At 67.3% G+C, this 54,987-nt stretch carries 54 protein-coding genes and 1 pseudogene (1 of these 55 only partly in view); 26 read left to right on the forward strand and 29 right to left on the reverse strand.

Features of this window, described 5'->3' with window-relative positions; genetic code table 11:
• Nucleotides 1-303: hypothetical protein (locus tag V5F77_RS12775; RefSeq protein WP_429005735.1), on the forward strand; the 303-nt coding region annotated here is incomplete at its 5' end.
• A 160-nt stretch (nt 304-463) separates the two neighbouring features.
• Here the strand turns inward: V5F77_RS12775 and V5F77_RS12780 are convergent.
• Genes V5F77_RS12780 through V5F77_RS12790 form a run of 3 tightly spaced genes read right to left on the reverse strand, consistent with a single transcriptional unit; the run spans nt 464 to nt 3,075 of the window.
• On the reverse strand, nt 464-1,252 hold the full coding sequence (locus V5F77_RS12780) for a MetQ/NlpA family ABC transporter substrate-binding protein (RefSeq protein ID WP_429005736.1): 789 nt from the start codon (nt 1,250-1,252) through the stop codon (nt 464-466).
• Nucleotides 1,253-1,277: 25 nt separating this feature from the next.
• Nucleotides 1,278-1,958 (reverse strand): methionine ABC transporter permease, encoded by a 681-nt coding sequence (locus tag V5F77_RS12785; protein WP_429005737.1) that lies wholly within the window; start codon nt 1,956-1,958, stop codon nt 1,278-1,280.
• The gene (locus V5F77_RS12790; RefSeq protein WP_429005738.1) at nt 1,948-3,075 is read right to left on the reverse strand and encodes a methionine ABC transporter ATP-binding protein; all 1,128 of its coding nucleotides are present in this window, start codon (nt 3,073-3,075) and stop codon (nt 1,948-1,950) included. The genes V5F77_RS12785 and V5F77_RS12790 overlap by 11 nt, the downstream gene beginning before the upstream one ends.
• 395 nt (nt 3,076-3,470) lie before the next feature.
• Between V5F77_RS12790 and V5F77_RS12795 the strand changes: the two genes are divergently transcribed.
• Together V5F77_RS12795 and V5F77_RS12800 are read left to right on the forward strand one after the other, a co-directional pair.
• Complete coding sequence (locus V5F77_RS12795; RefSeq protein WP_429005739.1) at nt 3,471-3,764, forward strand: ArsR/SmtB family transcription factor; 294 nt, start codon at nt 3,471-3,473, stop codon at nt 3,762-3,764.
• A gap of 127 nt (nt 3,765-3,891) precedes the next feature.
• A complete protein-coding gene (locus V5F77_RS12800) occupies nt 3,892-4,641 on the forward strand; it encodes an SDR family NAD(P)-dependent oxidoreductase (protein WP_429005740.1) in 750 nt (249 codons plus the stop codon).
• A 63-nt stretch (nt 4,642-4,704) separates the two neighbouring features.
• Here V5F77_RS12800 and V5F77_RS12805 read toward each other — a convergent pair whose 3' ends face one another.
• The 3 genes from V5F77_RS12805 to V5F77_RS12815 all read right to left on the reverse strand — a co-directional run bounded on the left by V5F77_RS12805 (nt 4,705) and on the right by V5F77_RS12815 (nt 9,856).
• Entirely contained in the window at nt 4,705-7,887 is a 3,183-nt protein-coding gene (locus tag V5F77_RS12805) for an efflux RND transporter permease subunit (RefSeq protein WP_429005741.1), read from the reverse strand.
• 5 nt (nt 7,888-7,892) lie between these two features.
• Nucleotides 7,893-9,143, reverse strand: a complete 1,251-nt coding sequence (locus tag V5F77_RS12810) for an efflux RND transporter periplasmic adaptor subunit (RefSeq protein ID WP_429005742.1) — start codon at nt 9,141-9,143, stop codon at nt 7,893-7,895.
• Nucleotides 9,144-9,229: 86 nt separating this feature from the next.
• Entirely contained in the window at nt 9,230-9,856 is a 627-nt protein-coding gene (locus V5F77_RS12815) for a TetR/AcrR family transcriptional regulator (RefSeq protein ID WP_429005743.1), read from the reverse strand.
• Nucleotides 9,857-10,105: 249 nt separating this feature from the next.
• Between V5F77_RS12815 and V5F77_RS12820 the strand changes: the two genes are divergently transcribed.
• Both V5F77_RS12820 and V5F77_RS12825 read left to right on the forward strand, forming a co-directional pair.
• The gene (locus tag V5F77_RS12820; protein ID WP_429005744.1) at nt 10,106-10,675 is read left to right on the forward strand and encodes a DUF3574 domain-containing protein; all 570 of its coding nucleotides are present in this window, start codon (nt 10,106-10,108) and stop codon (nt 10,673-10,675) included.
• A 94-nt stretch (nt 10,676-10,769) separates the two neighbouring features.
• A complete protein-coding gene (locus tag V5F77_RS12825; RefSeq protein WP_429005745.1) occupies nt 10,770-11,453 on the forward strand; it encodes a sulfate transporter family protein in 684 nt (227 codons plus the stop codon).
• An 11-nt stretch (nt 11,454-11,464) separates the two neighbouring features.
• Here the strand turns inward: V5F77_RS12825 and nth are convergent, their stop codons facing one another.
• Nucleotides 11,465-12,346, reverse strand: coding sequence for an endonuclease III (gene nth / locus V5F77_RS12830; RefSeq protein ID WP_429005746.1), 882 nt, complete (start codon nt 12,344-12,346; stop codon nt 11,465-11,467).
• 21 nt (nt 12,347-12,367) lie between these two features.
• Here nth and V5F77_RS12835 point away from each other — a divergent pair, with 21 nt between their 5' ends.
• The gene (locus V5F77_RS12835; RefSeq protein ID WP_429005747.1) at nt 12,368-12,889 is read left to right on the forward strand and encodes a DUF2244 domain-containing protein; all 522 of its coding nucleotides are present in this window, start codon (nt 12,368-12,370) and stop codon (nt 12,887-12,889) included.
• Between the two features lie 46 nt (nt 12,890-12,935).
• Nucleotides 12,936-13,889 (forward strand): methylated-DNA--[protein]-cysteine S-methyltransferase, encoded by a 954-nt coding sequence (locus V5F77_RS12840; protein WP_429005748.1) that lies wholly within the window; start codon nt 12,936-12,938, stop codon nt 13,887-13,889.
• Between the two features lie 155 nt (nt 13,890-14,044).
• Here the strand turns inward: V5F77_RS12840 and V5F77_RS12845 are convergent, their stop codons facing one another.
• The 4 genes from V5F77_RS12845 to V5F77_RS12860 all read right to left on the reverse strand — a co-directional run bounded on the left by V5F77_RS12845 (nt 14,045) and on the right by V5F77_RS12860 (nt 18,922).
• A complete protein-coding gene (locus V5F77_RS12845; protein ID WP_429005749.1) occupies nt 14,045-15,121 on the reverse strand; it encodes an esterase-like activity of phytase family protein in 1,077 nt (358 codons plus the stop codon).
• A gap of 29 nt (nt 15,122-15,150) precedes the next feature.
• Complete coding sequence (gene cobT, locus V5F77_RS12850; RefSeq protein ID WP_429005750.1) at nt 15,151-17,049, reverse strand: cobaltochelatase subunit CobT; 1,899 nt, start codon at nt 17,047-17,049, stop codon at nt 15,151-15,153.
• A 165-nt stretch (nt 17,050-17,214) separates the two neighbouring features.
• The gene (gene cobS / locus V5F77_RS12855; RefSeq protein ID WP_429005751.1) at nt 17,215-18,198 is read right to left on the reverse strand and encodes a cobaltochelatase subunit CobS; all 984 of its coding nucleotides are present in this window, start codon (nt 18,196-18,198) and stop codon (nt 17,215-17,217) included.
• Between the two features lie 133 nt (nt 18,199-18,331).
• The gene (locus tag V5F77_RS12860; RefSeq protein WP_429005752.1) at nt 18,332-18,922 is read right to left on the reverse strand and encodes a J domain-containing protein; all 591 of its coding nucleotides are present in this window, start codon (nt 18,920-18,922) and stop codon (nt 18,332-18,334) included.
• Nucleotides 18,923-19,154: 232 nt separating this feature from the next.
• Here V5F77_RS12860 and V5F77_RS12865 point away from each other — a divergent pair, with 232 nt between their 5' ends.
• From V5F77_RS12865 to V5F77_RS12875, 3 genes are read left to right on the forward strand one after another with little or no spacing between them, the layout of a single operon-like run.
• Entirely contained in the window at nt 19,155-19,475 is a 321-nt protein-coding gene (locus V5F77_RS12865) for a BolA family protein (protein ID WP_429005753.1), read from the forward strand.
• A gap of 2 nt (nt 19,476-19,477) precedes the next feature.
• Nucleotides 19,478-20,224 carry a 7-cyano-7-deazaguanine synthase QueC gene (gene queC / locus V5F77_RS12870; RefSeq protein WP_429005754.1) on the forward strand — a complete coding sequence of 249 codons (747 nt, stop codon included), beginning with the start codon at nt 19,478-19,480 and terminating at the stop codon, nt 20,222-20,224.
• A gap of 12 nt (nt 20,225-20,236) precedes the next feature.
• On the forward strand, nt 20,237-20,617 hold the full coding sequence (locus tag V5F77_RS12875; protein WP_429005755.1) for a lysozyme inhibitor LprI family protein: 381 nt from the start codon (nt 20,237-20,239) through the stop codon (nt 20,615-20,617).
• 15 nt (nt 20,618-20,632) lie between these two features.
• Here the strand turns inward: V5F77_RS12875 and V5F77_RS12880 are convergent, their stop codons facing one another.
• Both V5F77_RS12880 and V5F77_RS12885 read right to left on the reverse strand, forming a co-directional pair.
• Nucleotides 20,633-21,157, reverse strand: a complete 525-nt coding sequence (locus V5F77_RS12880) for a GNAT family N-acetyltransferase (protein WP_429005855.1) — start codon at nt 21,155-21,157, stop codon at nt 20,633-20,635.
• A gap of 140 nt (nt 21,158-21,297) precedes the next feature.
• Nucleotides 21,298-22,086, reverse strand: a complete 789-nt coding sequence (locus V5F77_RS12885; protein ID WP_429005756.1) for a Bax inhibitor-1/YccA family protein — start codon at nt 22,084-22,086, stop codon at nt 21,298-21,300.
• Nucleotides 22,087-22,258: 172 nt separating this feature from the next.
• On the opposite strand from V5F77_RS12885, the gene V5F77_RS12890 reads away from it, so the two are divergent.
• Nucleotides 22,259-23,137, forward strand: a complete 879-nt coding sequence (locus V5F77_RS12890) for a hypothetical protein (protein WP_429005757.1) — start codon at nt 22,259-22,261, stop codon at nt 23,135-23,137.
• Here the strand turns inward: V5F77_RS12890 and V5F77_RS12895 are convergent.
• Entirely contained in the window at nt 23,131-23,778 is a 648-nt protein-coding gene (locus V5F77_RS12895; RefSeq protein WP_429005758.1) for an arylesterase, read from the reverse strand. The two genes, V5F77_RS12890 and V5F77_RS12895, sit on opposite strands and share 7 nt — an antisense overlap.
• Nucleotides 23,779-23,926: 148 nt before the next feature.
• Here V5F77_RS12895 and V5F77_RS12900 point away from each other — a divergent pair, with 148 nt between their 5' ends.
• The 4 genes from V5F77_RS12900 to V5F77_RS12915 all read left to right on the forward strand — a co-directional run bounded on the left by V5F77_RS12900 (nt 23,927) and on the right by V5F77_RS12915 (nt 29,519).
• The gene (locus V5F77_RS12900; protein WP_429005759.1) at nt 23,927-24,640 is read left to right on the forward strand and encodes an ABC transporter ATP-binding protein; all 714 of its coding nucleotides are present in this window, start codon (nt 23,927-23,929) and stop codon (nt 24,638-24,640) included.
• On the forward strand, nt 24,637-27,198 hold the full coding sequence (locus tag V5F77_RS12905) for an ABC transporter permease (RefSeq protein WP_429005760.1): 2,562 nt from the start codon (nt 24,637-24,639) through the stop codon (nt 27,196-27,198). Before V5F77_RS12900 ends, V5F77_RS12905 begins: the two co-directional genes overlap by 4 nt.
• Before the next feature lie 163 nt (nt 27,199-27,361).
• A complete protein-coding gene (locus V5F77_RS12910; protein WP_429005761.1) occupies nt 27,362-27,985 on the forward strand; it encodes a histidine phosphatase family protein in 624 nt (207 codons plus the stop codon).
• Between the two features lie 187 nt (nt 27,986-28,172).
• A complete protein-coding gene (locus V5F77_RS12915; RefSeq protein WP_429005762.1) occupies nt 28,173-29,519 on the forward strand; it encodes a DUF3422 family protein in 1,347 nt (448 codons plus the stop codon).
• A 39-nt stretch (nt 29,520-29,558) separates the two neighbouring features.
• Here the strand turns inward: V5F77_RS12915 and V5F77_RS12920 are convergent, their stop codons facing one another.
• Both V5F77_RS12920 and V5F77_RS12925 read right to left on the reverse strand, forming a co-directional pair.
• Complete coding sequence (locus V5F77_RS12920) at nt 29,559-30,869, reverse strand: multidrug effflux MFS transporter (protein WP_429005763.1); 1,311 nt, start codon at nt 30,867-30,869, stop codon at nt 29,559-29,561.
• Nucleotides 30,866-31,312 carry a MarR family winged helix-turn-helix transcriptional regulator gene (locus tag V5F77_RS12925; RefSeq protein WP_429005764.1) on the reverse strand — a complete coding sequence of 149 codons (447 nt, stop codon included), beginning with the start codon at nt 31,310-31,312 and terminating at the stop codon, nt 30,866-30,868. Before V5F77_RS12925 ends, V5F77_RS12920 begins: the two co-directional genes overlap by 4 nt.
• 182 nt (nt 31,313-31,494) lie before the next feature.
• Between V5F77_RS12925 and V5F77_RS12930 the strand changes: the two genes are divergently transcribed.
• Nucleotides 31,495-33,192, forward strand: coding sequence for a sensor domain-containing diguanylate cyclase (locus V5F77_RS12930; protein WP_429005765.1), 1,698 nt, complete (start codon nt 31,495-31,497; stop codon nt 33,190-33,192).
• Nucleotides 33,193-33,222: 30 nt separating this feature from the next.
• Here the strand turns inward: V5F77_RS12930 and V5F77_RS12935 are convergent, their stop codons facing one another.
• From V5F77_RS12935 to V5F77_RS12945, 3 genes are all read right to left on the reverse strand, one after another.
• Nucleotides 33,223-33,861 carry an MBL fold metallo-hydrolase gene (locus tag V5F77_RS12935; RefSeq protein WP_429005766.1) on the reverse strand — a complete coding sequence of 213 codons (639 nt, stop codon included), beginning with the start codon at nt 33,859-33,861 and terminating at the stop codon, nt 33,223-33,225.
• 64 nt (nt 33,862-33,925) lie between these two features.
• Entirely contained in the window at nt 33,926-35,152 is a 1,227-nt protein-coding gene (locus tag V5F77_RS12940; RefSeq protein WP_429005767.1) for an argininosuccinate synthase, read from the reverse strand.
• Between the two features lie 39 nt (nt 35,153-35,191).
• The gene (locus V5F77_RS12945; protein WP_429005856.1) at nt 35,192-36,013 is read right to left on the reverse strand and encodes a phosphatase PAP2 family protein; all 822 of its coding nucleotides are present in this window, start codon (nt 36,011-36,013) and stop codon (nt 35,192-35,194) included.
• Nucleotides 36,014-36,118: 105 nt separating this feature from the next.
• Here V5F77_RS12945 and V5F77_RS12950 point away from each other — a divergent pair, with 105 nt between their 5' ends.
• Nucleotides 36,119-36,748, forward strand: a complete 630-nt coding sequence (locus V5F77_RS12950; RefSeq protein ID WP_429005768.1) for a 2-hydroxychromene-2-carboxylate isomerase — start codon at nt 36,119-36,121, stop codon at nt 36,746-36,748.
• Between the two features lie 9 nt (nt 36,749-36,757).
• On the opposite strand, the gene V5F77_RS12955 is transcribed toward V5F77_RS12950, so the two are convergent.
• From V5F77_RS12955 to V5F77_RS12965, 3 genes are all read right to left on the reverse strand, one after another.
• Entirely contained in the window at nt 36,758-37,270 is a 513-nt protein-coding gene (locus tag V5F77_RS12955; protein ID WP_429005769.1) for a hypothetical protein, read from the reverse strand.
• Nucleotides 37,271-37,305: 35 nt separating this feature from the next.
• Nucleotides 37,306-38,520, reverse strand: a complete 1,215-nt coding sequence (gene rlmN / locus V5F77_RS12960; protein ID WP_429005770.1) for a 23S rRNA (adenine(2503)-C(2))-methyltransferase RlmN — start codon at nt 38,518-38,520, stop codon at nt 37,306-37,308.
• A gap of 147 nt (nt 38,521-38,667) precedes the next feature.
• Nucleotides 38,668-39,189 carry an invasion associated locus B family protein gene (locus V5F77_RS12965; protein ID WP_429005771.1) on the reverse strand — a complete coding sequence of 174 codons (522 nt, stop codon included), beginning with the start codon at nt 39,187-39,189 and terminating at the stop codon, nt 38,668-38,670.
• 236 nt (nt 39,190-39,425) lie between these two features.
• Here V5F77_RS12965 and V5F77_RS12970 point away from each other — a divergent pair.
• A pseudogene (locus tag V5F77_RS12970) lies at nt 39,426-40,409 on the forward strand (NADPH:quinone oxidoreductase family protein).
• Between the two features lie 124 nt (nt 40,410-40,533).
• Here the strand turns inward: V5F77_RS12970 and V5F77_RS12975 are convergent.
• From V5F77_RS12975 to V5F77_RS12985, 3 genes are all read right to left on the reverse strand, one after another.
• Nucleotides 40,534-40,995 carry a YkvA family protein gene (locus V5F77_RS12975; RefSeq protein ID WP_429005772.1) on the reverse strand — a complete coding sequence of 154 codons (462 nt, stop codon included), beginning with the start codon at nt 40,993-40,995 and terminating at the stop codon, nt 40,534-40,536.
• Nucleotides 40,992-41,576, reverse strand: a complete 585-nt coding sequence (thpR, locus tag V5F77_RS12980; RefSeq protein ID WP_429005773.1) for an RNA 2',3'-cyclic phosphodiesterase — start codon at nt 41,574-41,576, stop codon at nt 40,992-40,994. The genes V5F77_RS12975 and thpR overlap by 4 nt, the downstream gene beginning before the upstream one ends.
• A gap of 109 nt (nt 41,577-41,685) precedes the next feature.
• Nucleotides 41,686-42,414 carry a GyrI-like domain-containing protein gene (locus tag V5F77_RS12985; protein WP_429005774.1) on the reverse strand — a complete coding sequence of 243 codons (729 nt, stop codon included), beginning with the start codon at nt 42,412-42,414 and terminating at the stop codon, nt 41,686-41,688.
• Nucleotides 42,415-42,731: 317 nt separating this feature from the next.
• Between V5F77_RS12985 and dapF the strand changes: the two genes are divergently transcribed.
• From dapF to V5F77_RS13010, 5 genes are all read left to right on the forward strand, one after another.
• Nucleotides 42,732-43,589: a diaminopimelate epimerase gene (dapF, locus tag V5F77_RS12990; RefSeq protein ID WP_429005775.1), complete on the forward strand. Its 858-nt coding sequence runs from the start codon at nt 42,732-42,734 to the stop codon at nt 43,587-43,589.
• Nucleotides 43,586-44,893, forward strand: coding sequence for a tRNA (N(6)-L-threonylcarbamoyladenosine(37)-C(2))-methylthiotransferase MtaB (gene mtaB, locus V5F77_RS12995; protein ID WP_429005776.1), 1,308 nt, complete (start codon nt 43,586-43,588; stop codon nt 44,891-44,893). The genes dapF and mtaB overlap by 4 nt, the downstream gene beginning before the upstream one ends.
• 4 nt (nt 44,894-44,897) lie before the next feature.
• Nucleotides 44,898-46,343, forward strand: a complete 1,446-nt coding sequence (ftsY, locus tag V5F77_RS13000) for a signal recognition particle-docking protein FtsY (RefSeq protein WP_429005777.1) — start codon at nt 44,898-44,900, stop codon at nt 46,341-46,343.
• A 94-nt stretch (nt 46,344-46,437) separates the two neighbouring features.
• On the forward strand, nt 46,438-47,181 hold the full coding sequence (locus tag V5F77_RS13005) for a hypothetical protein (RefSeq protein ID WP_429005778.1): 744 nt from the start codon (nt 46,438-46,440) through the stop codon (nt 47,179-47,181).
• Between the two features lie 122 nt (nt 47,182-47,303).
• Nucleotides 47,304-47,879 (forward strand): adenine phosphoribosyltransferase, encoded by a 576-nt coding sequence (locus V5F77_RS13010; protein ID WP_429005779.1) that lies wholly within the window; start codon nt 47,304-47,306, stop codon nt 47,877-47,879.
• Between the two features lie 13 nt (nt 47,880-47,892).
• On the opposite strand, the gene V5F77_RS13015 is transcribed toward V5F77_RS13010, so the two are convergent.
• Nucleotides 47,893-49,125, reverse strand: coding sequence for an MFS transporter (locus V5F77_RS13015; protein ID WP_429005780.1), 1,233 nt, complete (start codon nt 49,123-49,125; stop codon nt 47,893-47,895).
• Between the two features lie 730 nt (nt 49,126-49,855).
• Between V5F77_RS13015 and V5F77_RS13020 the strand changes: the two genes are divergently transcribed.
• Nucleotides 49,856-51,097, forward strand: a complete 1,242-nt coding sequence (locus V5F77_RS13020; RefSeq protein ID WP_429005781.1) for a molybdopterin-dependent oxidoreductase — start codon at nt 49,856-49,858, stop codon at nt 51,095-51,097.
• 12 nt (nt 51,098-51,109) lie between these two features.
• Nucleotides 51,110-51,436: a c-type cytochrome gene (locus V5F77_RS13025; protein WP_429005782.1), complete on the forward strand. Its 327-nt coding sequence runs from the start codon at nt 51,110-51,112 to the stop codon at nt 51,434-51,436.
• Between the two features lie 62 nt (nt 51,437-51,498).
• On the opposite strand, the gene V5F77_RS13030 is transcribed toward V5F77_RS13025, so the two are convergent.
• Complete coding sequence (locus V5F77_RS13030) at nt 51,499-52,989, reverse strand: CoA-acylating methylmalonate-semialdehyde dehydrogenase (protein WP_429005783.1); 1,491 nt, start codon at nt 52,987-52,989, stop codon at nt 51,499-51,501.
• A gap of 99 nt (nt 52,990-53,088) precedes the next feature.
• Here V5F77_RS13030 and V5F77_RS13035 point away from each other — a divergent pair, with 99 nt between their 5' ends.
• Nucleotides 53,089-53,976: a LysR family transcriptional regulator gene (locus tag V5F77_RS13035; protein ID WP_429005784.1), complete on the forward strand. Its 888-nt coding sequence runs from the start codon at nt 53,089-53,091 to the stop codon at nt 53,974-53,976.
• 10 nt (nt 53,977-53,986) lie between these two features.
• Here the strand turns inward: V5F77_RS13035 and V5F77_RS13040 are convergent, their stop codons facing one another.
• Nucleotides 53,987-54,454: a CoxG family protein gene (locus tag V5F77_RS13040; protein ID WP_429005785.1), complete on the reverse strand. Its 468-nt coding sequence runs from the start codon at nt 54,452-54,454 to the stop codon at nt 53,987-53,989.
• A 21-nt stretch (nt 54,455-54,475) separates the two neighbouring features.
• On the reverse strand, nt 54,476-54,987 hold the 3' portion of the coding sequence (locus V5F77_RS13045) for an ABC transporter ATP-binding protein (RefSeq protein ID WP_429005857.1). The gene runs 223 nt beyond the window's last position; 512 of the gene's 735 nt are visible here — the last part of the coding sequence; its start codon lies off the right edge, out of view; the stop codon is at nt 54,476-54,478.

The following is a 54,987-nucleotide window of genomic DNA, read 5'->3' on the forward strand; positions in this document are numbered from 1 at the left end:
CCCATGACCGCGCCCATGAACGAGCCGCTCACCGATTCCGTCACCTTGCCCAGCGGCGATGTGGTCATGACGATCGACCGGTCCGTGGCCGTGGTGCTGCTGGACCTGATTTCGCGCATAACCTCCGATCCGGCGGAGCAGGATGCGCGCGATGATCTGGAGCATCCGGCGGAACTGGCGGCGCTCTATGCGGTGCGGGGCGTGCTGGAAAACGCCCTCGGCGAACCGCTCGCCGACAATTATGAGAAGCAAATCGACGAGGCGCGGATCGCCGTGATATCGCGCCTCGAAGCCAACGCCTGAGAATGCCCCTCTCCCCCACGGGGAGAGGTCGACCGCGCAGCGGGCGGGTGAGGGGGGCGTCGAGAATCCGCTCTTGGCTCTCTCACCCCAACCCTCTCCCCCACGGGGAGAAGGCGCGTGTCGATCGGAGCTTTCCGGATTTCAAACAGGCCCTTAGGGCTCACCAGCTCGGAAGAACCGCGCCCTTGAAGGTGGTGAGGATGAAGTCCTTCACCTCGGGGGAGCGATAGCTTTCCACCAGGATCTTCACGAACGGCTTGTCCTTGTCTTGCGTGCGCACCGCGATGACATTGACATACGGGCCCTTCGGGTCTTCCCGCAGGATCGGATCCTTCACCGGGTCGAGGCCGGCTTCCTTGGCATAATTGGTGTTGATGCCGGCCGCGTCGACATCGGGCAGGGAGCGGGGAAGCTGGGCCGCGTCGATCTCGACGATCTTGAATTTCTTCTTGTTTTCAATGATATCCGCGACGCTCGGCTTGAAGCCCACGCCCTCGCGCAGCTTGATATAGCCCTTGCCCGCCAGCAGCAGCAGCACCCGGCCGCCGTTGGTCGGATCGTTGGGAATGGCAAGGCTCGCGCCCAGGGGCAGGTCATCCAGGCTCTTGAACTTCTTGGAATAGATGCCGATGGGGAAGTTTACCGTCTGACCCACCGAGATGATCTTATAGCCGCGATCGGCCACCTGATTGTCGAGATAGGGCTGGTGCTGGAATGAATTCGCCTGCAATTCCCCGGAATCCAGCGCGGTATTGGGCACGATGTAATCGGAGAATTCGACGATTTTGATATCGAGGCCCTGCTTGGCGGCGATGGGCTTCACCGCTTCCAGGATCTGGGCATGGGGACCTGGGGTGACGCCCACCGAAATGGTCTCGGCAAAGGCGCCGTTCGTCAGGGCGAACGATACGGTGAGCACGCGCGCGAGCGCGCGGAAGCGGAGGTTCATGTCACAATCTCCTTGAATGAAAGGTTCAGTCGCGCCGGCTGCGCTTGTCGAGGCGGCGGGCTAGCAGGTCGCCGAAGCTCTGCACCGCTTGCACCAGAAGGATCAGGACCACCACCACGGCGGCCATCACGTCGGGCATGAAGCGCTGGTAGCCGAAGCGAATGCCAAGATCGCCAAGGCTGCCGCCCCCCACCGCGCCCACCATGGCGGAATAGCCGAGCAGGCTCACCACCGCGAGGGTGAGGGCCAAGGTGATGGCGGGCAACGCCTCGGGCAGAAGCACCTTCACCACGATCTGGAGCGGGCTTGCCCCCATGGCGCGGGCGGCTTCCACAAGGCCTTGATCCACCTCGCGGATGGCGGCCTCGATCAGCCGGGCGATGAAGGGGGCGGCTGCCACCGTCAGCGGCACGATGGCCGCGTTGGTGCCGATGGAGGTGCCCGCGATCAGCCGCGTGAACGGAATGATGGCCACCACTAGAATGATGAAGGGGGTGGAGCGGGCCGCGTTCACCACCAGGCCCAGCGTTTGATTGAGCACGGGGGCGGCGAACAGTTCGCCGCTGCGGCTGGTGGCCAGGAACACGCCAAGGGGCAGGCCGATCAGCGTGCCGATCAGGCCCGATATGGCGACCATGTAGAGGGTCTGGCGGGTGGCGTCGATCAGCAGATCGACGATGGCGGGGGAGAGGATTTCAGGAAACATAGCCAAGCACCTCCACGCCGAGGCCAAGCCGGGTCGCCGCGGCTTCCACCGCCGCCACGGTCGCCACATCCCCCGGCACCGAGACCACGATGACGCCGAACGGCGCGCCGGCGATGTCGTCCACCTGCGCCTGGATGATGTTCACATCGACGCCAAGCAGGCGCGAGATGCGGGACAGAACCGGGTCAGTGGCATGGGTGCCGGTGAAGACGATGCGTAGCACGGCGTTCGCGTCTTGGGTCCGCTCGCGCCGCAGCCGGTCGGCCACCTGGGCGGGGAGGGCGGCGCCCGTGATGGCGGAGATGAACGCCTTGGTCGTGGCATGCCGGGGATGGGCGAAGATGTCGAACGTCGGCCCGTCCTCGACGATGCGCCCCCCATCCAGCACGGCCACGCGGTTTGCGACCGCCTTGATGACCGCCATCTCATGGGTAATCAGCAGGACGGTGAGCTTGAGGTCGGCGTTGACCTTGCGCAGCAAGGCGAGGATCTGATTGGTGGTTTCCGGGTCGAGGGCGGAGGTTGCCTCGTCCGAGAGCAGCACGCGCGGGCGGGTGGCCAGCGCCCGGGCGATGCCGACGCGCTGCTTCTGCCCGCCGGAGAGTTCGGCGGGATAGCGGTCGCGCTTATCGGCGAGGCCAACGAGATCGAGCAGCGGTTCCACCCGCGCCTTGATCTCGCGGCGCGAGACGCCGGCAATCTCCAGCGGCAAGGCGATATTTTCGAACGCGGTCCGCCGCGCCAGCAGGTTGAAATGCTGGAAGATCATGCCGATGGAGCGGCGCGCTTCGCGCAGGCCTGTCTCCGACAAGGCGGTAATATCGGTGCCGTCCACCACGATTCGCCCGGCGGTGGGGCGCTCCAGCCCGTTGACCAGGCGGATGAGGGTGGACTTGCCGGCGCCCGAGCGGCCGATGACGCCGACAATGGCCCCCTCGGGCACGGCAAGGTCGACGTCCGAGAGGGCGGCGACCTCAGGGGTGCCTTGGCGGGCGGCGTAGGTCTTGACCACGTGCTCGAAGCGGATGACGGGATTCTGCACCGGCAAAGGCCTTCCCAAGGGGTCGGCCTGCTGTGCCGATGCGGCAAGAATAGGCAGGATAGCGGTCACGTTCATCTCCGGCTTTCGTCGGTGAAAGCGCGAGGCGTTCGTCCTGGCGGTCCAATCAATGGCCCAGGAAACCGACGGCTGGAAGGGAATTTCGGGCGGCAAAAGGCGCGGCGCACACAAAAGGCCGCAGTCACATTCGCATACACAGGCAGCGCATCATGGCCGCACCCATCGTTTGTGTTTCCCTGAACGAACCATCGTTCTTTTTGGCGAACAAGTCAAGATGCTCGAAATGGATGTGGAATACATTTTCGACGCGCGGCGCGGAGGATCCAACGCCGGGTGGCCGGGCTCGCGCCGATGGGGGCGGAGCGCGCGGCGTTGTCAAAGCGCGGTGCCGACCACATATTGAGCCCAGCGCCGGCCACGAAACGGATCGTTGCGCCCACGAGTTTGAGATCATGTCGTCTGCGGAACCCATCCATCTGAGCGAGAAGCAGTTTGCTCAGATCGCCCGCGCCCTGGCGGAACCGCGCCGCTACCAGATCCTGAAGAAGATCGGCGCCTCCGGCACACACCTGGCGTGCAGTGCCCTGGTGGAATGTCATGCGGTCAGCGCCGCGACCATCTCCCACCATGTGAAAGAGCTTGAGACCGCGGGCCTCGTGGACATCGTGCGCGAGGGCAAGTTCGCCAAGCTCATTCTGCGCCGCGATGTGCTCGGCGCCTATCTCGAGCAGCTTTCCCGCATCTGAGGCCCCTGCGTCAGCTCTCCGCCGACCTGCGACCGCCCCTTGAATCGGCGGGCGGGCTTCCCATTTACGCCGCACATCAATTCGATGTTTATCTAATTATCGAATCGTTCCGGTTGGGAGAGATGAGATGAGCAAGCTTTCAGGCAAGGTCGCCGTAGTCACTGGGGCCTCCAAGGGAATCGGCGCAGCCATTGCGAAAAGCCTTGCGGCCGAAGGGGCTGCGGTGGCGGTGAACTACGCTTCCAGCAAGGAGGGCGCGGACCGCGTCGTAGCCGAGATCAAGGCTGCCGGCGGCAAGGCGCTTGCGGTGCAGGGCGATGTGGCGAAGGCCGCCGACGTGGCGCGCCTGTTTGCGGAAACGAAGGCCGCATTCGGCAGGCTGGACATTCTCGTGAACAATGCCGGGGTCTACAGTTTCGCGCCGATCGAGGAGGTGAACGAGGAACACTTCCACCGCCAGTTCGATACCAACGTCCTCGGCCTCCTGCTGGCGACCAAGGAGGCGGTCAAGCACTTCTCCGCCGAGGGCGGCAGCATCATCAATATTTCCTCGGCGGTCACCACCGTCTCGCTGCCGGGCGCTTCGGTCTATACGGCAACCAAGGGCGCAGTGGATTCCATTACGCGCGTGCTCGCCACCGAACTCGGCCCGCGCCAGATCCGCGTCAACGCCATCAGCCCCGGCGGGGTGGAGACGGAAGGCACGCGGAGCCTGAACATCACCGGGAGCGACCTGGAACGGGACTTGATCGCCAAGACTCCGCTCGGGCGCGGCGGCCAGCCGAAGGATATTGCGACCGTCGCCACTTTCCTCGCTTCCGCTGATGCCGGATGGCTCACCGGCGAGGTCATCTTCGCCTCGGGCGGCCTGCGCTGAGCGCAGCCGTCCCGGCGCAGGCGCGCCCCGGCCGTTTTCCCCTTCCGGCCGGGGCGCGCGATGTCATTCGGCCGCGCGGGGGAAGGGCAGGTGCTTCTGACCGCTCTGCGCATCGGACCCGTGCGCGTCCGGCCCGTGCGCGCTGTCCGCGTGACCCGGATGCTCGTCCCGCTTGCCCACGAACCGGCCGAACAGCCGGCCCAGGACGTGGCTGAAATCGTCCATCACCGAGAACACCGCCGGCACGAACACCAGCGACAGCACGGTGGAGGCGATCAGCCCGCCGATCACCGCGATCGCCATGGGCGCGCGGAACGAGCCGCCCTCGCCCAATGCCAATGCCGAAGGCAGCATGCCCGCCGCCATGGCGATGGTGGTCATGACGATGGGCTGGGCGCGCTTGCGGCCGGATTCGATCAGCGCCGTGGTGCGGTCCATGCCCTTGGCGATGGATTCGATGGCGAAATCGACCAGCAGAATGGCGTTCTTCGTCACGATGCCCATCAGCATCAGGAAGCCGATCACCACCGGCAGCGAGATGGAATTGCCGGTGAGCAGCAGCGCGATGAAGGCGCCGCCCACCGAGAGCGGCAACGCCACCAGGATCGTGATGGGCTGAAGCACATCCTGGAACAGCAGCACCAGCACCGCCAGCACCAACATCACGCCGGCGCCGATGGCGAGAGCGAAGCCGGAGAACACCTCGCCCATGATCTCGGCATCGCCGGATTCCTTGAGCATCACGCCCTGCGGCAGGTTCTTCGCGGCCGGTAGCGCCTTGACCGCCTCGATGGCGGCGCCGAGCGGGGTCTCGCCCACAAGGTCGGCCTCCACCGCGACACGGCGGGCGCGATCATAGCGATCGAGCGATGTCGGGCCCTTGCCGAAGCTCACATCCGCCACCGAGGACAGCGGAACCGAGACGCCGGCCTTGGCGGTGGGCACTTTCAGCGCATCGAAGGTGGCGAGCTTGGCGCGCGCCTTCTCGTCCATCTGCACCCGGATGTCGATCTGACGGTCCTTGGCGGAGAATTTGGCGAGATTGGCGGCAATATCGCCGATGGTGGCGATGCGCACGGTCTCGGCGATCGTGTCCACCGACACGCCGAGCTGGGCTGCCTGGTCCAGCTTCGGCACGATGCGGATCTCCGGCCGGTCGAGCGCGGCGCTGGAGACGACGTTGGAAAGGGTCGGCACGTTGTCGCGCACCTCCTTCTCCAGTTTCAGCGCCGCCGCCTCCACGGCATCGCCGTCATTGCCGGACAGGATCATGGAGAAGCCGCGCTGCGCCGCTTGCCCGTTGGGGCTCCAGGTGAAGCGCATGTCCGGAAGCGCCGCCAGCTCACCGTGCAGGCGGCTCTCGAAGGTCTTCTGGTCGACGCTGCGCTCGGCGCGCGGCTTGAGATTGACCACGATCGTCGCCTTGCGCACCTCGCTCGCCATCATCGCCATGCCGCCCTGTCCGCCGGTGCCGGCGGTTGCATAGACGCTGGCCACTTCCGGCTGCTTCAGCAGGTCGGCCGTGATCTTGTCCGCCACCGCCTGCGTTTCCGCGAGCGTCGTGCCCGGTGGCATCTCAATGGACAGCATGGAGCGGGAGATGTCGTTGGTGGGCAGAAAACCCGAGGGCAGCAGCGTGGACAGGAAGATGGTGCCCGCGAACACGGCGAAGCCCATGGCGATGGTCGCGAAACGGTGCCGCACGGACCATGCGAGAAGGCGCAGGTAATGGCGCATGATGAAGCCGTCGCCGGTTTCACGATGGCCATGGTCGCGCAGGAAATAGGCGGCCATCAACGGCGTGATGAGGCGGGCGACGGCGAGCGAGAACAGCACCGCCACCGCGACCGTGATGCCGAATTGCTTGAAATATTGCCCGGCAATGCCGCCCATGAAGGATACCGGCACGAACACGGCGGCGATTGTCAGCGTCGTCGCCACCACCGCGAGGCCGATCTCGTCCGCCGCCTCGATGGCCGCGCGATAGGGGGATTTCCCCTGTCGCATGTGCCGCACGATGTTTTCGATCTCGACGATGGCGTCGTCGACGAGGATGCCGGTCACGAGCGTGATGGCGAGCAGGCTCACCGCGTTCAGCGAGAAACCGAGCGCATCCATCACCCAGAAGGTCGGCAGGATGGAGAGCGGGATGGCGAGCGTGGTAATGAGCGTCGCGCGCCAGTCGCGCAGGAACAAAAACACCACGATCACCGCCAGGATCGCGCCTTCGATCAAGGTGTGCATGGCGGATTCATAGTCCGCCTTGGTATAGCGCACCGTCGTATCGATCATGCTGATCGACACGTCGGGATGGGACTGAAGCAGCTTCTTCACCTCCGCCTCGGTGCGGTCGTAGACCACCACGTCGGAGAAGCCCTTGGCGCGATAGACGCCGAATGCCACCACCGGGCGCCCGTCGAGCCGAGCGAACACGCGCTGCTCCGCCGCCCCGTCGGTGACGGTGCCGAGATCCTTCAGCCGGACATAGCGCCCGTTGGACAGCACGATCCGGGTCTCGGCGAGGTCGTCCACGCTGGCTGCCCCGGCCAATGTGCGGATCGACTGCTCCTGCGTGCCGACTTCGCCACGCCCGCCGGAGACGTCCACATTGGTGGCCCGCAACTGGCGTGAGACCTCGGCCGCGGTAATGCCGAGCGACATCAACCGGTCGGGATCGAGCGCGACCCGGATTTCACGGTCGACACCGCCCTCGCGCTTCACCTGTGCGACGCCACGAATGCCCTGGAGCGTGCGGGCGACGGTGTCGTCCACAAACCAGGACAGCTCCTCCGCATTCATGGTGGGGGAGGCGACGGCATAGGTGACGATCGGCAGGCCCTCGATGTCCACCCGCTGGATCAGAGGTTCCTCAATGGCTTGGGGCAGCTCGGTGCGGATCTTGGTGATGGCGTCGCGCGTGTCGTTCACCGCCCGGTCAACCGCCGTTTCCAGGTGGAACTCGATGGTGGTGACGGAGGAGCCTTCCGAGAGCGAGGACGTGATGTGCTTCACCCCCGACACGCCGGCAACGGCGTTCTCCACCTTCTTGGTGATCTGGGTCTCCAGTTCGCTCGGCGCGGCACCGGGCTGGGAGATGGAGACCATGACGATGGGCACGTCGATGTTCGGCATCTGCGTCACCGGCAGCGAGCTGAAATGCACGATGCCGAGCGCGATGAGGACCACGAACAGGACCAGGGAGGGGATCGGCTTGCGGATCGCCCAGGCGGAGATGTTGAGAGCCATGGCGCTTACTTTACTCCCGTCGCGGTACGGTCCGTTTCGACCGCGTTGACCTTGTCGCCTTCGCGCAGGAAGCCCCCGGCGCGCACGACCACAAGATCATCGGCGCTTACGCCGGAGACAAGTTCGATGCGGCCCTCGCTCTTCAGGCCCGGCTCGACCCGCCGTTCTGCAACGACGCCATCCTTGACCACCAGCACATAGGCGCCCTTGGCGTCGAACATGACCGCGGACTGCGGCACGGCGAGCCCCTCGCGGCGGGCGATCTCAATCACGCCGCGCCCGTAAGTGCCGGGACGCAGCCGGTCGTCGTCGGCCAGGGCGATTTCCACCTTGCCGAGGCGGGTGGATTTGTCGAGTTGGGCCGAGATCAAACGCACCTTGCCTTCCAGAGGTGCGGGGAAACCGGCGGGAGTGACGCTGACGCTCTGGCCGATCTTCATGCGGGGCATTGCCACTTCGGGCACCTCGGCATCAAGGTCGATGGCGCCGTCGCGGGCGATGCGGAACAGGGGTTCCGACTTGTTGGACAAGACGATGGCGCCGATCCGGGCATCGCGGGCAAGGATCACGCCTGCGGCCGGGGCCTTCACCTCCGTGCGGGTGAGCTTCAGCGCGATTTCGGAGCGTTGTGCCTCCACCAAGCCGGCGTCGGCTTCGCTCGCGATAAGGGCTTCGCGGGTAGCGGCCACTTGGGCGCTCGCGACTTTCACGGCGCGCTCGCGCTCATCCAGGGTTTCCTGCGAGACCACGCCGGTCTTGCGCAATTGGCGCGCGCGCTCAACTGCCGAGGTCGCCTCAGCTTCTTGCGCGAGCATCTGGTCGAGATTGGCGCGTTGCTGGGCGATGGCGGCCTTGGCCTTGGCGCGATTGGCGGTATTCTGCGCGAGCTGGGTTTCCAGCACCTCGCGATTGAGCCGCGCCAGGACTTGGCCCTGCTTCACGCGATCGCCCACCTCGGCGAGGATCTCGATGAGGCGATAGCCCTCGATTTCCGGCCCCACCTGGATTTCCTCGCGCGCGATCAGCGAGCCGGTGACGAGGAGGGTCTCGGTCATCAACCTTTGCTGAGGATGGGTGACGCTCACCGTGAGGCCCTTGGCGGGTTCGGCGGCCGGCGCCTCGGCGACGGCGGGGGACACGAACTGGGGCGCCGCGAGGGCCACAGCGAACAGCGCGCCGGCTAGAAGGCGACGCGACCGGCCCTGGCGCGACGGGACGTGAGGTGATTCGCTGCCGGAATATGCGCTGCGGGGCATGGGATGGTCGGTCTCTCTGTGTGCGGCCTCGGCCGCGCGCGCTTTTGCGGGCGCATGACGATACGGAAATTGCGGCAAGGTAATGCTCATGGCGCGGGCGCTTTTGCTTCCGGCGCGAGCATGCGCCGCACCAGGGTCGCGAAAGCCGGCAGGCGCGCGGGCAAATTCCACTGGGGATGAAGCTGGTTGTGCAGGATTATCCCATCGCCCATCACCTTGAGCAGCATCACCAGCGTGTCGGGATCTGCGGTCGGGTCGATCTCGCCCTTTTCCATGCCGGAAACCAGGGCGGCCCGCAGCAGAACGTGGCTTTCCTCCTCCACCGGCTCTAACGCATCGCGCAATTTCTCATTGCGGATCGCCTCTGCCATGATTTCCGGGCCGAGCTTGGCGCAGTCCATGGTGTCGTTGGCCAGCAGCGTGGCGATGCATTCCGTCAGCCCGTCGATCAGGCTCGGGGCCTGGTCGAGATATTCGAACAACCTCGCGCGGTCTGCGCTTTCCCCTTCGACGATGGCGCCGATGATGGATTCCTTGGAAGGAAAGTAACGATACAGGGCGCCCGGGCTCATCCCCGCCTCGGCGCAGATCTTTTGCATCGAGGTGCCGTGAAACCCGTCACGCGCGAAGCATTGCACGGCCGCCGTGAGGATACGCTTCTGTTGCTCGCTGCGATGATCGACAGCGGCAAGTGTGGGGACGCCCAAAGCCATGGACCTTCAAAAATGAGAATGAACGTTCGCTCTCACCCTGCCGGCAGCAGAGGTCCCGGTCAAGAGCGAATGTTCGTTCGCATGCTCCGCCCCTGGCGACCCTCGGGTGGGGGCGGCGTCGACTGGCCCACTCGCGGCGGGTTGCCCGCTCCACTGGGAATGGTTCATATGCCATCAGAGGGTGGCACCTGGCCGCCGGATCGGCGCGGATCCGGGCGAGCGGCGGGACGAGGCTGGGGGAACCGGGAAATGCAGGCGTCCATGCTGTTTCGCACCTTATTGCTTGGCGCGGTGCTCGTCGGCCCGGCACATGCCCAGGATGCGCCAGCTGCGGCGGTGGCGCCCGGCTGGCAGCCGACGCCGTGGGCAGACAGCGTCTTCCTGGAGAGCCAGCTGTTCTTCAACCTGAACACGCCGGATGGTCGCGGCGTCAGCGAGCAGCAATGGGTGCAGTTCGTTGCCGATGTGGTCGCGCCGCGCTTTCCCGGCGGCTTCACGGTGCTGGAGGCGCAGGGCCTTTCGGCCAGCGCTCCGGCGCCACAGCCGGCTGCCCAGGGGACGCCCGCGCCCGCAGCATCCTCCCCGGCGCCGACGACCGCAACCGCCCCGGCCGCCGGGGCCACGCCCCCGGTGCCGGCTCCGCTCTCGACCACAGTCGCCCTCGCCCTGTCGCGGCCCGGGACGCGTGTGCTGGTGATCGTTCTTCCCAATACGCCGGACGCTGCCACCAAGCTCGGCGAGGTCAAAAGCTCTTATATCAAGCGCTTCGGCCAGCAACGAGTGTTCCATGTGGACTTCCCCGTGCGCGTCTATCCCTGAGGCACAGGCGCCAGGTCATGCCGCCGCCCTTGAGGGGAGCGATGGCGCACCCCACGTGAAGGGGGCATTTTCTTTCCATCCGCGAGGCCCCTAGATGTTCGCCGCCGCCTTCACCGCGTTCGGGCAGGTTTTCTCGCCGCTCCTGCGCGGCGTTCTGGTCAAATCGGTGCTGCTCGCACTGGGTCTGCTGATGGTGCTGGGCATTGCCGCCTTCGCGGCGGTGGAGCGTCTCGCGGAGCTGCCCTATCCTTGGCTCGATACCACGCTGGCCATCGTCACCGGCCTCGGCTTGGTGTTCGGCGTTGCCTATCTGATGCCGGCCGTGTCCTCGCTGGTCGCCGGCCTGTTCGTGGACGATGTTGCCGAGAAGGTGGAGCGCGCGAGCTATCCCGACGATCCGGTCGGCACGCCCCAGCCGCTCGCCACCTCACTCTATTATTCCGCGCGCTTCTTCGTGCTGGTGCTGGCGGTGAACATCGTGGCGCTGATGCTGCTTCTGGTGCCGGGCGTCAATCTGATCGCCTTCTTCGTGGCCAATGCCTATCTGCTCAGCCGCGAATATTTCGAGATGGTCGCCATGCGCTTTTCCTCGCCGGCCCAGGCCCGCGCCCTGCGCCAGGCCAACGCCACCAGCATCTTCATTGCCGGTCTGCTCATGACGCCGCTGCTGATGGTGCCGATCCTCAACCTCATCATGCCGGTGTTCGGCACCGCCTTCATGGTGCATCTGCACAAGCGGCTGAAGGTGGTGCCGACCCATAAGCTGATCGAGGCCTAGGACGCGCGCCTCTAGATCGGCTTGTCCGGCCAGCGGCACAAATCATTGATGGGGCAGATCGGGCAATCGGGCAGGCGGGCCTTGCAGATGTAGCGCCCGTGCAGGATCAGCCAATGATGGGCATGGCGCTTGAAGCGGTCCGGGATGCGCTTTTCCAGGCCCAGCTCGACCTCAAGCGGGGTCGCGCCGGGGGCAAGGCCGGTGCGGTTGGCGACGCGGAACAGGTGGGTATCCACCGCGATTGTGGGTACGCCGAAGGCGATGTTCAGCACCACATTGGCGGTCTTGCGGCCGACGCCGGGCAAAGCTTCCAGCGCCTCGCGCTCCACCGGCACCGCGCCGCCGTGGCGGGCCAGCAGCAGGCGGGAGAGTTCCGCGACATTCTTCGCCTTGCCGCGATAGAGGCCGAGGGTGCGGATGTGGGCGGCGATGCCCTCTTCCCCCAGCGCCACCATGGCGGCGGGTGTGGGGGCGGCCGCGAACAGGCCCTTGGTGGCCTTGTTCACTCCGACGTCGGTGGCCTGAGCGGAGAGCACCACGGCCACCAGCAGGGTGAAGGGATCGACATAATCCAATTCTCCCTTCGGTTCGGGATTGAGCCGCTCGAACCTTGTGAAAGCCTCGACGATCTCCGCCTCGGTCCATTGCGTCACCGTGCGCCCATGGGCGGCGGCTGCGGCATTGGCGACCGCCCTGCGGCGCACGGGGCCGATGCCGGCGGCCTGCTCGGCCTTCAGGCGCGCGGCGGCGGAGGCGGGGAGGCGGGACTTTCCGGCAGATAGCGCGGCGCCGGCCTTCTCCTTTGCCTGCCTTGGTGCCGGTTTTGGCGAGGATTTGGCGGGCTTTGCGACAAGTGAAGAGCCGGCTCGGGGAGGTGTGGTTTTTCGCGCCATTTTGTCCCTATAATCCCGCCCATGACGAAGGCCAATGACCTGCCTTTCCCCGATGACGGGGAGCCGACGGTATTTGCCGCCACCATGGCGCCTCACCGCTCGCTGTCGCAGCGCGGCTTCCTGCTGCTGATGGTAGGGGTCGGGGCCGTCAGCTTCACGTGCGGCGCGGCATTTTTGGCCATGGGGGCGTGGCCCATCTTCGGTTTCTTCGGTCTTGATGTAGCGCTGATCTATTTCGCCTTCCGCGCCAATTTCCGCGCCGCCGCCGCGCGCGAGCATATCCGCATCACTCCGAGCCTGGTTCAGGTGCGCCAGGTGCCGGCGCGGGGCAAGGCGCGGGATTTCCAGATGAATCCCTTCTTCACCCGGCTGTGGCGGCGCGAGGTTGAGGAGTTCGGCACCATCGACATGGCGCTGGTCTCGCGCGGTTGCCACACCCCTGTGGGCATCCATCTCGGCCCGGTGCAGAAGGGCGAACTGGCGGACGACATCAATGCCGCATTGATGGAAGTGAAGCGCGGTGTCACGCGCACGGTATTCTGACGGCTGCGGGGAAATCGGGTGGTCGCCATGGCGGGAAACGGGTGAAATGGCGCAGACATCCGCTCAAGGAGTGACGCCCGTGCTGCTGCACGATTCGCCCACGCTCGATTCGCCGAAGCCGTTCGGCTTTGCTCCGCTCACCTCGGCCAACGAGCTGGACATTGCCGCCGCCGATTATGACGTGGTGCGCCGGGCCGTCGCCTATGTGACCACCCATATGCGCCAGCAGCCGGAGGTGGAGGAGATCGCCCGCGCCACCGGCGTCACCAGCCGGGCGCTGACCGATGTGTTCCGCCGCTGGTGCGGCCTGACGCCCAAGGCGTTTCTCCAGGCGGTGACGCTGGATCGCGCCCGGCAGGTGCTGGCCCAGAGCAGCAATGTGCTTGATGCCGCATTGGAACTTGGCCTTTCCGGTCCCGGCCGGCTGCATGACCTGTTCGTGGTGCATGAGGCCATGTCGCCCGGCGAATGGAAGACCGGCGGGGCGGGGCTGGTGATCCGCTATGGGTTTCACCCCTCGCCGTTCGGCCTCGCCCTTGCCATGGCGACCTCGCGGGGCTTGTGCGGATTGGCTTTTGCCGATGCGGGGGAGGAGCGCTCGGCGTTCGCCGACATGTCGGTGCGCTGGCCCAATGCGCGGTTCGTGGAGGAGCCTTCCGCCACCGCGCCCTTGGTGCGCTGCATATTCGATCCCGCCGCTTGCCGGGAGGACCAGCCGCTCCGCATCGTCTTCATCGGCACGGATTTCGAGGTGCGGGTCTGGGAGACGCTGCTGCGCATTCCCATGGGCCGCGCAACCACATATTCCTCCATCGCCGACCGGGTGGGCAGCCCCAAGGCGGCGCGGGCGGTGGGGGCGGCTGTGGGGAAGAACCCGATCAGCTTCGTGGTGCCTTGCCACCGGGTGCTGGGCAAGAATGGCGATCTCACCGGCTATCACTGGGGCCTCACCCGCAAGCGCGCCATATTGGGCTGGGAAGCGGGAAAGGTGGGGGTTTAGCCGCTCCTGCAAAAAAATGTTTCATGTGAAACATTCACTTGGCGAAGAAGAACGCCAGGGAAGAGTGGAGTGTTCGCGGTCTTCTGCGTGGGAAAACACCATGTTCCGCAGAAGTTCTGCGACGCGCCGCGTGCCGCCGCCCTCAGTCCTTCAGCTCAGTCCCTGGCCAGGGCGAAGCGCAGCAGGAGGGTGCGCTGGATGGGGCTGAAATTGTCGTCGGAGACGATCGTCAGCAGCGTCTCGCCGGCGCCGTTCACGGTCACGGCGAGGCCCTCCATATTGTCGATCTCATAGCCCATGTCGGCGGTGAACAGGATGTCGCCCTTCAGCACCGCGCCGGGGGCCACGTCCTTCAATTGGAACCGGCGGATCTGCATCGAGACGCCGGTGCTCACCGCATAATGGCGCTCCAGCAGGAACAATTCGCCGTCCGGCCCCAGCGCCGCGTCTGTCGCGCTGAACACGCCGCTTTTCGGAACGGTGAAAGTGCCCGGCTTCGGCCCGCCGATGATGAAGCCCGGCAGGTCGGCGGCATTGGTTGCGCCCACTTCGCCGATGCCCAGCAGCGCCCCGGCGAGCGGGCCGGAGGGCACATAGACCAGGCTTTCCAGCCCCAGATTGTCGCGCAGCGCCTTCACGCCGGGCGGCACCGGGATCGGCTTGCCCTTCTGCCCCAGCGGATCGGGGCCGGGGAAGGACCAGATCTCGTTCACGTCCTCCAGGCCCACGAACACGTCCTTGGGTCCGATGGCGAGGGATTCCGCATCGCCCCGTTTGGAATCTGCGAGCGGCGCGCCCGTCTGGTCCAGCATGGCGGCGGCCGTCACGTCGGCAAGGCCGGTCGGCCGGTCGCCCTCGGTGACGAGCCGCCCGCGCAGGAACACGCCGGCATCGGTGACGGCCAGAAAATGCGCGCCGTCCGCGTCGAGATGAAACGCCGACAGGCCGCCGAAGCCGGGAAAGGGCGAGGTGAGCCGCAGCCCGCCGCGATAGAGCAGGGCGCCGAAGCGGGTGTCGTCGGCACGCGGGCGGAAGGTGGCGATGGGCGCCGCCTGCACCTCGATCGCCACGGGCTCCACCGGCAGGCTCGGCGGCTTGGAAAGCGCGTGGCCCGCGAGCCCCGTCGCGATCAGGGCCGCGAGGGCCAGGCCCGCCAGCCAGCGCGCGCGGGGGCCGCCCGTGCGAGCGCCCACATCGCGCGCGTCCCCGTCGCGCGTGGTGTGGCGCGTCATTGCCGTGTTCCCCGGCCGGTCCGGACCCATCAATGCAGGCGCTTGCGGCCGGCGGTCTTGGCGGGGGCGGGCGGGGTTTCGGAGAACAGCTCCGCCAGCTTCTCGGTCATGACGCCGCCCAGTTCCTCGGCGTCGACGATGGTGACGGCGCGCTTGTAATAGCGCGTCACGTCATGGCCGATGCCGATGGCGATCAGCTCCACCGGCGAGCGGTTCTCCACCTGCCAGATGATGTGGCGCAGGTGGCGTTCGAGATAATTGCCGGCATTCACCGAGAGGGTGGAATCGTCCACCGGCGCGCCGTCGGAGATCATCATCAGGATCTTGCGGGATTCCGGCCGGCCGAGCAGGCGCTGGTGCGCCCAATCGAGCGCCTCACCGTCGATATTCTCCTTCAGCAGCCCCTCGCGCATCATCAGGCCGAGGTTGCGCCGCGCCCGGCGCCAGGGGGCGTCGGCGGACTTGTAGACGATGTGCCGGAGATCGTTGAGGCGGCCGGGATTGGCCGGCTTGCCGCCGGTCAGCCACGCCTCGCGCGATTGGCCGCCCTTCCAGGCGCGGGTGGTGAAGCCGAGCACCTCCACCTTCACGCCGCAGCGCTCCAGCGTGCGGGCGAGAATATCCGCGCAGGTGGCGGCGACCGTAATGGGGCGCCCGCGCATGGAGCCGGAATTGTCGATCAGCAGCGTCACCACCGTATCGCGGAACTCGGTGTCGCGCTCGCGCTTGAACGAGAGCGCCGCGCCGGGATCGGTGACCACGCGGGAGAGGCGTGCGGGATCGAGGATGCCTTCCTCAAGGTCGAACTCCCAGGCGCGGTTCTGCTGCGCCAGCAGGCGGCGCTGCAGGCGGTTGGCGAGGCGGGACACGACGCCCTGGAGGTTGCTGAGCTGCTTGTCGAGATAAGACCGCAGCCGCGTCAGCTCCTCGATGTCGCACAGCTCCTCGGCATGCACCTCTTCGTCGAACTTGGTGGTGAAGGCGTGATATTCCGGCCCCTTGATGTCCTGCGACTGGGGCGTGCGGGGCTGCCAGGGCTCGGCCGATTCCTCGCTGTCGCCCATGTCGGAATCGTCAGGCGACTCGGCCGGGGGGCCGGCCTCGCTCTCCACCGCGCTGTCGGGCAGCTCCTCCTGGGCGAGTTCGGCTTCCACCTCGGTCGCGCCCTGCTGGCTGTCGTCCTCGCTCGCCTCGCCCTCCTCGCCGCCCTGTTCCTCGCGGCCGGCGGGATCGTCGTCGTCCTCGCTCTCCTTGTCGGTCTCAAGGCCGCTTTCCTCGCCCATTTCCAGGGAGGAGAGCAGTTCGCGGGTGATCTCGCCGAACTTCTTCTGGTCCTCGATGCTGTCGGCGAAACGGGCCAGGTCGCCCTCGGCGCGGCTCTCGATATAGTCGCGCCAGAGATCGACGATCTTGCGGCCTGCGGGCGGCGGGGCCTGGCCGGTGAGGCGCTCGCGCACCATCAGCGCCAAAGCTTCCTCGATGGGCGCATCGGCGCGTTCGGTGATGTCGGCATAGGGGCCGCGATGATAGCGGTCGTTCAGCATGGCCGTGAGGTTGCGCTGGACGCCGGTCATGCGGTTTCCGCCGAGCGCTTCCACGCGGGCCTGCTCGACCGCCTCGAACACCGCGCGGGCGGTATCGCCGGTGGGCAGCATCTTGCGGTGCACGCTTTGGTCGTGACAGGCGAGGCGCAAGGCGAGGGAATCCGCATGGCCGCGCACCACCGCCGCGTCCTGGGCCGAGAAGCGCCGGGGCGGCTCGGGCAGGCGGACGCGGTCCTGCGTCAGGGAGGGACGCTCGTTGGCGAACGTGACGTCGAATTCGCTCACCCCGGCAATCGCCTTGAAGCACCCGGTAATGGCGCGCTTGAACGGTTCGGCGGGCGCTTCCTTCGGGAGGGTCTTCACGATCTTGTTTGAGGGAGGCATCGCCGCTGGCCCTGTCTGTGGCGCGTATCGCGCCGGTCGCACCATTTTCCCCCGCGCTCTGGCAGGGGCGGGGCGGGGCCGAAGCGGGCGTCCCGTCCCTTCAGATGCTCCACCCGACCGGGTGGAGCGGGCGCCCGCCCCTGATGGGCCGGGCGCTTTTAAGCCTCAGGCGAGGGCGACGTTGACCGTGCTCTCGGTCAGCTCCACGCCGAAGCAGCGCTGGTAAAGCTCCGCCACCAAAGCGCGCTCCAGCTCGTCGCACTTGTTGAGGAAGGTCACGCGCAAGGCGAAGCCGAGATCCTTGAAGATATCGGCATTCTCGGCCCAGGTGATCACCGTGCGCGGGCTCATCACGGTCGACAGATCACCGTTGATGAACGCGCTGCGGGTAAGATCCGCGAGGCGCACCATGCGGTTGACGATGTCGCGTCCCTCGGGGTTCTGATAGTGCTTCGCCTTGGCCAGCACGATCTCGACTTCCTTGTCGTGCGCCAGATAGTTCAGCGTGGTGACGATGGACCAGCGGTCCATCTGGCCCTGGTTGATCTGCTGGGTGCCGTGATAGAGGCCGGTGGTATCGCCGAGGCCGACCGTGTTGGCGGTGGCGAACAGGCGGAATGAGGGATGCGGGCGGATGACCCGGTTCTGGTCCAGCAGGGTCAGGCGGCCCGAGACCTCCAGCACGCGCTGGATCACGAACATCACGTCCGGGCGGCCGGCGTCATATTCGTCGAACACCAGCGCGATGTTGTTCTGCAGCGCCCAGGGCAGGATGCCGTCGCGGAATTCGGTGACCTGAAGGCCGTCCTTCACCACGATCGCATCCTTGCCGATCAGGTCGATGCGGCTGATGTGGCTGTCGAGGTTGATGCGGATGCAGGGCCAGTTGAGGCGCGCCGCCACCTGCTCGATATGGGTCGATTTGCCGGTGCCGTGATAGCCGGTCACCATCACGCGGCGGTTGTGCGCGAAGCCCGCGAGGATAGCCAGGGTGGTGGGACGGTCGAACAGATAGTCAGGGTCGAGATCTGGAACATGACTTTCGGCCTCCGAAAAGGCCGGGACTTCCATGTCGATGTCGATGCCGAACACCTGGCGCACCGACACCTTCATATCCGGGGTCGGGGCAATGGTCTCGGTGCCGCTCATAACGCCTCCGTATGCGCTTGTAGATTCGCGCGCGTCGTCTTGCTTGTTGATCCGTGCGGCACCTTAAAGGTTTTTCCGCTGCTGCAAAAATTCTCTCGCCGGGGCCTCTCGTCGCGGCCCCCTTGGGGGGTGTTCAACAAAAACCGGCCTGTTTCAAGGTGTTGTAGGCCTGGATCACGCTCCGCAGCCGGTCTTCCGCCGAGCGATCGCCGCCGTTCACGTCGGGATGATGACGTTTCACCAATTCCTTGAAGCGCGCCTTGATCTCCACATTGTTGGCGGACATCTCAAGCCCGAGCACTTCCAGCGCCTGCCGCTCCAGGGTGCGGACCATGCGGCCCTCCGCCTTGGGCGCCTCGAAACCGGCGGTGCCGCCCATTTCCTGGGTAAAGCCGAACGGGTCGCGATAGCCGCCCGCGTTCGCCTCGGCGCCGCGCGTGCCCATGCGCCAGGTGGGGCGATGGCCGGTGATCGCGTCCTTCTGATAGGCGAACACGGCATCGTCGCTCATGCCGGCGAAATAATTGTACGACTGGTTGTACTGCTTCACGTGGTCGATGCAGTAATTCCAATATTCCCCTTCCGCGGCCCGGCCCTTGGGCGCGCGGTGCGTGCCGTCCTGGGTACAGCCGGGCCAATCACAGGCTGCGCAAGTGGTCTTGCGCAGGCGATCGGCGCTCGGCTTGACCCGGATGCGGTCGAAGAAGGGGGAGTCGATCTTCATAATTCGATTATGGCCATCGCACCGCAGTGCGGCAAGCAAGGGAATGAAGGCGGAACGGCCGCCTGAGGCGGCGCAGGAGGACTGACGCAGCGCAATCCGCCGGACGGAACCTGTCGCAGATATAGGGCGCGGCGCCCCTTTGTGCCATGGCTGATCGCATCCATCCCCCGGAGCGGCGCGGCGCCTTCGGCCGCATTGACGTGTCGGCGAAGGGAGCGTTACCTCTCCCCTCATGGAAAATTCTTTCGCTCAGGCGCATCTCGCGCGCATTCGCTCCACGCTGCAGACCGGCCTGACACCTGCCGGGCTCGATGTGGAGGATGAAAGCGCATTGCATGCCGGCCATGGTGGGGCAACCCGGCGGCCGGATGGCGGCATTACCCATTTGCGGGTCCGCGTCGTGGCACAGGCCTTCGCCGGCAAGAGCCGGGTGGATCGTCACAGGCTCGTGAACGCGTTGCTGGCGCAGGAGATCGCCGAAGGGCTCCACGCCATCGCCATCGACGCCAAGGCACCTGAAGAAGTGGCGCCGGAAGTGGCATCGGGCGCCTAGGCATGGACGCGCACGCCGCCTCCCCAGCGACCGGGGAAGGGGGGACGAACCCGGACGGCGCGCTGGTGCTGTTCTCCGGGGGGCAGGATTCGACCACGTGTCTCGCCTGGGCCCTGGAGCGGTTTTCCCGCGTGGAAACCCTCGGCTTCGATTATGGCCAGCGCCACCGCGTGGAACTCGACGCCCGGCAGACGCTGCGACCGGCGCTTGCCGCCCTCAATCCGCACTGGGCCGCGCGGCTCGGGGAGGACCACACCCTCACCCTCGATGCGCTCGCCGCCGTCTCCGACACCGCGCTGACGCGGGACGTTGAGATCACCATGGGCGCGAACGGCCTGCCGAATACGTTCGTGCCCGGCCGCAACATCGTCTTCCTCACATTCGCCGCCGCGCTCGCCTATCGGCGCGGCCTGCGCCACATCGTCGGCGGCATGTGCGAGACCGATTTCTCCGGCTATCCCGATTGCCGCGACGACACCATCAAGGCGATCCAGGTGGCGCTCAATCTCGGCATGGATTCGCGCTTCGTGCTGCACACGCCGCTGATGTGGATCGACAAGGCGCAGACCTGGGATCTCGCCGCGCACTTGGGCGGGACGGCGCTGGTGGATCTGATCGTCGAACAGACCCACACTTGTTATCTCGGCACGCGGGGGGAACGCCACGCCTGGGGATATGGCTGCGGCACCTGCCCGGCCTGCCGCCTGCGCGCTGAGGGCTACCACCGCTTCGCCGCCACGCGGGTCTGAGGAGATGAGGGCATGACGCACGGCATCGCATCGCGCACGACGACCGGGGCATTGATGTTCGCCCTGCTGGCCGCAGCACTTGTCGTTTCACTGCCCTCCGCCGCCCGCGCCGCGAGCTTCGATTGCGCCGCCGCCAAGGCGCCGGACGAACAGGCCGTCTGCGCCACGCCGAACCTCAACGATCTCGATGTGAAGATGGCGACGCAATACACCATCGTGACCCATCTTGTGGGCATGGGGCAGCGCGGCGATCTGCAGGACCAGCAGCGCGCCTTCCTCAAGCAGCGCGCGGCCTGCGGCAGCAATGCCGGCTGCATCGCAGAGGCCTATCAGGCGCGGATCGGCGTGTTCGAGGAGATTCTGGCGCGGGTCTACACGCACGGCCCGTTCTAGCGCCAAGCCGCCGGCTTAGCCGAGCGGAACATTGCTTTCCGCTTCCCCGAGCGGACGCTGCATCAGCACGGTATCCAGCCAGCGGCCGAACTTGAGGCCGGTGTTGGAGAGAATGCCGATGTCCGCGAACCCGCAGGCACGGTGCAGGGCGATGGAACCGTGGTTCGCGCTGTCGCCGATCACCGCAACCATCTGGCGATAGCCGCGCGCCTCGCTCTCGGCGATCAGCATGTTCATCAAGGCACGCCCGATGCCACGCTGCTGCGCGAACGGGGCGACATAGACCGAATTCTCCACCGTCCAGCGATAGGCCACGCGCGGGCGGAAGGCGCCGGCATAGGCATAGCCGAGCACCGTGCCATCGGCCTCCACGGCGACGAAATAGGGATAGGCGCCGGCGGCCAGCGCCTCGAACCGGCGGGTCATTTCGGAGAGGTCCGGCGGCTCCAGCTCGAAGGAGGCGGTGCCGGTGCGCACGGCCTCGGCATAGATGGCGGTGATGCCGGGGAGGTCGGAATGGGTGGCGAGGCGGATCTGCATTCCCGCGTCATAGCGCCCGCGCGGCCGCAGGAAAAGCCGTTCGGGCGGCCGCGCGGCGATACGGCTGCGTGCCAAACGAAAAGGCCCCGGCTTGCGCCGAGGCCTTCCGATCTTGCCAGCCGCGCGAGGCGCGGGCCGGATCAGTTGCTGTTGCGGTTGCCGAACAGCTGGAGCAGCATCATGAACAGGTTGATGAAGTCCAGGTACAGCGCCAGCGCGCCCATGATGGCCTTCTTGCCCATGGTGGAGCTGTCGTCGCCCGCGAAATACATCTCCTTGATGCGCTGGGTGTCGTAGGCGGTGAGGCCCGCGAACACCAGAACGCCCACCACGGACACGATGAACTGCAGCATCGTGGAGCCGAGGAAGATGTTGACCACCGAGGCGATGATGATGCCGAACAGGCCCATGATCAGGAACGAGCCCATCGCCGACAGGTCGCGCTTGGTGGTGTAGCCGTAGAGGCTCAACGCACCGAACGTGGCCGCGGTGATGAAGAACACGCGGACGATGCTCTCATGGGTGTACACGAGGAAGATCGTCGCGAGCGATACGCCCACCAGGCCCGCATAGATCCAGAAGGTGGCCTGGGCGGCGCCCACGCTCATGTTCTGGATGCGGAAGCTGAGGAAGAACACCGCCGCGAGCGGGGCGAGCATCACCACCCACTTGAGCGGGCTCACGAACAGGGCATAGCCGAACTTGGTCAGCATGATGCCGCCGGCAACCTGGCCAGCGGCCTGGCTGGGATCGGTGGTGACCGAAAGCATGAACACGCCCAGGGCGGCCAGGCCGGTGATGGCGAGGCCGAGGGTCATGTAATTGTAGACACTCAGCATATAGCTGCGGAGGCCCTGGTCGATCGCGGCCTCCGAGCGCGTCACCGTCGTTCCGTAACGCCCGGCGACGTTGCGATCATAATCGGACATCGTCATTCTCCACTTCGACCGCGGATCACGGGCATGGCCTTCCAGCCCACCCGACCCAGCGGTTCACAGACAATATGGTGGGTTCAAAATGTGGCGGCAAGAGACCGTTGCATGAAATTTCCGCAACGTCATCTGCGCCCGCCACACCTCCACGGACCGTTTGCATGATAGCATGAGTGCGGCGGGCAAGCTCCTGTTTGGCCTGCCCGCGGGGGCGAAATTCATGGGCGCTGGGGGGCGTCTGCATCGGGGTTGGGGCGTGCTGGCCGTGCCGGCGGCTTTGGGATTCGCGCTCACCCCGGATTGCGCCTGCGCCGGCGCCTGGACGCTGCGGGAATCCCAGGTTCAGGCCTATCTGCAATCCACCGCGACGCGGGCCGACCACGCGTTCGACGGGTCTTCAAATCTTTATGCGGCACAGACCTATGACAAGATCTCCACCCAATTGTTCATGGAGGTGGGGGCGAACGATGTCCTCACGCTGATCGTCGCGCCAGAGCTGCTCTCCATTTCCCTCGGAAGCCCGGCCGACACCTCCTATCTCGGCGCCGGCTATACCGATCTCGGCGGCCGGGTGAAGATCGCGGAAGGCGATGGCTTCGTGGCCTCGCTCCAGGCGGTGGCCCGTTTCCCCGGCGCCAAGCCGGGCGAGGGGCCGGCGGTGATCGGCTATGTCAACGGCGAGCTGGATCTGCGCGCGCTGGCCGGCTGGAATTTCGTGCTGTGGGGATGGGCCGCCTTCCTGGATGTGGAGGTGGCCCAGCGCCTGCGCTTCGGCGCGCCGCCGGATGAAGTGCGCCTGGATGTGACGCTCGGCGTGCGCCTTGCGCCGCGCTGGCTGGCGCTGGCGCAATCCTTCAACGTGGTGTCGGAAGGGGCGGGGGAAGCGCCGTATTTCGACGCCTCCTATGAATATTACAAGTTGCAGATGGGGGTCATGTATGACCTTGCCGACAATTTCTCGGTCCAGGCCAGCCTCGTGACCACCTATTTCGCCCGCAATGCCTTGCAGGAGAACGGCTTGGTGCTCGCCGCCCTGTATCGCTACTGAGGCCCGGTGGCCTTGGTCCCGCCAGCCTTGGCGATCAGTTCCTCCGCCTTGGGCAGGATGCCGGAGACCACCCGCGCCACTCCCCGGGCCGTGGGGTGAAGGCCGTCCGGCAGGGTCAGCGTGCGGTTGCCGACGATCCCCTCCAGGAAGAACGGATAGAGAAGAAGATCGTATTTCTGCGCCAGCTCGGGATAGATGGAATCGAACGCCTTGCGATAGGCCGCGTCCATGTTGGTTGAGGCGCGCATGCCGGCCAGCAGGATCGGGATGTTGCGGGCCTTCAGGCGGGTGACGATCTCGGTCAGCGCCTTGCGTGGAATGTCCGGGTTGAGCCCGCGCAGCATGTCGTTGGCGCCGAGTTCCAGGATCACGCCGTCGGTGTCTGCCGGCACGCTCCAGTCGAGCCGGGCGAGGCCGCCGGTGGTGGTGTCGCCGGAGACGCCGGCATTGGCGACGCTGACATCATAGCCCTTGGCGCGCAGCGCGGTTTCGAGCTGGGCGGAGAAGCTGTCGCTGCGGGGCAGGTTGTAGCCGGCGGTCAGGCTGTCGCCGAAGGCCACCAGCTTCACCGTCTTCGCGACGGCGGGTGCTGACGCAAACGTGAATGCGACCATAAGCGCGATCAGCCCTTTCCACGACATGAATGAAGTTCCATATGCCCCAAGCGCCGGACACCGTCCGGCCCCGCGTTCCCGACGCGTCCACCCTTGCGCCGCCGCGCGCGCCCTGCGGAGCCATGAGACGCGCTCCGCCTGCTGCCGCGCGACGTGCGAACCGATCTGAGACCGCATGGATACTCACTCCTCTCCCGCGCCGGCCATCACGCTGACCGATGTGGATCTCTCCCTCGGCAGCGGGGCGGCACGGGTGCATGTGCTGAAGAGCGTATCGCTTGCCATCGGCGCGGGCGAGACCGTGGGGCTGGTCGGGCCTTCGGGGTCTGGCAAGTCGACTTTGCTCATGGTGATGGCGGGCCTCGAACGGGTGGACGGCGGAGAAGTGCGGGTGGCCGGCGAGGTGCTGACGGGCCGCGGCGAGGATGCGCTTGCGCGCTTCCGTGGTGCACATGTGGGGATCGTGTTCCAATCCTTCCACCTCATCCCCACCATGACGGCGCTGGAAAATGTTGCTATTCCGCTGGAACTCGCCGGCCGGGCCGATGCCTTCGCCCGCGCGGCGGCGGAATTGGAGGCGGTGGGGCTGGGCGGCCGGCTCTCCCATTATCCCTCCCAATTGTCGGGCGGCGAGCAGCAGCGCGTGGCGGTCGCCCGCGCACTCGCGCCCCATCCCTCGATCCTGGTGGCCGACGAGCCGACCGGCAATCTGGACGAGGCCACCGGCAAGCAGATCATGGACCTTTTGTTCGCCGCCCATCTGGCGCGCGGCACCACGCTGGTGCTCGTGACCCACGATGCAGCGCTGGCCGCGCGTTGCGGGCGCACCGTGCGTCTGCGCTCCGGGCGGATCGAGGCCGATAGCGCCGTCGCGCCGGTGCCGGCATGAGCGCGGGTGACGTCACGGGCAGGCTCTCCCGCCTTCCCGTCAGTTTGCGGCTGGCGCTGCGTGAATTGCGCGGTGCGCGGCGCGGCTTCGGCATCTTTCTTGGCTGCCTGGCGCTCGGCGTGATGGCCATCGCCGGCATCGGCTCGTTCGCCGGTGCGCTCACCGACGGTCTTGCGCGCGAGGGGCGGGCCATTCTCGGCGGCGATGCCGGCTTCACCTTGATCCAGCGCGCGGCGAGCCCGAAGGAACATGCCTTGCTGGAGGCCGGCGGCAAGGTGGGGCAGGTGGCGTTCCTGCGCGCCATGTCGCGCACGGCGGGGGGCGATGCGACCCTGGTGGAATTGAAGGCGGTGGATGCCACCTATCCCATGGTGGGCGAAGTTGAGACCGCCCCCGCCGCGCCTTTGGCCGATCTGCTGGCGCAGCGCGATGGCGTGTTCGGCGCGCTGGCGGACGAGACGTTGATGTCACGCCTCGCGCTCAAGATCGGCGATCGTCTCACGGTGGGCGAGGCGCGCTTCGAAATCCGCGCGGTGCTGGTCTCGGAGCCCGATCGCCTCTCGGCCGGCGTCGGCTTCGGCCCGCGCCTCCTGGTCTCGGCCGCCGCTTTGCCGGCGACCCAATTGATCCAGCCCGGCAGCCTCGTGCGCTGGAGCTATCGGGTGCTGCTTGCCGATCCCTCCGCCGCCGCGCTCGATGCGTTCACGACCCATGTGCGCGAGGGGGCGCCAGAAGCCGGATTTGAGGTGCGCACCCGCGATGCGGCTTCTCCCCAATTGGAGCGCAATGTCCGGCGCATCAGCCAGTATCTGACCCTCGTTGGCCTCACCGCCTTGCTGGTGGGCGGCGTCGGCGTCGCCAATGCTGTGGCGAGCCATCTTGCCACCAAGCGCGCCGTGATCGCGACCTTGAAGGCGCTCGGCGCCACCCGCGCCACCATCTTCGGCACCTATTTCTTCGAGGTGGCGATCCTCGCGGCGATCGGCATCGCCATCGGCCTGGTGCTCGGCGCGGCGCTGCCGTTCGTCGCCACCGCCGCCATATCCAGCCTCATCCCGTTTCCGCTGGCGCCGCATCTCGACCCGCTGGCGCTACTGATGGCGGCGCTCTATGGCGCCTTGGTCACGCTCGCCTTCACCTTGTGGCCGCTCGCGCGGGCGCAGGAGGCGCCGGTCTCCACCTTGTTCCGCGATGCGCTGGGGCAGGGCCGCCGTCGTCCGCCGTGGCTCTATGCCGGCCTGTGCGCGCTCGCCATGGTCGCGCTCGCCGCCCTTGCCGTGCTCACGGCGGAGGACAAGCGCGCGGCCCTGATCTTCATCGGCGCGGCCGCCTGCGTGTTCGGCCTGCTGCGGCTTGTGGCGATGGGCATCATGGCGCTCGCCGCGCGCCTGCCGCGCCCGCGCAACACCATGGCGCGGCTCGCGCTCGCCAATATCCACCGGCCCGGCGCGCTCACCCCCACCGTGGTGCTGTCGCTCGGGCTGGGCCTCTCGTTGCTCACCGCCATCGCCCTGATCGACCGCAGCCTGACGCAGGAGATTTCCGGCTCGCTGTCGGAAAAGGCGCCGAGCTTCTTCTTCGTGGACGTTCCAAGCGCCGACGCGGACGCCTTCGCCGGCTTCATCGCCGCGCGCGCGCCGGGCGCCAGCTATCGCGCCGTGCCGATGCTGCGCGGGCGCATCCTTGCCCTCAACGGCGTGCCCGCCGAGCAGATCAAGCCCTCCGCCGACGCCGCCTGGGTGCTGCAGAGCGACCGGGGCATCTCCACCGCCGCCGAGGTGCCGGAAGGCTCCAAGGTGGTGGAGGGTCAATGGTGGGGGCCGGACGAAACCGAGCCGCTGGTCTCGTTCGACAAGAAGCTGGCGCAAGGGCTCGGGCTGAAGCTCGGCGACACGGTGACGGTGAGCGTGCTCGGCCGGGCGATCAGCGCCCGCATCTCCAATCTGCGGGAGATCAAATGGGAGCGGCTGGGCATCAATTTCGTCATGGTGTTCTCGCCCGCGACATTCGCCGGCGCGCCCCACACCTTGCTCGCCACCCTGACCTTTCCCGAGGGCGCCGACGCCGCGCGCGAAATCCCCCTGCTGCGGGACATGGCGCGGGCCTATCCTGCCATCACCACCATCCGCGTGAAAGAGGCGCTGGAGCAGGCCAATAAGATGGTCGGCGACCTTGCCTTCGGCATCCGCATCGCCTCGCTGGTGACGCTGCTCACCTCGGTGCTGGTCCTGGCGGGCGCCTTGGCGGCGGGGCATCAGCACCGGGTGTATGACGCGGTGATCCTCAAGACGCTCGGCGCGACACGTGGCCGGCTGATCCTCGCCTATGGGCTCGAATATGCCGGGCTCGGGCTCGTGACGGCGCTGTTCGCCATCGCCGCCGGTTCGCTCGCCGCCTATGGGGTGGTGACGCGGGTGATGGAGATCGGCTTCTCCTTCGCCCCCGGCGCGGCGGCCGGCGCCATGGCGCTGGCCCTGGTGTTCACGCTCGGCTTCGGGTTGCTCGGCACCTGGCGGGCGCTCAGCGAGAAGCCGGTGCGGGTGCTGCGGCATTTGTGACGCGGGCCAAGGCGATCCGGCGCAGTCACCCCGCCGCCACGACGCACGGCTAAGCTCAGCCGACCGATTCCCCTCCCCCACGAGGGGAGACGGGGAAGCCATTGCTGTTTGCGCGTCGATCGGCCTTAAGCTCCCGTCCCATTCTGGAAACCGCGAGGCGTCCGTGACCACCATCCTTCTCACCCGCCACGGCCATGTGCCGGGCATCGCGCCGGAACGCTTTCGCGGACGCATGGAGGTGGCCCTGTCGCCGCTCGGGGAGCAGGAGGCGCAGGCCGTGGCCGCGCGCATCGCCGCCACCTGGAAGCCGGTGAAGGTCTATACCAGCACGCTCGGCCGCTGCATCGCCACGGGCGCCGCCATCGCCGCCGCCTGCGGCATCGCGAGCGAGGCGGACGAGGCCCTGTGCGACATCGATTACGGCCAATGGCAATGGCAGACCCATGAGGAGGCGAAGGCCGCCTTTCCGGATCTTTACGCGCTCTGGCACACGGCGCCGCAGCTCATGCGGTTTCCCGGCGGGGAATCCCTGCAGGATCTGGCGGTGCGCGCCGCCGATCTGGTGCGCCGGATCGGCGCGGCCCATGCGGGCGAGACCGTGGTTCTGGTCGGCCACGACAGCGTCAACCGGGTGCTGCTGACCCATCTGCTGGACCAGCCGCTCTCGTCCTATTGGAAGTTCGCCCAGGACCCCTGCAATCTGAACCTCATCGCATGGAGCGGCACGTCGGCGCGGCTGCTGCGCCTCAACGACACAGCCCATCTGCAAGGGCTGACGGCGGGCTGAGGCAATGCCAGGATCGGACGGTCCGAAGGCGACGTGACGGGGGCCGGCGTGCCGCGCCGCACCATCCCTCGCGCTTGAAACCGGGCCGGCGCCATGCAAGCACGGCTCTGGCGCCTGCAACCGAGACGGGGCTGCGGCCGCGCGTGCGCGTTACACCCGCTCGCGCGGCGCGCGGCTTGAATCTGAAATGGGGACGACAATGGGCTCGGCGGATCTCGGCATCGGCGAAGGGAAAATCCTGGAGGCCCATCCCCTGCGCGCGGCGGTGCTCGGGGAGTTGCACGCGCGCCCGTTCTTCCCGGTGGAGACCCCCCGCCGCTTCCTGCACGTGGCCTTCCTGACCGATCCGGCGAATGCGCAGGCGGCGCGGGCGGCGGTGAACGAGCTGTGTGCGTCGCGCGGTGTGCAAGGGCCGCCGCCCGGCGCCAAGCATCATCGCGTCTCGTTCGGCGGCGCGACGCTGCGCTGGGAGAGCCACGCCGAATTCTCCACCTACACCTGGGATTTCCCCTCCACCGAGCTTCTGCCCGGCGTGCTGCCGTTCCACCCCCCCGCCCTGGCGCTGGCCGGTCCGCTCACCCAGATCCCCGCGCCCGGTCCCCTGCTGGTGGCGGTGGACCTGCATCTCGTCACCGACACGGCGGAAGACCTGCACCTTGATTCCGTGTTCGACCGGGCAAGCCTTGCCCGCTCCGACGTGGTGAACAACGCCGCCGAGATCGTCACCGACTTCAAGCCCGATCCGTCCGGCTTCGTGCGCATCCTGGTGCGTGACCGGGGGCTCGGGGCGGAGGGGGCGGGCGCGCTGGTGCAGCGTGTGCTCGAGATCGAGACCTATCGCCTGCTGTCCCTGCTCGGCCTGCCGGAGGCCCAGCGCCTCGCCCCGCAGATCGGCAAGATCGAAGCCCGCCTCGCCCAGGCCACCGACGAGATGCGCCATTCCGAGGGACTTGCCGCCAACAACAAGCTGCTGGACGAATTGGTGGCGCTCGCCGCCGAGCTGGAGGCCGGGGCGACCGCCTCGCTGTTCCGCTTCGGCGCGAGCCGGGCCTATTATGAGATCGTGCGGCTGCGGCTCGCCACCATCCGCGAGGAATCGGTGTCCGGTTTCCCCACCTGGCACCAGTTCCTGGAGCGGCGGATGGCGCCGGCCATGCGCACCTGCCTGTCGGTGGAGGAGCGCCAGTCCAACATCTCCGCCAAGCTCGCCCGCGCCGCCGATCTTCTGCGCACCCGCGTGGACGTGGAACTGGAGCAGCAGAACCGCGACCTGCTCACCTCCATGAACGAACGCACCCGCCTGCAACTGCGTCTGCAGCGCACGGTGGAAGGGCTCTCGGTGGCGGCGATCTCCTATTATGTGGTCAGCTTGGTCCATCTTCTGGCCGGGGGCATCCACGAGGCGCACCTCGACGCTGCCGTCGGGCTGAGCCTGGATCCGGGCCTCGTCACCGCCCTGGCGGTGCCGGTGGCGGTGCTTTCGGTGTGGGCGCTGGTGCGCCGCATCCGCTCGCTGCACGACGATCACGAGTGACCTTGCACGCGTAACCTTGCACGCGTGACGCCGATCACCTCAGGCGGATTTGCGGAAGATGTGGGTCTCGATCTCATCGCCCGCCGCGCCCACCAGGCCGGCGGGATCGGTGGCGATTTCCAGATCGCCCTCATCCAGCGTGGCGGATGAGGCGGCCGGTTCCACAGCGCCGTGCCGGGGGCGCAGGAGCAGGAAGCTGATTAGGGCGATGGTCGCCATGCCCGGAACCACCAGCATGAGCGCGACGGCGGGATCGCCGAACATGCTGGCCACCAGCGAGCCGACGAAGCCGCCGCCGATCTGCATGAAGCCCATCAGCGCGGCGGCTGAGCCGGCCATCGTGGGAAACCCCGCGAGCCCGACGGTGGTGCTGCCCGGCAGCAGAAACGCGACGCCGAATGCCCAGACGGCGACCGGTCCCATCACGCCGAGAAACGCGTGGGGAACCAGTTGCGGCACCACGATGAGGCCGCATGCGGCCACCAGCGTGCAGCCGAGACCGACCGGAATGAGGCGCACCGCGTCGATCTTCTTCATCAGCCGTCCGGCGACGATGGTGCCGAACATAAAGGCGCCGGTCTGACAGATCATGGCTAAACCGAACTCGGTCGGCGAGAGGCCGATGGTCTCGATCAGCACGAACGGCAGGATGGCGGCGAGCGTATAGATGCCGCCCAGCGTGAAGCCGATCAGTAAGCTCATGCGCATGAAGCTGCGGTTCACCAGCAAGGTGCGGTAGTTCGCGAACACCCGCGCCGGCCGCGCCTGGGCGGGATCGGGCTGCTGGTTGGTTTCGGGAACCGCGAAGCCGAGCAGCGCCAGCACGAGCACGCCATAGGCCACCATCACGAAGAAGATGGGGTGCCAGCCGAGCGTGACCAGGATCGCCCCGCCCACCGTCGGCGCGAGCGCCGGGCCGATGGCCAGCATGGTGCCGATCAAATTGAGGATGCGGGCCGAGGCTTGCCCGGTGAACTGGTCGCGCACGATGGCGCGCGCGATGGCGGGGCCGGCGGCCACCCCGATCCCCTGGAGCCCGCGCCCCGCCACCAGCCACACCATGTCGGGCGCAAAGGCGGCGACCAGGCTGCCGGCGACATAGACGGTGAAGAAGCCGAGCGCGACCGGGCGCCGTCCGAACGCATCGGAAAGCGGGCCGCAGAGCAATTGAGAGAAGGCGAAGCCGCAAAAATACACGCTCAGGGTCAGCTTCATGGCCGACGGCGTCGAGTTGAACGCATGCACCAGGGCGGGCAGGGCGGGGGTGTAGAGCGACATGGAAAGCGGGCCGATCACGATGATCAGCGCGCCGATGACGGCCGTGCGGGTCTGCGACATGACGGGGGTCATTGCGCATCATCCTTCGCGGACAGGCAGAGATTGGCGCGGACCTGTTCGAGCGCCTTGCGGAAGATGTCCTTCTCGGCCTCGGACAATCCGGCGAGCGCGCCTTCCCGCACGCGGGCCCCCGCGGCGAGCACTTCCCGCAGCATGGCGTCCGCGGCCGGCGTGAGATTGACGGTTTTGGCGCGGCGGTCGCTGGGGTCGGTGGTCCGGGAGATCAGGCCCTGGGCTTCCAGCTTGTCGAGGAAGCCCACCAGGGTCATGGGCTCGACATTCATGCGCACCGCCAGCGCGGTCTGCCGCAGGCCGGGATGCAGGTTGACATAGGCCATGGTGCGCGCCTCGCCCGCAGTCAGGCCAAGGCCGGTCTGCTCGAAGGCGCGGTCGATGTTGGCGCGATACAGGCGGGCGGCGTCCACGAGCAGGAAGCCAAGAGGCGTTTCAGGCATAGTACGGTCTACATAATATAAGTCAGCCTTACGATCTAGGGGGCGCGGCGCGAATGAATTGTGGAACCGAGCCGGAAGAAAGGCTTTAACTTTGAGCAAAGGGAGCGCGGGCGCAGATTTGGGTCGGACGCGCTGCCGATCCGGCGGCGACCGCAAGATAACAAGGGCAAGGACAAAGCACCGTGTTTGCTCGGTTGCGCCAGCGGCTGCATCATTTCGAAGACCGCATGACAGTGGGACAGCAAATGTCGACCGCCATGGCGGTCGTCGGTCTCATCACCCTTTCTGCGGTTGCGTTCGTCGCTGCCAGTCTCAGCCAGAGCGGCATCATCACGCACGTCAAGGAAGAGATGGCGTCCAGCGCCAAGGCCTTGGCGCAGCGCCTGGACCTCGAGATTTCGGAGCGCTACAGCGATGTCGTCCAGCTTGCCCGGATGCGGGCACTGGCGGGCGCCTGGGAAGCCGACCCGCGCGAAGCGCGCGAGATTTTCGAGCAGCTCAGGGCGACTTCACCCCAATTCAACTGGATCGGCTTCGTCGATCCCGGCGGCATCGTTCGGGCGGCGACCGGGGCCCGCCTGGAAGGCGCGTCGGTCGCCTCGCACGACTGGTTCCGCAACGGCCTCGGCGCCCCCGCAATCGCGGATGTGGAAGCGGCCGGGGTGCTCGGCGCGGCGCTCGGGCTGAAGCCGCTGAAGGACGCCATCCGGTTCGTGACCATTTCGGTCCCCGTCTATTCCGCCGACAATCGCCTGCTCGGGGCCCTGGCTGCGCATCTCGGGATCGATTGGGGTGCGATCCAACGCGGCACCTCCGTTCATGGAGAGGCGGTGCACGTCTGGCTGCTGGGTGATGACGGGAACCTCCTCGCCGGCGGGCCGGTGGGGACGCATCCGTTTCCCGCCGATGTGGTCACGCGGATGAAGACGCAGGGCCGCGGCGCGTTTGTCGACACCAGCGACGGCGAGCGCATGCTGACCGGGTATGCGGTGACGGGCGGCGGCGATTATCCCGCGCCGGGCTGGATCGTCGCCGCGCGCCAGCTTGCCGCGGTCGCATTCGCCGATGCGAAACAGCTCGGCCTGACCATCCTCGGCATCGGGCTCCTGGCCCTGCCCGTGAGCTTCCTCAGCGCCTATTGGCTCTCTCGCCGCATCGCCGCGCCCTTGTCGGTGCTCACCGGCAAGGCCTCCGAGATCGGCCGCGATCCGCGCGCCACCAACTTCCCGCATCAGCGCGGCAGCCTGGAGGTGATGCAATTGTCCGCTGCCCTGCGCGCCCTGCTCCGGCGCCTGGGATCGGTGGAGCAGCGCTTCACCCTGTCGGAGCAGCAATATCAGCAGGACATGGCGGAGCTGCGCCAACTCGCCGATACCGACCCGCTGACCGGCCTGCTCAACCGCCGGTCCTTCCTCACCGTGGCCGACGCCGCCCTGAGCGGCACGCGCACCAGCGACGGGCTGGGCATCCTGATGGCGGACATCGATCACTTCAAGGTTGTGAACGATACCTACGGCCATGCGGCAGGCGATGCGGTGATCCGCCATGTCGCCGAATCCATAGGGGCCGCCTTGCGCCAGCACGACCGGGTCGCGCGCTTCGGCGGCGAGGAATTCGTGGTGCTGCTGCTTAGCGTGGACCGTGCCGGCATGGTCGCGCTCGCCGAGCGCATGCGTTCAGCCATCGGCTCCAACTGCGTCAGCTTCGAGGGCCAGGAGATCGCCGTCACCGTCAGTTTCGGCGCGGCTCTGGCGCAGCCCGGCGACCGGGATGTGGACGAGGTGATCGAACGCGCCGACCTCGGCCTCTATGAGGCCAAGAATTCCGGTCGCAACCGGGTCGCCGTGGCGGATCGCAAGCCGGGCTCGCGCGCCGCCTGATCGGGCGCGCGAGGGCCGCGCGCGGCCCGCTCAGCGCGGCAGGAAGGGGTTTGTCGCGCGTTCCTCGCCGATGCTGGTCACAGCGCCATGGCCGGGCAGACACACCATGCCATCGCCCAGCGGCAGCAGCTTGGTTACGATGCCCTCGATGAGCTGGGCTGAATTGCCATAGGAGAAGTCGGTACGGCCGACCGAGCCCTTGAACAAGGTATCGCCGACGATCGCGACGTTGGACGGCGCGTGGACGAACACCACATGGCCCGGCGTGTGGCCGGGCACCTGCAGCACATCCAGCTTCACGTCGCCCACCTGCACCTTATCGCCTTCGCTGAGATAGCGGTCCGGGGTCACGGCGCGGCCCTCGAAATCATATTTCGCCGCCGTCTCGGCCACAGCGTCCAGCAGGAACTGGTCGGCTGCGTTCGGCCCCTCGATCGGTACGCCGAGGCTTTCCGCCAGCTCCGCCGCGCCGGCGGCATGGTCGAAATGGCCGTGGGTGAGGAGGATCTTTTCCACCTCGACCCCGGTCTCCGCCAGCGCCGCCCGAATGCGCGGCAGGTCGCCGCCGGGATCGATCACGGCGGCCTTGTTGGTGGCCGTGCACCAGAGGATCGAGCAATTCTGCTGGAACGGGGTGACCGGCACCACCGCGATCTGGATCGGCTGCATGAAGGCTCCGGGACGCAAACGTGTCGCGGGCACCGGCGGTCGGCCGATGCCCGCGCGAGGGGGATCAGGAGGTCTTGCGGGCCCGGCTGCCGAGCGTGCGCAGGCGCAGGGCGTTCAGCTTGATGAAGCCGGCCGCGTCGCGATGGTCATAGGCCACGGCGCCCTCCTCGAACGTCACGAGGTCCTGATTGTACAGGGAATAGGGGCTCTCGCGGCCGACCACGGTGACATTGCCCTTGTAGAGCTTCAGCGTGACGCGGCCGGTGACATAGGCCTGGGAATGGTCGATGGCGGCCTGGAGCATCTCGCGCTCCGGGGCGAACCAGAAGCCGTTATAGATCAGCTCCGCATAGCGCGGCATCAGCTCGTCCTTCAGGTGCGCCGCGCCGCGATCGAGCGTGATGCTCTCGATGCCGCGATGGGCCACCAGCAGGATCGTGCCGCCGGGGGTCTCATAGACGCCGCGCGACTTCATGCCGACGAAGCGGTTCTCCACCAGATCGAGCCGGCCGATGCCGTTGGCCCGGCCGAGTTCGTTCAGCTTGGCCAGCAGGCTCGCGGGCGAGAGCTTCTCGCCATCGATGGCGACCGGATCGCCCTTCTCGAAATCCAAGGTGATGAGGGTCGCCTTGTCGGGCGCCGCCTCGGGGGAAATGGTGCGCTGGTAGACATATTCCGGCGCGTCCTCGGCCGGATCTTCCAGCACCTTACCCTCGGAGGAGGAGTGCAGCAGGTTCGCGTCCACCGAGAACGGCGCCTCGCCGCGCTTGTCCTTGGAGATCGGGATCTGGTGGCTCTCGGCGAATTCCAGCAGCCGGGTGCGGGAGGTGAGATCCCATTCGCGCCACGGCGCGATGACGGTGATTTCCGGCTCCAGCGCATAATAGGCCAGCTCGAACCGCACCTGGTCGTTGCCCTTGCCGGTGGCGCCGTGGGACACCGCGTCGGCGCCGACCTTGCGGGCGATCTCGATCTGCTTCTTGGCGATCAGCGGGCGGGCGATGGAGGTGCCGAGCAGATACTGGCCCTCATAGACCGCATTGGCGCGGAACATGGGGAACACGTAGTCGCGCACGAATTCCTCGCGCACGTCCTCGATGAAGATGTTCTCGGGCTTGATGCCCAGCAGCAGGGCCTTTTCGCGCGCGGGGGCGAGTTCCTCGCCCTGGCCGAGATCGGCGGTGAAGGTCACCACCTCGCAGCCATAGGTGGTCTGGAGCCATTTCAGGATCACCGAGGTATCCAGGCCGCCGGAATAAGCCAGGACCACCTTCTTCACGTCGCGCGCCATCTTATCTCTCGAAATACAGGGTCTTGAAGAGCGCGCGGACTATAGGCCGGAGCGTCGCCATGGCAAGGGGAGGGTGGCGAGCGCCGCGCGGATCTTGCGCGCCGCAGTGCGCACGACCCACCACAGCGAAGCCAGCAGCGCCCGCGCGAGCGTGTTCAGCGCAAGGCCGAGCTTGCCGATGGCCCGCTCCGTCGCCGCCGTGGATGGCGCGCCCTTGCGGTCGTAGATCAGCCAGCGCAGCGCGACGATCACGAGGATCGTCAGCAAAGCGGAAAATACCGTATCGGTGAAGAAATGGCCGCCGAAGGCGATGCGCAGGCCGCCCGCCGCCATGCCGAACGCCAGTGCCGCCCCGACCGCCACGGGCCGCAAGGGCGCTGGGGCAAGGCTTGCGGGCGCCAGCATCCAGAAGCCGAGCGAACCTTCGCCGGACACGAAGGAGCAATTGCCGGGGCAGGTGCCGTCGGTGGAATACCAGGGGCTGAAGACGTCCTTGCCGCCGAAGGTTTCCACATGCACCGGGCGGGGACGCCCCCAATGCTCCTTCAGTACGGCGTTCACCAGCAGGCCGGGGGCAAGCGCCATGGTCAGCGCCAGGAACAACGCCGCCCGCGCCGACATGAACATGGGCGCCTTGGGAAACAGTAGCTTGAGGATGAGGGCGGCGAAGGCCGGCCCTGCGAACAGCCAGGGAATGATGTTGCCGGCGCTGCGCAGCGCCTTTGCCACGGGCGAAGAGGCGATCTGGAAGCTGCGCGTCCCGGCATCCCAGAACTGGCCGGTGATGGCGAGATCCCATTGCGGAAACACCGTGAACAGGATCGCCACGGCCGCGCCGGTCACGAGGGCGAAGAAAACCACCAGCCTCAACAGATCACCTGCTTTTCTCCGCGGTTTGATCCAGCCCCTTGCGGCGATGCCCGGCGCGGCAGCAAACTTGCGCCGATTTACCCTGAGGAGGGGCCGATGACCAGGGCCACGCTAGATTTCTACTACGACTTCGCCTCGCCCTATTCCTATCTCGCCGCGAGCCGCCTCGCGCCGCTGGCGGAAGCAGCGCACGTGCTTGTGGACTGGAAGCCGTTCCTGCTCGGGCCGATCTTCGCCGCCCAGGGCTATACGACTTCGCCGTTCAACGTGTACCCGCTGAAGGGCGCGCATATGTGGCGCGACCTGGACCGGCTCGCCGCGCGCTACGGGCTCCCGCCGGTGACCCGGCCGGACAGCTTTCCGGTCAATGGCCTGCTCGGCGCGCGCGTGGCGACCCGCCTCAACGACGCGTCTCGCCCGGCGTTTACGCGCGCCTTGTTCCGCGCCGCCTTCGCCGAGGGGCGCGACATTTCCGATCGGACGGTGGTGCGCCAGGTGCTCGCCGGCCTCGGCCATTTCTGCGACGAGGTGATCGACCAGGCCGAGGCGCAGGCCAATAAGGACAAGCTGCGCGCCACCGTGGACGAGGCGCAGGCGCTCGGCGTGTTCGGTGCCCCGACGTTCGTGACGGCGGACAAGGAAGTGTTCTGGGGCAATGATCGGCTGGAAATGGCGCTCGACCACGCCGTGGAACTGGCGCGCGCACCGCGTGCCGCTGCCCGGTAGGGCGGAGCTTCAGGCTTGCGGGGGTGCTGCTGTGGGGGGCGGCGGGGGAAGCGGCGTGCGGCGCGATGAGAGCAGCATGGGCTTCCAGAAGCCCGCGCTCCAGCCCGCGATGAGCCAATAGGCGAGCCCGCCCGCAAGGCCGGCCGCGAGGATGTAGAACGGGTCCGCCACCGGCGCTTGCTCGCCGCTCAGGCCGGGGAAGACCTGGGCGCCGAGGAAGGCCGAGACGGCCCCGTTCGCCACGTGGAAGATCCAGGAGCGCACGGCGAACAATTCCGAGAACAGCACGCCGATGGCCCCGACCAGCCACATGGTGGAGACCAGGAACACCACCAGAAAGCTGGCGGTGAACAGGGCATCCACCAGCACCACGAACGTGTCCGGGCTTTCCGTGGCGCCGGCGAACAAGGTGCCGATGCGCCATTGCCCGAACAGGATCACCGCCGTGCCCGCGCAAATGGCGGCGACATAGCCGGCCGGCACGAGAATCAATCGCAACAGGAGACGGAAGAAGGAATCCATGGGGGCGCGGGGCCTTAAGCCTGATGCGGAACGGTTTACTCGGCCGCCGCCGCCATGGCGCGCAGCGCGAGGCGCTCGCGGGCCGAGAGCTTCTCGGTCTCGCTCTTGAGCTGGCCGCAGGCGGCGAGGATGTCCCGCCCGCGCGGGGTGCGCACCGGGCTCGCATAGCCGGCGCGGAACACGATGTCGGAGAATTTCTCGATCGTCTCCCAGTCCGAGCACTCATATTGGGTGCCGGGCCAGGGGTTGAACGGGATGAGGTTGATCTTGGCCGGAATGCCCTCCAGCAGCCGCACCAAGGCGCGGGCATCGGCCGGACTGTCGTTGACGCCCTTCAGCATCACATATTCGAAGGTGATGCGCTTGGCGTTGGAGGCGGCCGGATAGGTGCGGCATGCCTCAAGCAATTGCGCCAGCGGATATTTCTTGTTGATCGGCACCAGCACGTCGCGCAAGTCGTCGCGCACGGCATGGAGCGAGATGGCGAGCATGGGCGCGACCTCGCGGCCGAGCCGCTCGATCTCCGGCACGACGCCCGAGGTGGAGACGGTGATCCGGCGCTTGCCGAGGCCGAGGCCGTCGCCATCGGAGAGAATTTCGATCGCCTCGGCGACGGCGTCATAGGCATAGAGCGGCTCGCCCATGCCCATGAAGACGACATTGGTGACGAGGCGATCGCCCTCGGTCGGCAGGCCGGGGCCGACCGCGCGGTCGCGGCCGGGATAATCGCCGAGCCGGTCGCGCGCCACCATCACCTGGGCGACGATCTCGGCGGCGGTCAGGTTGCGCACCAGGCGTTGGGTGCCGGTGTGGCAGAACGAGCAATTGAGCGTGCAGCCCACCTGGCTGGAGACGCACAAGGTGCCGCGATCGCTTTCGGGAATATAGACGCACTCGACCTCGTGCGGCTTCTCTCCGGGGGTGTCGGCGGGCAGGCGCAGCAGCCATTTGCGCGTGCCGTCCTGCGACACCTGTTCCACCACGATCTCCGGCCGGGCCAGCGAATAGGCCTGCGCCAGGGTCGCCCGCAGATGCTTGGAGACGTTGGTCATCTCGTCGAAATCGCGGGCGCCGCGCAGATAGATCCAATGCCAGAGCTGGTTGACCCGCATGCGCAGATCGCGCTCGGCGACCCCGATGGCGCTCAGCGCAGCACCCAGCTTTTCCCGGTCCATCCCGGTCAGGGAGGGAAGGGAAAGGACTGGCGCGGCCGCCGGCGCGGCGGGAAGGGTGTCGATCACTGGGGTCATGGGGCACACATAATGGTTTCGCGCCCGCCATGCCAGCGGCACGAAGGGCGCGATCCGAACGTTGAGGCCTTTAGATACAAGGATCAAGGCGCGGTTTGGGCGAAGCCGCCGCGCCCGGATGCCGCCTCGCGCCTCTTTACATTGCGACTATTTGCACTCCTGGGCGACGCGATCGAGCGCCTGCGTGATCCCGGCCAGCCCGTATTTGTCGGTGGTGGAATTGCCCCGGCCCGAGATGGAGACCACCGTCAGATCCTTGCCTTTGCGCAGGGCCTCCACGAGCTTGCCTTCATCGGCCACGTTGCGCACCCAGGCGCCCTCCGCCTTGGTATAGAGCGCAAAGGTCTGGCTGCCGATGGTCAGCTTCGCCTCGCTCCCTTCCTTCAGAGTGAAACCCATGGTGAGGCTGATCTCGTTCTTCACATTCTCCGCCGGGCGGGTGCTGATGAAGAAATAGGCGGGATCGCGCTTCAGCCCGGCGGGCAGGCGGTCCTTGGGTTGGGAAATGGTGTAGCAAACCTTGGCGTTGGGGGTGGCGCTGACATAGACGCTCCAGTCGCCGAACTGCGCTACCGGTTTGGGCTGCGCTTGCTGGGCGAACGCGGGACCCGCGACCAAAGCGGCAAAGATGCCGCCAAGGACGGCAAGGCGTGTGCGGAACGGAGCCATGATTTCTCCTAGATCTGAACGCGGCGCAGGAAAGGCAGCGTGGCCGGCTGCTTCAATGCCCCTAAATGTGGACGCCGACAAAAAAATGGCACACAGACTGCTTTTGCTTCCTTAACGCCCTGGCGTCCACTGCGCGCAGGCGGCGGGACCGATCCGGACAGGATGACGCGCCACCGGCGGCGGGAGCAAGGCGGTCGCGGCAATTGCTTACGTTCGGATGTGGAAAGGTGAGACCCATGAAGGCTGTCATGTGCGTGCGCCACGGACCGGCGGAACATCTTTTGTTCCAGGACCTGCCGGACCCGGTGCCTGGCCCCGGCGAGGTGGTGGTGGACGTAACGGCGGTCGGTCTCAATTTCTTCGACACCTTGATCATCCGCGACCTTTATCAGCACAAGCCGCCGCTCCCGTTTTCACCCGGCGCGGAATTTTCCGGGCATGTCAGCGCCTTGGGCGAAGGCGTGGAAAGCCTTCCCTTGGGCGCGCGGGTTGCCGGCTACATGACCTCGGGCGCGGCGCGGGAAAAAGTGGTGGTGCGGGCCGAGACCCTCGCGCCGGTGCCGGACGATCTCGATCTGGTGCGGGCGGCGGGCCTCATCGTCACCTACGGCACCGCGCTCTATGCCCTCAGGGATCGAGGAGAATTGAAGGCGGGACAGACCCTTGCGGTGCTCGGCGCCGCTGGGGGCGTGGGCCTCGCCGCGGTCGAACTGGGCAAGGTTCTGGGAGCCCGGGTGATCGCCTGCGCCTCCTCGCCGGACAAGCTGGCATTCGCCCGCGAACACGGGGCTGACGAGGGAATAGATTATACCCAGCAAGATCTTAAGGCCACGCTCAAGGGGTTCGGCGGAGATCGGGGCATCGATGTGGTATTCGATCCCGTCGGCGGCGCGCAATCGGAACAGGCGGTTCGGGCGCTCGGCTGGTGCGGGCGGCTCCTGGTGATCGGATTCGCTGCCGGCGAGATCCCGAAATTGCCGCTCAACCTGTTGCTGCTGAAGAATTGCGATGCCCGCGGCGTGGCCTTCGGGGCGCAGGCCCGACGCGACGTGCCCTGACTCCGCGCTGCCACGCAGGAACTGATCGGCTATGCCCGTTCGGGGAAGATTTCCGCCCATGTGGACGCCACCTTCCCGTTGGCGAACTGCGCCGACGCGCTCGCTGAGATTGCCGGCCGGCGAGTGAAGGGCAAGGTGGTGCTCACCACCGGGGCCGCCTGAGGAAGGTCATTCCTCGCCGCTCTTCACCGTGCGTCCGGATAAGGCACGCGGGCGCGTGGCGTCGGGCGTCATCCCCCGGCACCGACTGCGGCGCTTGGCTGTCGGCGCCGGCCCCACGCAGCCGTCAGGCGCCGACGGGATTGCGGGCGTTATCGTCGGGCCTTGGGGCCGAATCGCGCACGCCGTCGTCGCCCTCCGCCCGCAGTCGCGCCACGAGGTCGTTCGCAGCCGCATGATGGGCGGGCGTGATGTGGGAGGTCAGCGCCCGATATGCGAGGAACAGCACCGCCGCATCGTCGGAAAATCCGATCGCGGGCAGGATGTCGGGAATCGAATCCAGCGGAAGCACGAAATAGGCCAGCGCGCCCATCAAGGTGGCGCGCACCCGCAGCGGCGTCGCATGGTCGAAGGCCGCGAAATAGGCCGCCACGGCCTCTTGCGCGAACGGCACATGCGCGGCCGTGCGCTTCAGCTTCTGCCAGAAGCCCTTCGCGACGAATGATTCGTCCTTCGCCGCCTTATGCCGCTCGGTAAAGGGCAGCGCGCTCCAATCGAAGCGGGAGCGGGCGCGTCCTGTATTGGTCATGCAAGGGATATGGGATGTCGTTCCGGCACCGCAAGACGCATCGTGGCGCCGCCCACCAGCGGATAGGCGGCTTCCTCCACATAGGGCCCGCCGCCCACCGAATCGCGCGAGGAGAACAGCACGAAGCGCGTCGCGAGGAAGGTGTCGCTGCGATAGAAGCCGCGCGTGGCGAGATAATCCGCCACCTGCCGGCTCGATGTGTCGCGTAGCCGGGCCAGGGTGACGTGCGGCTTGTAATTGCGCTCCGGCGGCAGGCCTAGGCGCTGCATGATGCGCTCGTGCTCGGCCTGCAATTCCAGCAGGGCCGGGGCGGGGCGCACGCTGGCATAGACCACGCGGGGCTTGTGGCCGCCGAACTGGTCGAGCCCGCCGATGGTCATCTCGAACGCGCGCCGGCGCACCTGCCCCAGCATCAGCGCGATGTCCCGCGCCTTGGCGTCGTCCACATCGCCGATGAAGCGCAAGGTGACGTGATAGTTTTCGGGGTCTATCCACCGGGCGCCGGACAATCCGCCGCGCATGAGGGACAGGCCGTCACCGATCTGGCTCGGGATTTCGAGCGCGGTGAAGAGCCGGGGCATGGGCGCCTCCCTATCGTCACCTCGGCGCCGCCGCGATCGGCGGTTCACCGAAAGACAACACTACTTCCTCTAGTGAAAAGGATTCGCGGCCCGCTGGGAAGTGTCTGGTTCAGCGAACCGGAACGAAGATGTCCACAACCAGGGAATCGGGCGCCGTCGTCTGCGGATCGGTGCGGTACTGCTCGATATAGAGATCCTGGGCGGCGATGTTCTTGTCGTCGAGGAAATTGGCGATGGATTCGTAGGTGTCGTCCATGTCCGCGAACGACCCCTTATGGGTGAATTTGTAGACCTTGCCGGCGAACGAGGCGCCGAGCTTCACGTCGCCTTGTGGCTTCTGTGTGGTGGCGCCGGTGAACGGCACCTGCGCCTCGAACTCGAAGCCGGCATCGTCGCTGGCGGTATAGACCACCATCACGTCGCCGGCCCGCTTGAGGCCCAGCCGGTTCATTTCGGCGGTGATCGTCTTCAGTGTGGCGACGATGGTTTCGAAGCCGGTGTCCCAGCTCGCGCTGCCGGTTTTCGCGAGCACGGGAAAGGTCGTGAGCTGGGCTTCCTCACCGGTGAAGGCCGGTGCCGAAGGGGCGGTGAGGGGCTGGGTCTGCACCGAGCGCGGCTCGACGCCCGCCGGTGGCGACAGTGGCGAGGAGGGGCCGGGCAGGGCCTGCGTGGTCGCGGGCGCTCCGGCATCGGGGGCTGCGGGCGTTGTCCCTGGCGCCGCGCCCTGCGCCCACGCGGCGCCGCTCGGCAGCGGGACCGAAAGTGCCGCAAGGCTGGCCGCCACGCCCATGGCCGCCAACGCCGCCCGTGTTCCACGAACCACGCCAAGACCGCCCATTGCCTGAAGTCTCCTTGCCGACACCCAGCGGCCTCTACCACGCGATTCGGGCCAAAGGCGGATGCGCAGGCGATCTTTTAGCATGTTCGCGCGCGCCGCCTAGGTGGGGCTTTTTGAGCGAGGGGCGCCACTTTCATGCACGCAGGGCGGCGCGCGATCCCCCGCTCCAAGCCGCCTGGCGGGCGGGCCCGGAGCGGCGGGGCGGTCAGGGGCGGCGCGAAGTCTTGCCCCACAAAAGCCGGTCCTTTGGCAATGGGGTGGCGCATGCCCCGCCGGAGGCCATATAAGACCTGCATCCTCGATGCGTGTGTGGACCTATGACGAGCCTCGCCAATCGCCCCTTTGTGAAGATGAACGGCCTCGGCAACGAGATTCTCGTGCTGGACCTGCGTGCCAATCCCGTGGAGGTCTCCGCCGCCGCCGCCCGCGCGCTTGCCCGCGCCGATGCTTTGCCGTTCGACCAGGCGATGGTGCTCTATCCGCCCCGCGCTTCCGGCTCCATGGGCTTCGTGCGCATCCTCAATTCCGACGGTTCGGAATCCGGCGCCTGCGGCAACGGCACGCGCTGCATCGCGGCGCTGGAAGCCCGCCGCACCGGCGCGCGCCATGTGCTGTTCGACAGCGCCGCCGGCCTGCTCAATTGCGAGATCCTGCCCGACGGCCGCGTGAGCGTGGACATGGGCGCCCCGCATCTCGACTGGAAGCACATTCCCCTGGCCCATGCGGTGCCGGACACCGCCGTGCACCAGATCGCCGGCTATGAGGCGCTCGGGCCGGCGAGCTTCGTCTCCATGGGCAATCCCCACGCGGTGTTCTTCGTCGCCGATGCCGATGCGGTGGAGGTGGAGGCGCTCGGGCGTGCTCTGGAGCACAATCCGCTGTTTCCTGAGCGCGCCAATATCTCATTCGCCCAGATGCTCGCGCCCGATCATATCCTGCTGCATGTGTGGGAGCGTGGCGCGGGCCGCACGCGCGCCTGCGGCACCGCCGCCTGCGCCACCGCCGTCGCGGCCGCCCGGACCGGCCGCGCGGGTCGCGACGTGCGCGTCACCCTGCCGGGCGGCGATCTCGCCATCTCCTGGCGGCAAAGCGACGGCCACGTGCTGATGACCGGGCCGGTGGCCTATGAATTTTCCGGCGTCCTCACCCCGGCCATGCTGGCGGAGGCGGCGTGAGCGCCGCGCCCGCCCGCGCGCCGGGCGTGGACGATGCGGCGCCGGGTATCGAGGTTCTCACCTTCGGCTGCCGGCTGAACGCGCTGGAGTCCGAGCAGATGCGCCGCGCCGCGCTGGCGGCGGGGCTGGAGCGCACCGTCATCGTCAATTCCTGCGCCGTCACGGGCGAAGCGGTGCGCCAGGCACGCCAGGCCATCCGCCGGCTGAAGCGCGCCGATCCCAACGTGCGGGTCGTGGTCACGGGCTGCGCGGCGCAGACCGAGCCTGAAACCTTCGCCGCCATGGCGGAGGTGGACCGGGTGCTCGGCAATGGCGCCAAGGGCGCGCCGGAAACCTGGATCGCGACACGCGCCGCGCTGGATTTCGGCCTTGCCGCCGAAGAGAAGGTGGTGGTGGACGACATCATGTCGGTGCGCGAGACCGCGCTCCACATGGTGGACGGGCTCGACCGGCACACCCGCGCCTTCGTGCAGGTGCAGAACGGCTGCGACCATCGCTGCACCTTCTGCATCATCCCCTATGGCCGGGGCAATTCGCGCTCCGTGCCCATGGGCGAGGTGGTGGCGCAGGTGCGCACGCTGGTTGAGACCGGCCACGGCGAAGTGGTGCTCACGGGGGTGGATCTCACCTCCTACGGTGCCGGCCTTCCGGGCGCGCCGACGCTCGGCAAGCTGGTGCGTGCCATCCTCACCCATGTGCCGGAGCTGAAGCGGCTGCGCCTGTCCTCCATCGACACGGTGGAGGCGGACGCGGACCTGCTGCGCGCACTCGCTGAAGAAGAGCGGCTGATGCCGCATCTGCATCTCTCGCTGCAATCGGGCGACGATCTCATCCTGAAGCGCATGAAGCGCCGCCATTCCCGCGCCGAGGCGATCCGTCTTGTGGGCGAGATGCGGCGCTTGCGGCCGGATCTGGTGTTCGGCGCCGATCTCATCGCCGGCTTTCCCACCGAGGACGAGGCGCAGTTCCGCAACACGCTCGACATCGTGGATGCGTGCGGCCTCTCCTTCCTGCATGTGTTTCCCTATTCGCCGCGCCCCGGCACGCCCGCCGCCCGCATGCCGCAGGTGGCGCACGAGGTGGTAAAGGCAAGGGCGCAGCGGCTGCGGGAGACGGGCGCCGTGGCCCTCCATCGCCATCTCTCCTTGTGCATCGGCGCCCATCGCAGCGTGCTGATGGAGAGCGGCGGCCTCGGCCGCACGGAGCATTTCACGCCGGTGCGTGTCACACGTCCCGCCCCACGCGGCACCATCCTCCCCCTGCGCATTGCCGGTCACGACGGTGCGCGGCTAATCGCGGCCTGATGTGATGAGCGACACCGAGAACGGCCCCCCGCCGGCCCCTAAGAAGAAAGGCCTCTGGAGCCGCCTGACCGGTGGTTGGGGCAGCGAGAACGAGGCGCCCCCGCAGGCGGCCCCGGTCTTTGAGCCTGAGCCGGCTGCACTCCAGCCTGCCGAGCCCGAGAGCGCGGAGCCCGAGAGCACGCACCCGGAGAGCACCGATCCCGCGCGCGCGGAACCCGTGGCCCATGAAGGTTCGGTTTCCGAAATGCAGGCGGGCTCGGACCACGCCGCGGACGCGGAGGCGCAGAGCGGTGCGCCGATCTTGCGCGACGCCCCGGCTGAAGACGGCCATGTCGAAGAGGCTTCTGCCCAAGACGCCCTCGCCCAAGACGCTCTCGCTCAGGAGGCACCTGCCCAAGAGGCTCTTGCCCCGACAGAGCCGGTTCGGGAGCCGCCCGTCCCCGCAAGCGATGCTCCCGAAGTGGAGACCTTTGACGCCCCGCTTGACGCCGCGCGCGCCACCGAAGACGCGGAACCGGCAAAGACGAGTTTTTGGCGCCGCCTCACCAGCGGGCTGGCGCGCACCGCCTCCAGCCTCACCCAGGGCATCACCGACCTCGTCTCCAAGCGCAAGCTCGATGCTGAGACGCTGGAAGAGCTGGAAGACATCCTGATCCGCGCCGATCTCGGCACCGCCACGGCGGCACGGATCGTCGAAGCGGTCGGGCGCGGGCGGCACGACAAGATGATCGGCGCCGACGAGGTGAAGGGCCTGATTGCCGCCGAGGTGGAATCCATCCTCGCCCCGGTGGCCCAGCCGCTGGTGATCGATGCCGCGCACAAGCCGTTCATCATCCTGATGGTCGGCGTGAACGGCTCGGGCAAGACCACCACCATCGGCAAGCTCGCCGCCCAATGGAAGAGCGAGGGCCGCAAGGTGGTGCTGGCGGCGGGCGATACGTTCCGCGCCGCCGCCATTGAGCAATTGAAGGTGTGGGGCCAGCGCACCGGCGCCCGCGTCGTCGCCCGCGAGCCGGGTGCGGACGCCGCCGGTGTCGCCCATGACGCCATCACCGAGGCGCGCGCGGAAGGTGCTGACATCCTGCTCATCGACACCGCCGGGCGATTGCAGAACCGCACCGAACTGATGGCCGAGCTGGAAAAGGTGGTGCGGGTGGTGAAGAAGCTGGAGCCCGGCGCGCCGCATGCGGTGCTGCTGGTGCTCGATGCCACGGTGGGGCAGAACGCGCTCTCCCAGGTGGAGGTGTTCACCAAGATCGCCGGGGTGACCGGCCTCGTCATGACCAAGCTCGACGGCACCGCGCGCGGCGGCATCCTGGTCGCCATCGCGGCAAGGTTCGGCCTCCCGGTGCATCTCGTCGGCGTGGGGGAGGGGGCGGAGGATCTCCAGCCCTTCGCCGCCGCCGATTTTGCCCGCGCCATCGCCGGCGTCTCGGAGAATGCGCACTAAAATCGCGCGCAGGGCGCCAAGGGGCAGATTCTTGCGCCGCGCGTGGCTATGCTTTTCCCGCGCGGAGCAAATGGGGCCGCTTGGGGGGCGTGCGATGGCGTCGAGGCTGGTGATATTGCTTTTGGCCTGCCTGTGGAGCGGGGCGGCGGGCGCTGCGCAGAAATCCGTATCGTTCGCCGACGGCGCCTGTAGCGGCACCGTCTGGTTCGACCCCGCCAGGACCGACGAAAAGCGGCTGCGCGACACGCTGTCCCTGATTTACGACTACACCCTTTCCGCCGCGCCCTCGCCGCGCCTTCCGGCAAAGCCCGCCGACATGGCGCGCGTGACCTCGGCGCCCTATGCCGCCAAATGCGCGCGCATCGCTGCCGGCGCGGCGGCGCTGAACCCGCTCGATCTCGAAGGGGCGCAGGCGTTCCACGCCAAGGTGAAGGACGCCATCGCCGATTTCTGCGCCTTCAATATCGCCAAGCTGGAGGCCTTCTCCGCGCCGGCCGCGTTGCGGGGCTACACCCCCGCGCCCGCCGCTTGCGCACGCTATGTCGATGCACTGGAAGGGCAGGGCGATCTGGTCGCGGTCTGGCGCGAGAGCGTCGCGGCCGCCTGTGCCGGCAACGCCAATCCCAAAGCTTGCGCCGCCCGCGAGTTGCGCCACGCCTCGGTGCCGGATTCCGCCGCCTGGATGCGGCTCTATCTCATCACCCACGCCTGGAATAATTGCGCCGTGCCAGCGCTCAAGGTGAACGATCCCGCCGGCGAGGCGGCGCGGACGGAACTGATGGCCTCGGTCGCCCAGGCGTTCCCGAAGCAGAAGCTGGACTGCGAAGGCGCCGACTGACCCGCTCAAGGTCGGCCCGAGCTCCAATCTCCCGATTTGCCCCATCTTGCGGGTAGGCCAGGGCAAGCCAACAATGTTAAGCGCAACCGCTCCGGCACGCGCCGGCTGAAACAGGGTGCTCCATGACCATCGCCACCGCCTCTCCCCTGAATTCCGCGCCCGCCGAGGCGACGGATCTGCGCGCTGTCATCCGCACCATCGTGGATTATCCCAAGCCCGGCATCCTGTTCCGCGACATCACCACTTTGCTCGGCAATGCACGGGCCTTCCGTCGGGCGGTGGACGAACTGGTCCAGCCCTGGGCGGGGGCGAAGATCGACAAGGTGGCGGGCATCGAGGCGCGCGGCTTCATCATCGGTGGGGCGGTGGCGCACCAGCTCTGCGCCGGCTTCGTGCCGATCCGCAAGAAAGGCAAGCTGCCGCATCAGACCGTGCGCATGGCCTATGCCCTGGAATATGGCCAGGACGAGATGGAGATGCACGTGGATGCGGTCACGGCCGGCGAGAAGGTGGTGCTGGTGGACGACCTGATCGCCACCGGAGGCACCGCCGAGGGCGCGGTGAAGCTGCTGCGCAACATGGGGGTGCAGGTGGAAGCCGCCTGCTTCATCATCGATTTGCCGGATCTGGGCGGCGCCGCCAAATTGCGCGCCATGGGCGTGCCGGTGCGCACGCTGATCGCGTTCGAGGGCCATTGAGGCGCGGGGCGCCTCAGCGTGCCCCGCGCAGGCGGGCGGTGAGGATCATCAGCCCGCCGGCCGCCGAAAGCGCGAGCAGCAGCCCATACGCCCCCATATAGGTGCCGACCCGGTCGTGGATCTGCGAGAAGATCACCGGCCCGAACACCACCCCGGTGAAGGTGAAGAACATGGCCGCGCCGGTGGTTGTGCCCACCGCCCGCGCCGGGCTGTTGCGGGCCACCTCGGAGAGATACACCCCGTTCCAGCCCACCGCCGAGAGGCCGAGCAGCAGCAGCAATCCGACGATCGCCGCCATCGGCCAGCCGGGCGTGGCGATCATGATGAGGACCGAGGCGCCGCCCATCAGCACCGCGAGGAAGATCAGCACCGCGAGCCCGTCGCGCGCCATGTCGGCGATCTGGCCCCACAGCACGCGGCCCACCGCGCCCGACACCTGCACCGCCGCGAGGATCGCGCCCGCCTGGACCAGGGAGAATCCGAGATCCTCCACCAGCAGCGCCACCAGGAAGGTGATGACGCAGAGCTGCACCGCCGAGAAGCAGAACGAGGTCAGCGCGAGCCAGCGCAGGCGCGGATCGGACAGCACCAGCCTGATGGCGGTGAAGGACAGAAGCCGGCTGCTGCCGGCGCGGTTGCGATGCCGGTCGAGCTTGACGCGTCCGAGCTGGGACAGGCCGGCGACCAGCAGGCAGGGCACGGCGACGCACAGCAGCGCCGCATGCCAACTGAAGGCAAGCGCGATCTGCGGCCCGAACAATCCTGCCGCCATGCCGCCCAGGGGCACGCCGGTCTGCTTCACGGAGAAGATCAAATTGCGCCGGTTGGCCGGGGAATGGCGCATCAGCAGGTCGGACGCGGCGGGATTGATCAGCCCGTAGCCGAGGCCGGTGACGAAGGCGCCGAGCGCCATGGTGGGCAAGGTGGCAATGCTGGCCAGGATGCACCCGCTTGCGTGCAGCACCATGGCGACCTGCCCGGTCCGGCAGGGGCCGTACCATGCGACCAACGTGCCGGCGATGAGCGAGGCCAACATGGCGGCGAAATACACCAGCGAGATCTGATAGCCGACACTTGCCGTGGGCACGCCGAGATCGCGCGCGATCGCCGGGGCAAGGGCCGGCACCATCAGCACCGCCATGGTGCCGAGCGCCTGGACGGAGATGGTCTCCGCCAGCAGCGGGAAGAGGCCGATGCGCTCCTCGTCGGCGGCGGGGTGGCTTTGGGCGCCGTTCTGCACGTTCATGCCGGCACGGAATCCCGATGCCGCCGGTGCGGGCAGCGTGCGGTGCGGTCGAAGAAACCGGACCCGCATCGGCGTCCGGCGAAACATGGCAACATCAGCTCGTCCCTGCGGCCCGTCTGCGGCGGGGCCTTGGCCCGAAAATCAGGACAATCGGCGGAAGCGTCAAGGGCGGCGGAACAGGGCTGACGCACCCGCCATGCGCCTCGCGCGGAGCGGGCCGGACAAGCGCCGACCGCCGGAGGGGTGCCCGGCGGTTCCAGGCTCCCTTTCGTCGTTCAAAAATCCGCCTCGCGGGCAGTCGCGCCCCAATGGAAGAGCGCTGGGGGGAGGCGGGCGATCCCAGGCCCGGCGTACGGGCAGACATGCCGAGGGCCGGCGCCCCACCGCACCCGATTGCCTTGGGACGGATGAGTTACGTTAGGTAATGGCAGCTTGTATATCCTGCCGTGGATGGCGAATCACGTTGAGTTTTCCCATCGATCCCGGGTGCAAAACGATGACCGCCACAATATCCTAGAATTCGCGGGCGAGGCTGTTCTGTGTTCCGACGGCGCATAGGCGGCTTCACCAAGCGAAATGCTGCACTGCATCAATATGTGAGACGTTCAACTGACGTAAATTTGAGTTTATCTGGCTCTCGCACAAAGCTGCGGGGGTCGGTATGCTCCACCAAGTGCGCGTGATCCAGACCGCGAATTGCGGCGGAGACGATACGCGCCGGAGGGGCAATATGGCAGACGATGCTGGCGTGAACCGCGCAACCCTCACACGCCGCAGCCTCATCGGCGCCGCGGGCCTGGGCGGGTTGAGCTTGCTGTCGCACCGCGCATGGGCGCAGGCGATGGTCGACCTTCCGCTGCCCGGTGGGCCCGGCGCGCGGCCGATCACCACAGCGTTTCCGCAGAAGGGCGCGATGATCCTCCAGCGGACCCGCCCGCCGCTGCTGGAAACGCCCTTTGAGGTGTTCGACAAGGGCGTGTTCACGCCGAACGATCAGTTTTTCGTCCGCTGGCATTGGGCGATGATCCCCACCGAGATCAAGGTGGATGCCTTTCGCCTCACCGTGCGGGGCCATGTGAACCAACCCCTCTCGCTCTCGCTTCAGGAGATCCTGAAGGACCTGCCGCGCGTGGAGCTGGCGGCGGTGAACCAGTGTTCCGGCAATTCGCGCGGCCTCGTCACCCCGCGGGTGCCCGGCGCGCAATGGGCCAACGGCGCCATGGGCAACGCCCTGTGGACCGGCGTGCGCCTCAAGGATGTGCTGGACCGTGCCGGGGTGAAGGCGGGCGCCGTGCAGGTGCGCCTGAACGGCCTTGACGAAGCGCTGATGCCCGACGCGCCGAAATTCATGAAATCGTTGAGCCTCGATCATGCCCGGGACGGCGAGGTGATGATCGCCTACGCCATGAACAACGAGCAATTGCCGCTGCTGAACGGCTTCCCGCTGCGGCTCGTGGTGCCCGGCTGGTATTCGACCTATTGGGTGAAGATGCTCAGCGACATCGAGGTGCTGGACCAGCCCGACACCAATTTCTGGACCAAGAACGCCTACACCATTCCCGATACGCCCAATGCCAACATGGTGCCGGGCCAGACCGGGGTGAAGATGGTGCCGATTTCCCGGATGAATCCGCGCTCCTTCATCACCAATGTCGCCTCGGGTGCCTCGGTGCCGGCGGGCAAGCCGACGCCCTTGCGGGGCATCGCCTTCGGCGGCGACAGCGGCGTCGCGGCGGTGGATGTCTCGGTGGATGGCGGCGCCTCCTGGTCTCCGGCCCAACTGGGCAAGGACGAAGGCACCTACGGTTTCCGCCGATGGACGGCGCCGTTCACGCCGCAGGCGCCCGGCAAATATACGCTGATGGTCCGGTGCACCAACACCAAGGGCGAGGTGCAGCCCGCGACGGCCACCTGGAACCCCAGTGGCTTCATGCGGAACGTCATCGAACACACCGACATCGTCGCAGCATAGGGACCCGTGGCCATGCACCGCTCTTTGCTCGCCGTTGCCCTGCTGGGCACCGTTGTCGCCCCGCTCACGGCTTCCGCCGCGCCCACCGCGCTGACCTCGGTCAGCGTCGACCTGCCCCCCGGCGACCGCCTGTTTCCCGATGGCGCCGGGGCCGAGGCCATCAACAACAATTGCCTCGCCTGCCACTCCACCGGGATGGTGCTGAACCAGCCGCCGCTGAGCGCGGCCGTCTGGGGCGGTGTCGTGACCAAGATGATCAACGTCTACAAGGCCCCGGTGGACCCGGCAGACGTCGATGCCATCGTCGGCTATCTCGCGAAGATGAAGGTCTCGAAGTAACCCGCGCGCGGCGCTGAGCCCTCAGCCCCGGTCGGCGACCGGGGCTGCTGGCGACGACCGGTTCAGCCCAGCACGGGCATGACGAACTCGGCCCCGGTGCGAATGCCCGCCGGCCAGCGCGAAGTGGTGGTCTTCAGGCGGGTGTAGAAGCCCACGCCCTCCAGGCCGTAGACGTTGCGATCGCCGAAAATCGACCGCTTCCAGCCGCCGAAGGAATGATAGGCGATCGGCACCGGGATCGGCACGTTGATGCCCACCATGCCGGCCAGCACGCCGTAGTCGAACGCGCGGGCGGCATCGCCGTCGCGGGTGAAGATGGCGGCGCCATTGCCGTATTCGTGATCGTTCACAAGCTGCAGTGCCTCGTCGAAGCTCGGCACGCGCACCACGGAAAGCACCGGCCCGAAGATCTCTTCCTTGTAGATCCGCATGTCCGGGGTGACGTCGTCGAACAGGCAGCCGCCGATGTAATAGCCGTCCTCATAGCCCTGGAGCTTGAGGCCGCGCCCGTCCACCGTCAGCTTGGCGCCTTCGGAAACGCCGAGGTCCACATAGCCGCGCACCTTGGCCAAGTGCTCCTTGGTGACGAGCGGCCCCATCTCGCTCGCCGGATCATTGCCGGGGCCGACCTTGAGGGCGCGCACGCGGGGTTCCAGCCGCTCCATGAGCGCGTCGCCGATGCCGCCCACGGCCACCGCCACCGAGACCGCCATGCAGCGCTCGCCGGCCGAGCCGTAGCCGGCGCCCATCAGGGCATCGACGGTCTTGTCGAGGTCGGCGTCGGGCATCACGACGAGATGGTTCTTCGCGCCGCACAGGGCCTGGGCCCGCTTTCCGTGCGCGGCGGCGGTCTTATAGACATATTCGCCCACCGCCGTGGAGCCGACGAAGCTCACCGCCGCCACCTTGGGATGGGTCAGAAGCGCGTCCACCGCCTCCTTGTCGCCGTTGACGACGTTGAACACACCCGCCGGCAGGCCGGATTCGGCCAGCAGTTCGGCGAGGCGCAGGGAGAGGCTCGGGTCCTTCTCGGAGGGCTTGAGAATGAAGGTGTTGCCGCAGGCGAGCGCCATGGGGAACATCCACAGCGGCACCATGGCCGGGAAGTTGAACGGCGTGATGCCCGCGCACACCCCCACCGGGTGGCGCTGGGAGAAGGTGTCGATGCCGCGCCCGACCTGATCGGAGAACTCGCCCTTCAGCAGATGCGGGATGCCGCAGGCGAATTCCACCACCTCGATGCCGCGCACCAGTTCGCCCTTGGCGTCGTCCACGGTCTTGCCGTGCTCGCGGCTGATCAGGGCGGCGAGATCGTCGATATTGCGCTCCAGCAGATCCTTGAAGCGGAACATCACGCGGGCGCGGGCCGGTGCCGGCAAGGTGGCCCAGGCCGGCAGGGCGGCGGCGGCGGCCTGCACCGCCTCGTCGACGCGGGCGGCGGAGGCGAGCAGCACGGTGCCGATCTGCTCGCCCGTGGCGGGCTGGAAGGTCGGGGCCGAGCGGCCCTCGCCGGCAACGTGACGTCCTTGGATGAAATGGCCGATGGTCTGCATGGTTTGCTCCCGCGCGAAATCTGCCGCACTTGATCTCTGGCATCAGCGCGGAGCAAGGCCTAAGATATCGGACTCATTCCGCATTTTTAGGCGTTTGTGATGAATTGGGACCATGCCCGCGTCTTTCTCGCCGTCGCGCGCGCGGGACAGATGCTGGCCGCCGCGCGCAAGCTCGGGCTGGATCATGCCACGGTCACTCGGCGGCTGACCGCGCTGGAAGACGATCTCGGCGCCAAAGTGTTCGAGCGGCGGCCGAGCGGCTGCACTCTGACGGCCATCGGCGAGCAATTCTTGCCCATGGCCGAGCGGGTGGAAAGCGAGATGCTGCGCGCCCGCTCTCTGCTGGGCAATGCCGATCTCAAGCTGGAAGGCACGGTGCGCATAGGCGCGCCCGACGGGTTCGGCACCTATTTCCTGGCCGCGCGGCTCGCCCGCTTCGCCGGGATGCATCCCGACCTCGTGGTGCAATTGGTGCCGCTGCCGCGCACCTTCTCGCTCTCCAAGCGCGAGGCGGACATCGCCATCATCCTGGAGCGGCCGCAGGAGGGGCGGTTGTTCGGACGCAAGCTCACGGACTATTCGCTCGGCGTCTATGCCGCGCGGTCCTATCTCGACCAGACCGGGCCGGTGGAGCACGAGGCGGATCTCGCCGACCGCACGCTCGTGACCTATGTGCAGGATCTCACCTACAGTTCAGGGCTCGATTACATGGGCGCGCTGATCGATCTGTGCGCCCGCCGGTTCGAATGCGCGAGCGTGGTGGGGCAGTTGGAGGCGATCCGGGCCGGGGCGGGGCTCGGCATCCTGCACGATTATGCCGCCGCCGCCTGCCCGGAGCTGGTGCGCATCCTGCCCGCCGTCACCTTTTCGCGCACCTATTGGCTGGTGGTCCACGCTGACCTGCGCGACCTGCGCCGCATCGCCGAGACCGAGCAATTCATCGTCGACGAAGTGCGCGCCAGCCGGGGCGCGTTCGTGGTGGGGTAGCGGGCGCCGCCTAGGACGCCGCCTTTTCCGCCTCACCCTCGCCGTTCAGCGCCTTGGTGAAGGTGGAGAAGAATTGGTCCGCCAGCTTGCGGGCCGTGGCCTGGATCAGCCGTCCGCCGAGGGAGGCGAGCTTGCCGCCGATTTGCGCGTCGGCCTTGTAGGTGAGGAGGGTCTCTTCCCCATCTTCCGCCAGCGTCACCACTGCATCGCCCTTGGCGAAGCCGGCCACCCCGCCGCTGCCCTGGCCGACGATGCGGCAGCTTTCCGGCGCGGTGATATCCTGGAGTTCCACCGTGCCGGCGAAATTGGCCGAGACCGGGCCCACCTTGATCTGCACCTTCGCGGCGAAGGCGTTCGGGCCAGTCTCCGTCAGTTCCTGGCAGCCGGGGATGCAGCGACGCAGCATTTCGGGATCAAGGATGGCCTTCCACACCGTCTCGCGCGGCGCGGCGATGCGATATTCGCCGACGATTTCCATGACGAAAGTCCTTTCGAGCGCTCACACGGCGCAATAGCGATCCTGAATGTCCTTGTCGGCCAGAAGCGCGGCGGCGCTGCTTTCATGGACGATCTCACCCTGGTCGATGATGACCGCCCGGTCGGCCAGCTTCAATGCCCATTCCACGTTCTGTTCCACCAGCACCAGGGTCATGCCCTGGTCGCGCATCCGGCGGAACAGGACGCCCATCTCCTCCACCAGTACCGGCATGATGCCCTCGGAGGGTTCGTCCAAGAGGATCATGGAGGGCTTGGCGATCATGGCGCGGGCGATGGCCAGCATCTGCTGCTCGCCGCCCGACATGGTGGTGCCCTGCTGGTTCAGGCGCTCTTTCAGGCGGGGAAAGCTCTCGGCGATCTCATCGATGGCCGTGCGCTCGTCGATCTTCTTGCCCGAGGCGACGAGGCCGAGCTGCAGGTTTTCCCGCACGGTCAGCCCCTGCACGATGCGCCGCTCTTCCGGCACATAGGCGAGGCCGAGCTTGAAGCGCTCGTGCGCCGCGCGCGGCAGAA

Source organism: Roseixanthobacter psychrophilus, from assembly GCF_043195195.1.
Lineage (GTDB): Bacteria > Pseudomonadota > Alphaproteobacteria > Rhizobiales > Xanthobacteraceae > NCEH01.

Bases quoted from the DNA above. Each gene is read 5' to 3' on its own strand.
- V5F77_RS12780 (WP_429005736.1), bottom strand. From the start codon at position 1,252: ATGAACCTCCGCTTCCGCGCGCTCGCGCGCGTGCTCACCGTATCGTTC.
- V5F77_RS12785 (WP_429005737.1), bottom strand. From the start codon at position 1,958: ATGTTTCCTGAAATCCTCTCCCCCGCCATCGTCGATCTGCTGATCGAC.
- V5F77_RS12790 (WP_429005738.1), bottom strand. From the start codon at position 3,075: ATGAACGTGACCGCTATCCTGCCTATTCTTGCCGCATCGGCACAGCAG.
- V5F77_RS12795 (WP_429005739.1), top strand. From the start codon at position 3,471: ATGTCGTCTGCGGAACCCATCCATCTGAGCGAGAAGCAGTTTGCTCAG.
- V5F77_RS12800 (WP_429005740.1), top strand. From the start codon at position 3,892: ATGAGCAAGCTTTCAGGCAAGGTCGCCGTAGTCACTGGGGCCTCCAAG.
- V5F77_RS12805 (WP_429005741.1), bottom strand. From the start codon at position 7,887: ATGGCTCTCAACATCTCCGCCTGGGCGATCCGCAAGCCGATCCCCTCC.
- V5F77_RS12810 (WP_429005742.1), bottom strand. From the start codon at position 9,143: ATGCCCCGCAGCGCATATTCCGGCAGCGAATCACCTCACGTCCCGTCG.
- V5F77_RS12815 (WP_429005743.1), bottom strand. From the start codon at position 9,856: ATGGCTTTGGGCGTCCCCACACTTGCCGCTGTCGATCATCGCAGCGAG.
- V5F77_RS12820 (WP_429005744.1), top strand. From the start codon at position 10,106: ATGCAGGCGTCCATGCTGTTTCGCACCTTATTGCTTGGCGCGGTGCTC.
- V5F77_RS12825 (WP_429005745.1), top strand. From the start codon at position 10,770: ATGTTCGCCGCCGCCTTCACCGCGTTCGGGCAGGTTTTCTCGCCGCTC.
- nth (WP_429005746.1), bottom strand. From the start codon at position 12,346: ATGGCGCGAAAAACCACACCTCCCCGAGCCGGCTCTTCACTTGTCGCA.
- V5F77_RS12835 (WP_429005747.1), top strand. From the start codon at position 12,368: ATGACGAAGGCCAATGACCTGCCTTTCCCCGATGACGGGGAGCCGACG.
- V5F77_RS12840 (WP_429005748.1), top strand. From the start codon at position 12,936: ATGGCGCAGACATCCGCTCAAGGAGTGACGCCCGTGCTGCTGCACGAT.
- V5F77_RS12845 (WP_429005749.1), bottom strand. From the start codon at position 15,121: ATGACGCGCCACACCACGCGCGACGGGGACGCGCGCGATGTGGGCGCT.
- cobT (WP_429005750.1), bottom strand. From the start codon at position 17,049: ATGCCTCCCTCAAACAAGATCGTGAAGACCCTCCCGAAGGAAGCGCCC.
- cobS (WP_429005751.1), bottom strand. From the start codon at position 18,198: ATGAGCGGCACCGAGACCATTGCCCCGACCCCGGATATGAAGGTGTCG.
- V5F77_RS12860 (WP_429005752.1), bottom strand. From the start codon at position 18,922: ATGAAGATCGACTCCCCCTTCTTCGACCGCATCCGGGTCAAGCCGAGC.
- V5F77_RS12865 (WP_429005753.1), top strand. From the start codon at position 19,155: ATGGAAAATTCTTTCGCTCAGGCGCATCTCGCGCGCATTCGCTCCACG.
- queC (WP_429005754.1), top strand. From the start codon at position 19,478: ATGGACGCGCACGCCGCCTCCCCAGCGACCGGGGAAGGGGGGACGAAC.
- V5F77_RS12875 (WP_429005755.1), top strand. From the start codon at position 20,237: ATGACGCACGGCATCGCATCGCGCACGACGACCGGGGCATTGATGTTC.
- V5F77_RS12880 (WP_429005855.1), bottom strand. From the start codon at position 21,157: ATGCAGATCCGCCTCGCCACCCATTCCGACCTCCCCGGCATCACCGCC.
- V5F77_RS12885 (WP_429005756.1), bottom strand. From the start codon at position 22,086: ATGTCCGATTATGATCGCAACGTCGCCGGGCGTTACGGAACGACGGTG.
- V5F77_RS12890 (WP_429005757.1), top strand. From the start codon at position 22,259: ATGAGTGCGGCGGGCAAGCTCCTGTTTGGCCTGCCCGCGGGGGCGAAA.
- V5F77_RS12895 (WP_429005758.1), bottom strand. From the start codon at position 23,778: ATGTCGTGGAAAGGGCTGATCGCGCTTATGGTCGCATTCACGTTTGCG.
- V5F77_RS12900 (WP_429005759.1), top strand. From the start codon at position 23,927: ATGGATACTCACTCCTCTCCCGCGCCGGCCATCACGCTGACCGATGTG.
- V5F77_RS12905 (WP_429005760.1), top strand. From the start codon at position 24,637: ATGAGCGCGGGTGACGTCACGGGCAGGCTCTCCCGCCTTCCCGTCAGT.
- V5F77_RS12915 (WP_429005762.1), top strand. From the start codon at position 28,173: ATGGGGACGACAATGGGCTCGGCGGATCTCGGCATCGGCGAAGGGAAA.
- V5F77_RS12920 (WP_429005763.1), bottom strand. From the start codon at position 30,869: ATGACCCCCGTCATGTCGCAGACCCGCACGGCCGTCATCGGCGCGCTG.
- V5F77_RS12925 (WP_429005764.1), bottom strand. From the start codon at position 31,312: ATGCCTGAAACGCCTCTTGGCTTCCTGCTCGTGGACGCCGCCCGCCTG.
- V5F77_RS12935 (WP_429005766.1), bottom strand. From the start codon at position 33,861: ATGCAGCCGATCCAGATCGCGGTGGTGCCGGTCACCCCGTTCCAGCAG.
- V5F77_RS12940 (WP_429005767.1), bottom strand. From the start codon at position 35,152: ATGGCGCGCGACGTGAAGAAGGTGGTCCTGGCTTATTCCGGCGGCCTG.
- V5F77_RS12950 (WP_429005768.1), top strand. From the start codon at position 36,119: ATGACCAGGGCCACGCTAGATTTCTACTACGACTTCGCCTCGCCCTAT.
- V5F77_RS12955 (WP_429005769.1), bottom strand. From the start codon at position 37,270: ATGGATTCCTTCTTCCGTCTCCTGTTGCGATTGATTCTCGTGCCGGCC.
- rlmN (WP_429005770.1), bottom strand. From the start codon at position 38,520: ATGACCCCAGTGATCGACACCCTTCCCGCCGCGCCGGCGGCCGCGCCA.
- V5F77_RS12965 (WP_429005771.1), bottom strand. From the start codon at position 39,189: ATGGCTCCGTTCCGCACACGCCTTGCCGTCCTTGGCGGCATCTTTGCC.
- V5F77_RS12975 (WP_429005772.1), bottom strand. From the start codon at position 40,995: ATGACCAATACAGGACGCGCCCGCTCCCGCTTCGATTGGAGCGCGCTG.
- thpR (WP_429005773.1), bottom strand. From the start codon at position 41,576: ATGCCCCGGCTCTTCACCGCGCTCGAAATCCCGAGCCAGATCGGTGAC.
- V5F77_RS12985 (WP_429005774.1), bottom strand. From the start codon at position 42,414: ATGGGCGGTCTTGGCGTGGTTCGTGGAACACGGGCGGCGTTGGCGGCC.
- dapF (WP_429005775.1), top strand. From the start codon at position 42,732: ATGACGAGCCTCGCCAATCGCCCCTTTGTGAAGATGAACGGCCTCGGC.
- ftsY (WP_429005777.1), top strand. From the start codon at position 44,898: ATGAGCGACACCGAGAACGGCCCCCCGCCGGCCCCTAAGAAGAAAGGC.
- V5F77_RS13005 (WP_429005778.1), top strand. From the start codon at position 46,438: ATGGCGTCGAGGCTGGTGATATTGCTTTTGGCCTGCCTGTGGAGCGGG.
- V5F77_RS13010 (WP_429005779.1), top strand. From the start codon at position 47,304: ATGACCATCGCCACCGCCTCTCCCCTGAATTCCGCGCCCGCCGAGGCG.
- V5F77_RS13015 (WP_429005780.1), bottom strand. From the start codon at position 49,125: ATGAACGTGCAGAACGGCGCCCAAAGCCACCCCGCCGCCGACGAGGAG.
- V5F77_RS13020 (WP_429005781.1), top strand. From the start codon at position 49,856: ATGGCAGACGATGCTGGCGTGAACCGCGCAACCCTCACACGCCGCAGC.
- V5F77_RS13025 (WP_429005782.1), top strand. From the start codon at position 51,110: ATGCACCGCTCTTTGCTCGCCGTTGCCCTGCTGGGCACCGTTGTCGCC.
- V5F77_RS13030 (WP_429005783.1), bottom strand. From the start codon at position 52,989: ATGCAGACCATCGGCCATTTCATCCAAGGACGTCACGTTGCCGGCGAG.
- V5F77_RS13035 (WP_429005784.1), top strand. From the start codon at position 53,089: ATGAATTGGGACCATGCCCGCGTCTTTCTCGCCGTCGCGCGCGCGGGA.
- V5F77_RS13040 (WP_429005785.1), bottom strand. From the start codon at position 54,454: ATGGAAATCGTCGGCGAATATCGCATCGCCGCGCCGCGCGAGACGGTG.